The organism is Streptomyces showdoensis (genome assembly GCF_039535475.1).
GTDB classification, from domain to species: Bacteria; Actinomycetota; Actinomycetes; order Streptomycetales; family Streptomycetaceae; genus Streptomyces; species Streptomyces showdoensis.
In genome coordinates this window covers 1-56,112 of sequence record NZ_BAAAXG010000007.1, presented here as the reverse complement: position 1 = coordinate 56,112, position 56,112 = coordinate 1, and the positions used below count along the sequence as shown (strand labels likewise).

General features: G+C 75.3%; 50 protein-coding genes and 2 pseudogenes (1 of these 52 only partly in view). 14 read left to right on the top strand and 38 right to left on the bottom strand.

Annotated elements, in window-relative coordinates:
• From ABD981_RS04440 to ABD981_RS04410, 7 genes are all read left to right on the top strand, one after another.
• Positions 1-1,529: the 3' portion of an ABC transporter substrate-binding protein gene (locus tag ABD981_RS04440; RefSeq protein ID WP_046910290.1), read on the top strand. Its footprint begins 82 nt before the window's first position; only the last 1,529 of its 1,611 coding nucleotides appear in the window; its start codon lies beyond the left edge, outside the window; its stop codon occupies positions 1,527-1,529.
• Positions 1,526-2,518 (top strand): ABC transporter permease, encoded by a 993-nt coding sequence (locus ABD981_RS04435; protein WP_046910270.1) that lies wholly within the window; start codon positions 1,526-1,528, stop codon positions 2,516-2,518. Before ABD981_RS04440 ends, ABD981_RS04435 begins: the two co-directional genes overlap by 4 nt.
• The gene (locus ABD981_RS04430) at positions 2,511-3,413 is read left to right on the top strand and encodes an ABC transporter permease (protein ID WP_123954917.1); all 903 of its coding nucleotides are present in this window, start codon (positions 2,511-2,513) and stop codon (positions 3,411-3,413) included. The genes ABD981_RS04435 and ABD981_RS04430 overlap by 8 nt, the downstream gene beginning before the upstream one ends.
• A gap of 137 nt (positions 3,414-3,550) precedes the next feature.
• On the top strand, positions 3,551-4,450 hold the full coding sequence (locus ABD981_RS04425) for an ABC transporter ATP-binding protein (RefSeq protein WP_046910292.1): 900 nt from the start codon (positions 3,551-3,553) through the stop codon (positions 4,448-4,450).
• Positions 4,443-5,150 carry an ABC transporter ATP-binding protein gene (locus ABD981_RS04420; RefSeq protein ID WP_046910271.1) on the top strand — a complete coding sequence of 236 codons (708 nt, stop codon included), beginning with the start codon at positions 4,443-4,445 and terminating at the stop codon, positions 5,148-5,150. The genes ABD981_RS04425 and ABD981_RS04420 overlap by 8 nt, the downstream gene beginning before the upstream one ends.
• Positions 5,151-5,262: 112 nt before the next feature.
• Complete coding sequence (locus ABD981_RS04415; protein WP_046910272.1) at positions 5,263-5,457, top strand: hypothetical protein; 195 nt, start codon at positions 5,263-5,265, stop codon at positions 5,455-5,457.
• Positions 5,458-5,589: 132 nt separating this feature from the next.
• On the top strand, positions 5,590-7,182 hold the full coding sequence (locus ABD981_RS04410) for a hypothetical protein (RefSeq protein WP_046910273.1): 1,593 nt from the start codon (positions 5,590-5,592) through the stop codon (positions 7,180-7,182).
• Between the two features lie 75 nt (positions 7,183-7,257).
• On the opposite strand, the gene ABD981_RS04405 is transcribed toward ABD981_RS04410, so the two are convergent.
• The 6 genes and pseudogenes from ABD981_RS04405 to ABD981_RS04380 all read right to left on the bottom strand — a co-directional run bounded on the left by ABD981_RS04405 (position 7,258) and on the right by ABD981_RS04380 (position 13,380).
• Positions 7,258-8,055: a VOC family protein gene (locus ABD981_RS04405; RefSeq protein ID WP_345527981.1), complete on the bottom strand. Its 798-nt coding sequence runs from the start codon at positions 8,053-8,055 to the stop codon at positions 7,258-7,260.
• A gap of 110 nt (positions 8,056-8,165) precedes the next feature.
• Entirely contained in the window at positions 8,166-9,020 is an 855-nt protein-coding gene (locus tag ABD981_RS04400) for a DUF6585 family protein (protein WP_345527979.1), read from the bottom strand.
• 31 nt (positions 9,021-9,051) lie between these two features.
• The gene (locus ABD981_RS04395; protein WP_046912428.1) at positions 9,052-9,546 is read right to left on the bottom strand and encodes a nucleotide triphosphate diphosphatase NUDT15; all 495 of its coding nucleotides are present in this window, start codon (positions 9,544-9,546) and stop codon (positions 9,052-9,054) included.
• A gap of 65 nt (positions 9,547-9,611) precedes the next feature.
• Positions 9,612-10,782: pseudogene (locus tag ABD981_RS04390) on the bottom strand (YncE family protein).
• A gap of 91 nt (positions 10,783-10,873) precedes the next feature.
• Positions 10,874-12,262: an MBL fold metallo-hydrolase gene (locus ABD981_RS04385; protein WP_046912429.1), complete on the bottom strand. Its 1,389-nt coding sequence runs from the start codon at positions 12,260-12,262 to the stop codon at positions 10,874-10,876.
• A 14-nt stretch (positions 12,263-12,276) separates the two neighbouring features.
• A complete protein-coding gene (locus ABD981_RS04380; protein ID WP_046912430.1) occupies positions 12,277-13,380 on the bottom strand; it encodes a sulfite oxidase in 1,104 nt (367 codons plus the stop codon).
• Positions 13,381-13,476: 96 nt separating this feature from the next.
• On the opposite strand from ABD981_RS04380, the gene ABD981_RS04375 reads away from it, so the two are divergent.
• Positions 13,477-14,061, top strand: coding sequence for a type 2Aa cytolytic delta-endotoxin (locus tag ABD981_RS04375; RefSeq protein WP_046912431.1), 585 nt, complete (start codon positions 13,477-13,479; stop codon positions 14,059-14,061).
• Positions 14,062-14,167: 106 nt separating this feature from the next.
• Entirely contained in the window at positions 14,168-15,334 is a 1,167-nt protein-coding gene (locus ABD981_RS04370) for an alpha-hydroxy-acid oxidizing protein (RefSeq protein WP_046912432.1), read from the top strand.
• 152 nt (positions 15,335-15,486) lie between these two features.
• Here the strand turns inward: ABD981_RS04370 and ABD981_RS04365 are convergent, their stop codons facing one another.
• The 3 genes from ABD981_RS04365 to ABD981_RS04355 all read right to left on the bottom strand — a co-directional run bounded on the left by ABD981_RS04365 (position 15,487) and on the right by ABD981_RS04355 (position 18,874).
• The gene (locus tag ABD981_RS04365; RefSeq protein ID WP_046912433.1) at positions 15,487-15,897 is read right to left on the bottom strand and encodes a GlcG/HbpS family heme-binding protein; all 411 of its coding nucleotides are present in this window, start codon (positions 15,895-15,897) and stop codon (positions 15,487-15,489) included.
• Between the two features lie 96 nt (positions 15,898-15,993).
• Entirely contained in the window at positions 15,994-17,193 is a 1,200-nt protein-coding gene (locus ABD981_RS04360) for an MFS transporter (RefSeq protein WP_046912492.1), read from the bottom strand.
• Between the two features lie 199 nt (positions 17,194-17,392).
• The gene (locus ABD981_RS04355; protein ID WP_046912491.1) at positions 17,393-18,874 is read right to left on the bottom strand and encodes an alpha/beta hydrolase; all 1,482 of its coding nucleotides are present in this window, start codon (positions 18,872-18,874) and stop codon (positions 17,393-17,395) included.
• 133 nt (positions 18,875-19,007) lie between these two features.
• On the opposite strand from ABD981_RS04355, the gene ABD981_RS04350 reads away from it, so the two are divergent.
• Positions 19,008-19,982, top strand: coding sequence for a helix-turn-helix domain-containing protein (locus ABD981_RS04350; RefSeq protein ID WP_046912490.1), 975 nt, complete (start codon positions 19,008-19,010; stop codon positions 19,980-19,982).
• Here the strand turns inward: ABD981_RS04350 and ABD981_RS04345 are convergent.
• The 8 genes from ABD981_RS04345 to ABD981_RS04310 all read right to left on the bottom strand — a co-directional run bounded on the left by ABD981_RS04345 (position 19,934) and on the right by ABD981_RS04310 (position 27,729).
• Positions 19,934-21,295 (bottom strand): NADase-type glycan-binding domain-containing protein, encoded by a 1,362-nt coding sequence (locus ABD981_RS04345; RefSeq protein ID WP_345527970.1) that lies wholly within the window; start codon positions 21,293-21,295, stop codon positions 19,934-19,936. The genes ABD981_RS04350 and ABD981_RS04345 overlap by 49 nt on opposite strands.
• The gene (locus ABD981_RS04340) at positions 21,292-21,891 is read right to left on the bottom strand and encodes a phage tail protein (RefSeq protein ID WP_240495502.1); all 600 of its coding nucleotides are present in this window, start codon (positions 21,889-21,891) and stop codon (positions 21,292-21,294) included. The genes ABD981_RS04345 and ABD981_RS04340 overlap by 4 nt, the downstream gene beginning before the upstream one ends.
• Complete coding sequence (locus tag ABD981_RS04335; protein ID WP_046912440.1) at positions 21,888-23,918, bottom strand: putative baseplate assembly protein; 2,031 nt, start codon at positions 23,916-23,918, stop codon at positions 21,888-21,890. The genes ABD981_RS04340 and ABD981_RS04335 overlap by 4 nt, the downstream gene beginning before the upstream one ends.
• Positions 23,919-23,925: 7 nt before the next feature.
• The gene (locus tag ABD981_RS04330; RefSeq protein ID WP_046912441.1) at positions 23,926-24,324 is read right to left on the bottom strand and encodes a GPW/gp25 family protein; all 399 of its coding nucleotides are present in this window, start codon (positions 24,322-24,324) and stop codon (positions 23,926-23,928) included.
• A 46-nt stretch (positions 24,325-24,370) separates the two neighbouring features.
• On the bottom strand, positions 24,371-26,212 hold the full coding sequence (locus ABD981_RS04325) for a VgrG-related protein (protein ID WP_046912442.1): 1,842 nt from the start codon (positions 26,210-26,212) through the stop codon (positions 24,371-24,373).
• On the bottom strand, positions 26,209-27,006 hold the full coding sequence (locus ABD981_RS04320) for a CIS tube protein (RefSeq protein WP_046912443.1): 798 nt from the start codon (positions 27,004-27,006) through the stop codon (positions 26,209-26,211). Before ABD981_RS04320 ends, ABD981_RS04325 begins: the two co-directional genes overlap by 4 nt.
• Position 27,007: 1 nt before the next feature.
• Complete coding sequence (locus ABD981_RS04315; RefSeq protein WP_046912444.1) at positions 27,008-27,445, bottom strand: phage tail protein; 438 nt, start codon at positions 27,443-27,445, stop codon at positions 27,008-27,010.
• Positions 27,446-27,510: 65 nt separating this feature from the next.
• A complete protein-coding gene (locus tag ABD981_RS04310) occupies positions 27,511-27,729 on the bottom strand; it encodes a hypothetical protein (RefSeq protein WP_131723957.1) in 219 nt (72 codons plus the stop codon).
• Between the two features lie 950 nt (positions 27,730-28,679).
• Between ABD981_RS04310 and ABD981_RS04305 the strand changes: the two genes are divergently transcribed.
• Positions 28,680-28,901 carry a hypothetical protein gene (locus ABD981_RS04305; protein ID WP_046912539.1) on the top strand — a complete coding sequence of 74 codons (222 nt, stop codon included), beginning with the start codon at positions 28,680-28,682 and terminating at the stop codon, positions 28,899-28,901.
• A gap of 78 nt (positions 28,902-28,979) precedes the next feature.
• The gene (locus ABD981_RS04300) at positions 28,980-29,354 is read left to right on the top strand and encodes a hypothetical protein (protein WP_345527963.1); all 375 of its coding nucleotides are present in this window, start codon (positions 28,980-28,982) and stop codon (positions 29,352-29,354) included.
• Positions 29,355-30,751: 1,397 nt separating this feature from the next.
• On the opposite strand, the gene ABD981_RS04295 is transcribed toward ABD981_RS04300, so the two are convergent.
• The 4 genes and pseudogenes from ABD981_RS04295 to ABD981_RS04280 form a co-directional block, all read right to left on the bottom strand.
• Entirely contained in the window at positions 30,752-30,907 is a 156-nt protein-coding gene (locus tag ABD981_RS04295; protein WP_165591041.1) for a DUF6760 family protein, read from the bottom strand.
• A complete protein-coding gene (locus ABD981_RS04290; protein ID WP_046912464.1) occupies positions 30,904-31,377 on the bottom strand; it encodes a hypothetical protein in 474 nt (157 codons plus the stop codon). The genes ABD981_RS04295 and ABD981_RS04290 overlap by 4 nt, the downstream gene beginning before the upstream one ends.
• A pseudogene (locus ABD981_RS04285) lies at positions 31,377-31,756 on the bottom strand (phage tail protein). Before ABD981_RS04285 ends, ABD981_RS04290 begins: the two are co-directional and overlap by 1 nt.
• Before the next feature lie 134 nt (positions 31,757-31,890).
• The gene (locus ABD981_RS04280; RefSeq protein WP_046912466.1) at positions 31,891-33,474 is read right to left on the bottom strand and encodes a phage tail sheath family protein; all 1,584 of its coding nucleotides are present in this window, start codon (positions 33,472-33,474) and stop codon (positions 31,891-31,893) included.
• 233 nt (positions 33,475-33,707) lie between these two features.
• On the opposite strand from ABD981_RS04280, the gene ABD981_RS04275 reads away from it, so the two are divergent.
• Positions 33,708-35,312, top strand: a complete 1,605-nt coding sequence (locus tag ABD981_RS04275; RefSeq protein ID WP_345527959.1) for a COG1470 family protein — start codon at positions 33,708-33,710, stop codon at positions 35,310-35,312.
• 65 nt (positions 35,313-35,377) lie between these two features.
• Here the strand turns inward: ABD981_RS04275 and ABD981_RS04270 are convergent, their stop codons facing one another.
• The 6 genes from ABD981_RS04270 to ABD981_RS04245 all read right to left on the bottom strand — a co-directional run bounded on the left by ABD981_RS04270 (position 35,378) and on the right by ABD981_RS04245 (position 43,757).
• Positions 35,378-37,411 (bottom strand): ATP-binding protein, encoded by a 2,034-nt coding sequence (locus tag ABD981_RS04270; RefSeq protein ID WP_046912454.1) that lies wholly within the window; start codon positions 37,409-37,411, stop codon positions 35,378-35,380.
• Entirely contained in the window at positions 37,408-38,028 is a 621-nt protein-coding gene (locus ABD981_RS04265; RefSeq protein WP_046912455.1) for a Pvc16 family protein, read from the bottom strand. Before ABD981_RS04265 ends, ABD981_RS04270 begins: the two co-directional genes overlap by 4 nt.
• Complete coding sequence (locus ABD981_RS04260; protein ID WP_046912456.1) at positions 38,028-38,684, bottom strand: helix-turn-helix transcriptional regulator; 657 nt, start codon at positions 38,682-38,684, stop codon at positions 38,028-38,030. The genes ABD981_RS04265 and ABD981_RS04260 overlap by 1 nt, the downstream gene beginning before the upstream one ends.
• Before the next feature lie 124 nt (positions 38,685-38,808).
• The gene (locus tag ABD981_RS04255; RefSeq protein WP_345527955.1) at positions 38,809-41,568 is read right to left on the bottom strand and encodes an AfsR/SARP family transcriptional regulator; all 2,760 of its coding nucleotides are present in this window, start codon (positions 41,566-41,568) and stop codon (positions 38,809-38,811) included.
• Between the two features lie 196 nt (positions 41,569-41,764).
• Positions 41,765-42,550, bottom strand: a complete 786-nt coding sequence (locus ABD981_RS04250) for an NPP1 family protein (protein WP_240495492.1) — start codon at positions 42,548-42,550, stop codon at positions 41,765-41,767.
• Between the two features lie 421 nt (positions 42,551-42,971).
• Positions 42,972-43,757: an alpha/beta fold hydrolase gene (locus ABD981_RS04245; protein WP_046912232.1), complete on the bottom strand. Its 786-nt coding sequence runs from the start codon at positions 43,755-43,757 to the stop codon at positions 42,972-42,974.
• 275 nt (positions 43,758-44,032) lie between these two features.
• Here ABD981_RS04245 and ABD981_RS04240 point away from each other — a divergent pair, with 275 nt between their 5' ends.
• A complete protein-coding gene (locus ABD981_RS04240; protein ID WP_046912233.1) occupies positions 44,033-44,689 on the top strand; it encodes a hypothetical protein in 657 nt (218 codons plus the stop codon).
• A 133-nt stretch (positions 44,690-44,822) separates the two neighbouring features.
• On the opposite strand, the gene ABD981_RS04235 is transcribed toward ABD981_RS04240, so the two are convergent.
• The 11 genes from ABD981_RS04235 to ABD981_RS04185 form a co-directional block, all read right to left on the bottom strand.
• Positions 44,823-45,836: a methyltransferase gene (locus tag ABD981_RS04235; RefSeq protein WP_046912234.1), complete on the bottom strand. Its 1,014-nt coding sequence runs from the start codon at positions 45,834-45,836 to the stop codon at positions 44,823-44,825.
• On the bottom strand, positions 45,833-46,291 hold the full coding sequence (locus tag ABD981_RS04230) for a PhzA/PhzB family protein (RefSeq protein WP_046912235.1): 459 nt from the start codon (positions 46,289-46,291) through the stop codon (positions 45,833-45,835). The genes ABD981_RS04235 and ABD981_RS04230 overlap by 4 nt, the downstream gene beginning before the upstream one ends.
• Before the next feature lie 49 nt (positions 46,292-46,340).
• Positions 46,341-47,093 carry a phenazine biosynthesis FMN-dependent oxidase PhzG gene (phzG, locus tag ABD981_RS04225; protein WP_123955238.1) on the bottom strand — a complete coding sequence of 251 codons (753 nt, stop codon included), beginning with the start codon at positions 47,091-47,093 and terminating at the stop codon, positions 46,341-46,343.
• Entirely contained in the window at positions 47,086-47,922 is an 837-nt protein-coding gene (locus tag ABD981_RS04220) for a PhzF family phenazine biosynthesis protein (RefSeq protein ID WP_046912236.1), read from the bottom strand. Before ABD981_RS04220 ends, phzG begins: the two co-directional genes overlap by 8 nt.
• Before the next feature lie 16 nt (positions 47,923-47,938).
• Entirely contained in the window at positions 47,939-49,906 is a 1,968-nt protein-coding gene (locus ABD981_RS04215; protein ID WP_046912237.1) for an anthranilate synthase family protein, read from the bottom strand.
• Entirely contained in the window at positions 49,903-50,526 is a 624-nt protein-coding gene (locus ABD981_RS04210) for an isochorismatase family protein (RefSeq protein WP_046912238.1), read from the bottom strand. Before ABD981_RS04210 ends, ABD981_RS04215 begins: the two co-directional genes overlap by 4 nt.
• Positions 50,523-51,719 (bottom strand): 3-deoxy-7-phosphoheptulonate synthase, encoded by a 1,197-nt coding sequence (locus ABD981_RS04205; RefSeq protein ID WP_123955240.1) that lies wholly within the window; start codon positions 51,717-51,719, stop codon positions 50,523-50,525. Before ABD981_RS04205 ends, ABD981_RS04210 begins: the two co-directional genes overlap by 4 nt.
• A complete protein-coding gene (locus tag ABD981_RS04200) occupies positions 51,716-52,204 on the bottom strand; it encodes a PhzA/PhzB family protein (protein WP_046912239.1) in 489 nt (162 codons plus the stop codon). The genes ABD981_RS04205 and ABD981_RS04200 overlap by 4 nt, the downstream gene beginning before the upstream one ends.
• A gap of 272 nt (positions 52,205-52,476) precedes the next feature.
• Positions 52,477-53,190 (bottom strand): response regulator, encoded by a 714-nt coding sequence (locus ABD981_RS04195; RefSeq protein ID WP_046912240.1) that lies wholly within the window; start codon positions 53,188-53,190, stop codon positions 52,477-52,479.
• A gap of 1,104 nt (positions 53,191-54,294) precedes the next feature.
• Entirely contained in the window at positions 54,295-55,035 is a 741-nt protein-coding gene (locus ABD981_RS38750; RefSeq protein WP_425586395.1) for a 3'-5' exonuclease family protein, read from the bottom strand.
• 259 nt (positions 55,036-55,294) lie between these two features.
• The coding region (locus ABD981_RS04185) for a DNA primase family protein (RefSeq protein ID WP_345527944.1) at positions 55,295-56,112 on the bottom strand (818 nt) is incomplete at its 5' end.

The window sequence follows — 56,112 nt, the reverse complement described above, 5'->3', positions numbered from 1 at the left end:
CCGGCGGCGCCGCGGGCTCCGGCGCCGGCGGCAAGGACGCGGCGGTCGTCGGCATCGCCTACGAACCCGAGTCCCTCAGCCCCCTGCTCGGCTACGGCAAGGACGGCAACTCCAAGATCTTCGACGGGCTGCTCGCCCTCGACGCCGACATGAAGCTGCGGCCCGCCCTGGCCACCGCGCTCCCGCGGATCAGCGCCGACGGCCTCACGTACACGTACCGGCTCCGCAAGGGCGTGACGTTCAGCGACGGACAGCCCTTCACCGCGAAGGACGTCGTCTTCACCTACCGCACGGTGCTCGATCCGAAGACCAACAACGCCTCCCGCACCGAGCTCGACGCGCTCAAGGACGTCCGGGCCGTCGGTGAGGACAGCGTCGTCTTCACCCTCAAGTACCCCTACGCGCCCTTCGCCCAGCGCACCGTCCTCGCCATCGCCCCCGAGCACGTCGCAGGCCGCCAGGACGTCAACACCGGCTCCTTCACCACCCGCCCGATCGGCACCGGCCCGTACCTCCTCACCGGCTGGTCCAAGGGCGAGAAGCTCACCTTCAAGGCCAACCCCTCCTACTGGGGCGGCGAGCCCGCGGTGAAGAAGTTCACCATGGCGGTCATCAAGGACGACGACGTCCGCGCCACCCGGCTGCGCGCCGGCGACCTCGACGGCGCCATCCTGCCGCCCGCCCTCGCCGCCGGATTCAAGCAGGACAAGGCCAAGAAGACCTACGCGGCCGCCACCTACGACTACCGCACGGTCACCCTGCCCACCCACCACGCGGTCACCGGCGACACCGCCGTCCGCCGCGCCCTCGACGTCGCCGTCGACCGCCAGGCCATGGTGGACAAGATCCTCGAAGGCGCCGGAAAGCCCGCCTACGGGCCCGTCCCCACCGACAGCCCCTGGTTCGCCCGGGGCACCGAGCGCCGCCACGACCTCGCCGCCGCCGGGAAGATCCTCGACGCGGCCGGCTGGAAGCCCGGCCCCGACGGCGTCCGGGTCAGGAACGGCGTCCGCGCCTCCTTCCCGCTCTGGTACCTCTCCGGCGACAAGCTCCGCCAGGACCACGCCCTCGCCTACGCCTCCGACGCCAAGAAGGCCGGCATCGAGATCAAGGCCCAGGCCGGCACCTGGGAGGTCATCGAGCCCCGGATGAAGACCGACGCCGTCCTGGCCGGCGGCGGCTCGCCCGGCGACCCCGACTTCGACCAGTACCTGCTGCTCACCTCCTCCCTCGGCGGCGACGGCTTCAACAACATGGCCTGGTACGACAACAAGGCCGTCGACAAGGCCCTGGAGGACGGCCGCCGCACGAACGACCCGGCGAAGCGCCGCGCCGCGTACGACACCGTCCAGCGCGAACTGGTCCGGAACCCCGGTTACACCTTCCTCACCCACATCGACCACCTCTACGTCGTGAACGACCGCTGGGACACCGCCGCCGGCGGCCTGACCACCCAGGTCGAGCCGCACGACCACGGCCTGGCCTCCGGCCCCTGGTGGAACGTCGAGGGCTGGAAGCCGAAGCCGTGAGCCGCCGCCTCCCCTGGGGGGCCATGGCCCGGATGACGGGACGGCGCGCCCTGGCCGCCGTCCCGGTCCTGCTCGGCGTCACCCTCGCGGTCTTCGCCGTCGCCGAGGCCTCCCCCTTCGACCCCGTCAAGGCCTACGCCGGCACCGCCGGACTCACCGCCTCCCAGGAGAACCTGGACCAGCTGCGCGCCAACCTCGGCGTCGACCGGCCCCTGCTCACCCGCTGGTGGGACTGGCTCGGCGGCGCCGTCACCGGCGACCTCGGCGAGTCCGGCACCATGCGCCAGCCCGTCGCCGACGTCATCGCCGAACGCCTCGGCTGGTCCGTGCTGCTCGCCGCCACCGCCTTCCTCGTCGCCGTCACCCTCGGCACCGCCCTCGGCGTCCTCGCCGGCCGCCGCCGGGGCGGCCTGCTCGACCGGGCCGTGAGCTCCGCCGCGTACACCCTGGAAGCCGCCCCGGCCTTCTGGCTCGGCCTGCTCGCCATCTGGTTCTTCGCCCTCCGGCTCGGCGCGCTGCCCGCCGGCGGACTCACCGACACCGGAAGCGACACCGTCACCGCCGGCCAGGTCGCCACCCACCTGGTGCTGCCCGCCCTCGTCCTCGGCGTCTCCCAACTGCCCTGGTTCTTCCTGTACGTACGCCAGGGCGTCGGCGACGCGCTGGAGGAGGACCCGGTGCGCGGCGCCCGCGCCCGCGGCCTCTCCGAGCGGACCGTCCTCACCGGCCACGCCCTGCGCTCGGGCATGCTGCCCATGCTCACCCTGATCGGCTCCCGGGTCCCCGAACTGATCACCGGCGCCCTCCTGGTGGAGACCGTCTTCAGCTGGCCCGGCATCGCCGCCGCCACCGTGCAGGCCGCCGTCTCCGTCGACTTCCCGCTGCTCGCCGCGCTCACCGTGCTGGCCACCGCCGCCGTGCTGCTCGGCAACCTCCTCTCCGACCTGCTCTACGGACTGGCCGACCCCCGGGTGGGATTCGATGGCTGACACCACGCTCAGGAAACCCGAGAGCCGGGGCACCCCCCGGGCGCGGACGCGCGGGGGAGCCCCCGCCGACCGCACCCGGCGGGCCCGGCTGTGGAGCTCCGCGCTCGTCACCGGCGCCGTCGTCCTCGCCGTCCTGCTCGTGCCGCCCCTCGTCCGGCTCGACGAACAGGCCGTCGACCTCGGGAGCAAGCTGCTGCCGCCGTCCTGGGAGCACCCGTTCGGCACCGACGACCTCGGCCGGGACCTGCTCCTGCGCTGCGTCTACGGGCTGCGCGTCTCGCTCCTCGTCGGCCTGGTCGCCGCGCTGGTCGCCACCGTCATCGGGACGGCGGTCGGCGCCGTCGCGGGCGCGCTGGGCGGCCGGTTCGACCGCTTCGTGATGCGGATCGTCGACGCCTTCTCCTCCGTGCCCCACCTGCTGCTGGGGATCTTCATCGTGGCCATGTTCCGGCCCGGGGTCTGGCCGGTGATCGTGTCCGTGGCGCTCACCCACTGGCTCTCCACCGCCCGGATCGTCCGCTCCGAGGTGCTCTCGCTGCGCGGGCGGCCCTTCGTGGACGCCGCGGTCTCCGGCGGCGCCTCCCGCCGGCGGGTCGTCGTGCGGCACCTGCTGCCCGCCGTCCTGCCGCAGGCCGGCCTCGCCGCCGTCCTCATGGTGCCGCACGCCATGTGGCACGAGTCGGCGCTCTCCTTCCTCGGCCTCGGCCTGCCCAGCCACCAGGCCAGCCTCGGCGGCCTCGTCCAGACCGCGCGCTCCTCGCTGCTGGCCGGGGCCTGGTGGCCGACCCTCTTCCCCGGCCTCCTGCTCATCGTGCCGACCCTCGCCATCGCCGGACTCGCCGGGATCTGGCGCGACCGGCTCAACCCGCGCCGCCGATCGGAGCTGACACTGTGACCGGGGACGCCGTGACCGGACGGGCCGCACCGGCCGGGGGCGTGAACCCGCAACTCGCGCGGGCCCTCGCCGCCGTCACCGCCGAGCGGGCCGAGGACGCCGTGCTGAGCGTCCGGGGCCTGACCGTCCGCTTCCGCATGCGCGGCGGCCGGAGCGTCGCCGCCGTCACCGACGCCGACTTCGACCTGGCGGCGGGGGAGTGCCTGGCCCTCGTCGGCGAGAGCGGCTGCGGCAAGTCCGTCCTCGCCTCCGCCCTGCTGGGCCTCCTCCCCGGCAACGCCGAGACCGAGGGCAGCGCCCTCCTCGACGGCACCGACCTGCTCGCCGCCGGCGAACGCACCCTCGCCCGCACGGTACGCGGCCGGCGCGTCGGCCTCGTCCCGCAGAGCCCCGCCGCCCACCTCACCCCGGTGCGCACCGTACGGGCCCATCTCACCGAGACCGTCCGGGCCCTCACCGCCACCCCGCGGGGCGGCCGGCGCGCCGCGGCCGAGGCCGCCGCCGAACGGGCCGCGTTCCCCGCCGGACACCTCGACCGCTACCCGCACGAGCTCTCCGGCGGCCTCGCCCAGCGCGCGGCCACCGCCCTCGCCCTCATCGGCGACGCGCCCCTGCTGCTCGCCGACGAACCCACCACCGGACTCGACCGGGAACTCGTCGACCGCACCGCCGACGAGCTGCGCCGCCACGCCGACGCGGGCAAGGCCCTGCTGCTCATCACCCACGACCTGGCGGCGGCCGAGCGGGTCGCCGACCGGGTCGCCGTCATGTACGCCGGGCGGATCGTCGAGATCACCCCCGCCGCCCGCTTCTTCGGCGGCCCCGGCCCCCGGCACCCCTACGCCCGGGGACTGCTCGACGCCCTCCCGGAGCGGGCGTTCACCCCGGTCCCCGGGCTGCCGCCGGAACTGTCGGACCTGCCGGAGGGCTGCGCCTTCGCCCCGCGCTGCGCCCGCGCCACCGAGGCCTGCGCGGTCCGGCCGGACCTCGTCGCCTCCACCGCCTGCCACCACCCGTGGGGAGCCCGGGATGCTTGAACTCCACGACGTCACCGCCGGATACGAGCGCCGCGCGCCGGTCTTCCGGCACGCCTCGCTGACCGTCGCCCCCGGCGAGGCGGTCGGGCTGCTCGGCCCCAGCGGCTGCGGCAAGTCCACCCTGGCCCGGGTCGCCGCCCTGCTGCACCGCCCCGACGAGGGCCGGGTCCGCGTCGACGGCACCGAGGTACGGGCCTGGCGTCACCGCGCCCCGCGCGCGCTGCGCACCTCGATCGGGGTGGTCTTCCAGCAGCCCCGGCTCGCCGCCGACCCGCGGCTGCGGCTCGCCGACCTGATCGCCGAGCCGCTGCGCGCCACCGGCCGGCGCTCCCTCGTCCCCGAACGCCTCGCCGCCCTCGCCCCCGTCGTCGGGCTCACCGGCGACCTGCTGGGCCGCCGTCCGCACGAGGTCAGCGACGGGCAGCTGCAGCGCGCCTGCCTGGCCCGCGCCCTGGTGCTGCGGCCCCGCTGGCTGGTCTGCGACGAGATGACCGCGATGCTCGACGCCTCGACGACCGCGGCCCTGGTCGGCGCGGTGGAGGCCTACCGGGCGGAGACCGGCGCGGGGCTGCTCGCCGTCGGCCACGACCGGGTGCTCCTGGAGCGCTGGTGCGACCGCACGGTGGAGTGGCCCGACTGCCTGGGGGGCGGAACCCCGGAGCCGGGGAACGGTCCGGTGCCGCGGTGGGGAACGGTCTGATCCGGAACGTCACCCGGATGGGCGCGCCGCCATACCGCCGTCCGGATCGTCCGGTCCGCCACACTGTCCGCCGAACGCCGCAATTCCGGTGCGGCGCGAGGAGGTTTGCGCGATGGCCGTTTCCGTTTCCGTACTGCTGCTGCTGCTGATCCTGGCCGTGATCTTCCTGCGCACGGGAGGTCTGAAGTTCTCCCACGCGCTGGTCTGCGCGCTGCTCGGCTTCTTCCTGGCGAGCACGAGCATGGCGCCCAGCATCCAGAACGGGGTCGCCGCCACCGCCGACGTGGTCTCCAGCCTGCGGCCCTGACCGGCGCCCGGCGGAACGTTTCATGATCGTGAAGTGCGCGTGAAACGGCCCGCTTTTCCATGTACATCTCAAGCACTCGGGCCTAGCGTCACCGCGGCGCGACCTTCGTACGCACGCACCCGAGGAGCCGCATTGACCACCCGACCCCCCGGTCGGCGAGCCCGCGCACTCGCGCTGATCGCCGCCGTGAGCGCGACCGCGCTCGCCCTCGCCACACCCGTCGCCCTCGCCGACGAGATACCGCTCGCCCCCGGGCACCGGCTCGTCGCCTCCTACGAGGGGGCGCCCGCCACCGCCCGGCCGGTCCCCGCCGAGGCGCCGCCCCAGCACCCGTACCTCGCCCCCAACGGCCGCAGCGGCATGCACGCCGACGCGGCCGGCAGCGGCACCCACCCCTTCCCCGGGCCGCTCGGCCGCGACCCCAAGGTCGCCAGCGAGAAGATCGCCGCCCTGGGCGGCGAGTGCGCCACCGTCACGTTCGACGCCGGCGGCCGGCTCGTCACCGTCTGCGGCACCTTCAACGGCTTCCTGCTCAAACTGCTCGACCCGCGCACCCTCGACACCCTCGCCGAGTACCAGCTGCCGCAGCGCTCCTCCACCGTCGAGGCCATCACCCGCCTCGACTTCGAGAAGATCTTCAAGGACACCTCCGGCGGCGCCTACTTCTACCTCGACGACCGCGACCGGGTCGTCCTGGCCGACTCGCGGCAGCACGTCCTGCGCCTCGCGCACCGTCAGAAGGGCGACGGGGCATGGGAGTTCGTCGTCGAGGACGACTGGGACCTGACCCCGCTCGTCCCGCACGACTGCGTCAGCTGGACCAACCTCTTCCCCAGCGGCGTCTGCGACCCCGTCACCTCCGTGATGCCCGACTGGGACGGGCGCATCTGGTGGGTGACCCGGCTCGGCCGGGTCGGCACCGTCGACCCCGCCACCGGCGCCCTGCGCGCGATCCGGCTCGACGGCGAGGAGATCCAGAACTCCTTCTCCGTCGCCGAGGACGGCGTCTCCATCGTCACCGACCACGCGCTCTACAGCTTCCGCGCCGACGCCGACGGCACCCCGCGCGTCCAGTGGCGCCAGACCTACGACCGGGGCACCGGCACCAAGCCCGGCTCCGTGAACCAGGGCTCGGGCACCACCCCCGACCTCTTCGGCCAGAACGGCGCGCGGTACGTCGCCATCACCGACAACGCCGACGACCGGATGAACGTCCTGGTCTACCGGCGCGGCACCGACGTGGCCGAGGCCGACCGCCTCGTCTGCAAGGTCCCGGTCTTCGGCTCCGGCGCCTCCACCACCGACAACTCGCTCATCAGCTGGGGCAACAGCCTCGTCGTCGAGAACAACTACGGCTACGAGAACCCCACCACGCTGACCTTCGGCCGCAGCGTCGTCGGCGGCGCCACCCGCGTCGACGTCCGCGCCGACGGCAGCGGCTGCGACACCGTGTGGGAGAGCGACGTCCGCTCGCCCTCCACCGTGCCCAAGCTCTCCACCGCCAACGGCCTGCTCTACTTCTACGAGAAGCGGCCCAACCCGCTCGGCATCGACGCCTGGTACCTGACGGCCGTCGACTTCCGCACCGGCAAGCGCTCCTGGTCCCGGCTGACCGGCACCGGCCCCGCCTACGACAACAACTGGGCGCCGATCACCCTCGGTCCCGACGGCACCGCGTACGTGGGCGTCTTCAACGGCATCGTCGCCGTCCGCGACGGCGCCTGACCGCCCTCCGGGCGGAAGCACGCGTGCCCGGGACCCCCCGACGGGGTCCCGGGCACCAGCGTCCCGTGGGGGGGCTCACTCCATCTCGGGCATCTCGCCGACCGTCGTCCTCGCGTCGATCACCGCGAACGCCGCGCCCTGCGGGTCCACGATCGCCGCGAACCGCCCGAAGGGGCTGTCCATCGGCCCGAACACCTTCCGGCCGCCGGCCCGCTCGGCGTACTCGACGGCCTTGTCGCAGTTGTCGACGGCGAAGTAGACCTGGATGTACGCGGGGATCTCGGCCGGGAAGTCCTCCGCGGTCATCGCCATCCGGCCCAGGACGGGATCGGCACCGAGGTCGAAGACCCGGTAGTCCATGTGCTCGTCCTTGATCTTCTTCGAGCTGTAGTCGAAGACCGCGGTGAAGAAGTCGTCGGCCTTGGCCGGCTCGCGGGTGAAGACCTCCGCCCACGCGTAGCTGCCGGACTCGCCCTCCACCTCGAAGCCCTCGTGCGCGCCCGCCTGCCAGACGCCGAACACCACGCCCGTCGGGTCCTGCGCCAGACACATCGAACCGAAGTCGCCCACCCTCATCGGCTCCATCAGCAGCGTGCCGCCCGCGGCCTTGATCTTCTCCGCGGTGATCTCGACGTCGGGCGAGGCGAAGTACAGACACCAGGCCGACTGCTGCTCACCGTCCTGCCCGGGCATCGGCGGGACGACCGCCGCGACCGCCTTGCCGTCCTTGTAGGCCTGGGTGTAGTTCCCGTACTCCGAGGCGGACTCGCCGAAGGTCCAGCCGAGCACGTCGCCGTAGAACGACTTCGCCCCCTCGATGTCCGTGAACATCGCGTCGGTCCAGACCGGCGTGCCTTCCGTGCGTGAGGCCATGACGGGACTCTCTTCCGATCGATGACGTGTCTACGGCCACGCTAACCACCTCCGCCGCGCCCCGCATGGTGACGCACGGTGAGTGATGCGCCTCCCTTCGCGGAGAGCGGTCACCTACGGTGTTCGCGGGCGGTCGGCGCCAGCTCCTTGACCAGGGCCCAGAAGACCGGGAAGTCGGGGATCTCCCGCGACTCCCGCGCCCACCGGCCGCCCCCGGCGGTCCGCACCACGACCAGCCCGTCCCCGCGCAGCTCGCAGCGCCGCACCCGCTCCCACGGCGACGTCCCCGACGGCAGCGTGATGCCCCGCCCGTCCAGCGCCACCTCCCCGAAGGCCACGCTCCCGCCCTCCTCCAGCGCCGACACCGCCGTCGGCAGGGCCCGGCGCACCGTCTCGTCCAGGACGATCTGGGCCAGCTCGCGGATCTGCGAGTCGGTGGGCTTCGGCACCGTCTCCTCGTTGATGAAGCCGTCCACGGTCACCGCCCGCCGTCCGCCGGTCGACAGCCGGTACGCGTAGCGCGTCCCCGCGTACCCCCCGTGGACGTACGTACGGGTGACGTCCTGGTGCATCGCCGTCACCGCGCCCCAGGGCACCGCCCGCGCGCCCCCGTCGGTGCCCGGACAGAGCAGCCCCCGCTCGTACAGGTACACGTACTCGTCCGGTCGCAGCGAGGCGCTGGGCACCTTGCCGTAGCGCCACACCAGCCGCCCGAGCAGGCCGAACGGCGGCACCAGCAGCAGGATCCCGGCCCAGGTGCCGACCAGCCGGGTGGCCAGCACCGGGAGCCAGAGGGCCGCCACCCCGAGCAGCAGCAGCGCCGAGGGCGGCACGCCCCGGCGCCGCTCGCCCTCGGTGTGGTGCGCACGGAAGCCCCGCAGATACACCCCGAGCCCGGCCTCGCGCGCGGTCCGCGTGGCCTCCTCGCCCGGCGGTGGCACCGTCACCCGGTCGCCCGTCCCCACGGAGCACCCCCCTCCCCCTCACCGAATGATGTCAGGGGCGTCCCGGAGGTGCCAGACGCTCGACGGCGTAGCGGTGGAACGGGCCGTCCGGAATGGGGAGTTCGGGGCGCCACAGCTTCAGCACCTGGGCCGAGGGGAGGAACAGGGCCGCGGGCAGCCGGTCGAGCGCGGTCCACTCCCAGCGCTCGATCTTGTCGGGTTCGGCGACGGCCGGGCTGCCGCTGTGGGCGCGGACCACCGTCGCGGCGGTCATCCGGGTCAGCGCCGCCGAGGTCTGGGTGTCCAGGACGAGCCCGATGACCCGGGCGTCGGCCTCGACGGCCACGAGCGTGGTCTCCTCGGCCAGTTCGCGCACCGCCGCCCGCTCGATCGACTCGCCCGGGTCGACCTTGCCGCCGGGGAGCTCCCAGACGCCGGAGCGGTGCAGGCCGAGCAGCACCCGCCCGGCGGCGTCGGTGACGACCACCCCCGCGCCGAGGGAGGCCTGCGCGGGCGGCGGCTGGGTGTTGCGGTGGGCGGCGGTCATGGACGCTCCTCGGGCCGGGACTCGTTGCGCCTGCCAGCCAACACCATGGCGCCGACAGCCGGTGCTCAGAGCACCGCGATCCCCAGGGGGCGCGCGCCGGCCGCCAGCCGGCGGGTCGAGCCGTCGGCGAGGTCGACGACCGTCAGGCCGTCCCAGAAGCCGTCCCGGGTGAAGCCGCCCGTGACGTAGGCGGTACGGCCGTCCGCCGAGACGGCGACGTCCTCGTGCGGGCCGTCCAGCGGGACGACGCGCTCGCGGCCGTCCGGCGCGCGGACGGTCAGGGACGGGCCCCGGTCGGCGGACGGGTCGATGGGACCGGTGCCGACCACGAGGAGGGTGCCGTCGGGGGTGACCGCGACGCCGTGCTGATGCGTGTCCGCCGTCATCGGCTCGACCGTGGAGCGACCGGTCCGCGGGTCCAGGACGACGAGCCGCTCGCCCTCGAAGGGCAGCAGCAGCCGCCCGTCCGAGGGACGCACGGCCGCGTAGTGCGGCTTCAGCCAGGAGCCGAGCCCGCCCTCCGTCCCGTACGGGGCCACCTCGATCCGGCGCGCGCAGGGTGTCGGCGCGGACCGCGGTCACGTCGAAGGAGTCGTGGTCCGTGGCGTAGACCTCCGAGCCGTCGCGCGCCACGTCCACGTCGAAGGGGCGCCGCCCGACCGGCACGGCGTCCGTGACCTCCAGGGCTGCCGTGTCGATCACCTCCAGGGTGCCGTTCCCGCCGGGCACGTTGACGCCCACGTACGCCCGGCGTCCGTCGGGCGACAGCGCGATCCCCATGCCGCCGCCCCGGTACTCGCCGGTGGTGACGGGACCGGTCGCCGTCCGGTACGGGACGAGGGCGAGGCGGGTCCGGGCGGCCGTGTCCACGACGGCCACGCCCTCGGCGGTCGCGACCCAGGCCCGGCCGTCGGCGCCGACCGCGAGCCCGTACGGCGCGGTGCCCACCCGCACGGAGGCCACCGGGCCGCGCGCCGGGTCGACGAAGGTGACCGTGTCCGCGCCGAAGTCGGCGACGAGCAGCGTGCCGGCCGGGGCGGGCGCCCCCGGGGACGCGGCCGACGGGGAGGGGGCCGACGGGGAGGGGACGGAAGGGGAGGGGGCGGAAGGGGAGGCGGCACCGGGGGACGGCGACGCCGTGGCGGGCCCGGCGGCGGCCCGCTCGCCGCCCTGGGCGCAGCCCGCCAGCAGGGCGACGGCGGCGGCCAGCCCGGCGAGGGCGCGGTGACGGTTCATCGGCGGGACTCCTGGGGCGAGACGGGGCGGGGCCGGCGGGGCGGAGGGGCAGCCCGTGTCCCATGCTCCGGCCACCCCGGGGCCCCTCGGGTCAGCCGATCGGCTGACCCGGGGGTCGCCGGGACGGCCGAAGGTCCCGCACCCCGCCGCTGGTCACCGCTCGCACCGCCAGGCCCGCCCGGTCCAGCAGGCTCGCCGCGATCGTGGCCAGCCGGCCGCTGCCGCACACCGTCCAGATCTCCCGGTCGCGCGGCAACTCCGCGACCCGGCGGGGGAGTTCGGGCAGCGGGACGTGGAGCGTGCCCGGGATCCCGCCCTCGGGGCGCTCCGGCCGCACGTCCAGCACCCGCACCCCGCCGAGCCGTGCGGCCAGCTCGGACGCGTCCGCCGTGGGGAAGGAGCGCACCGCCCGGCCCGCGGCCCGCCACGCGTCGACGCCGCCCGCGAGGACGCCGGCCACGTTCTCGTACCCGATCCGCAGCAGCTGGACCACGGCCTCCTCGGCCGCCGCGCCCCCGGCGGAGGGGCCCGGCAGGACCAGTACCAGCCGCGTCCCGAACGGTACGACCTCGGCGACCAGGCGCGCGAAGCGCTCGTCCAGCTCCTCGCAGAGCGCACCCGGCAGGTGTCCCGCCGCGAAGGCCAGGCGGTCGCGGGCGTCGAGGACCTGCGCGCCCTCCCCGGTCAGCCCGGCGACCATCGCCGGGGAGAGCGGGCGGGGCACCGGCGGCCCGCCGAGGACGGCGGGCCCGGAGCGGTTGATCGGCGCCATGTGCCGGTAGTACGCGGGGTACGGCGGCAGGCCCGTGGCCCGCTCGGCGAGGTACCGCTCCTCGTCGGGCGGCCCGAGCGCCGGGTTGCCCCGCCGCTCCGCCCCCACCGTCGTCGTACGGTCCGGGCCGCCCGGCACGGGCCCCGCGGCGCAGGAGCTGCCCGCGCCGTGGGTCGGCAGCACCCGGGTCGCGTCCGGCAGCAGCGCGAGCCGCCGCAGCGAGCGGAACTGGGCGCGGGCCAGCTCCTCGGTGCGGCCCGCGCCCGACAGGTCGGTGCGGCCGGCGCCGCCGACGAGCAGGCTGCCCCCGGTGAACACGGCGGCCGGCGGTGCCCCCGGCTCGTCCAGGACCAGGTACGCGGTGTGCTCGGCCGTGTGCCCGGGGGTCTCCATCGCCCGCACGGTGACGTCGCCGACCGTGAGCTCGTCGTCCTCGGCGAGCGGGAGGTGGTCGAAGGCGTACGGGGCGCGGGCCGGGCCGGCCACGGTGGCGCCGGTCGCCGCGCGCACCTCCAGGGCGCCGGAGACGTAGTCGTTGTGGACATGGGTCTCCAGGACGTAGCGGATGCGCACCCCCCGCTCGGCGCAGGACTCCGTCAGCGCCCAGCTGTCGCGCTGCGGGTCCACCAGGGCGGCCTCGTCGCCGCTGACCAGGAGGTAGCTGCTGTCGCCGAGCGACGCCGTGGTCAGGACCTCGATCTCGTGCACGGTGCCCGCCGCCCTCAGACCACGACGACGTCGACCGAGGCCACCGGATTGCAGCCGTAGCCGCGGGCGTTCCACTCCGCCCGCTCCGGCTGGACGGCGCCGGCCGCGTCGGTGGCCCGCGCGAACACCCGGTAGCGTCCGGGGGAGTCCGGCGTCCACCGGCAGGACCAGCCGGTCCAGGCGTACGGGCCCGAGGGCTCGGCGAGCCCCGCGTCCCGCCATCGCCCCGAAGGTCCCTCCGGATCGTCGGGGGCGTCTTCGTGCACGGTCCGCACCTCGACCCGCCGCACCGGCACCCCGTCGCCCGACCAGGCCCGGCCGCGCACCACCGTCTCCCGGCCCCGCCGCAGGTCCTCGTCCGGTTCGGGCGCCGTGATCAGGGACTTGACCCGCAGCCCGGCCACCGGCCCGCGGCCGGTGCCGTCCGCGTCGACGTACACGTACTCCTCGGTCTGGAACACCCCGGTGAAGGGTTCGGTGACCGCCCGCGCCCCGACCAGCCACTTGACGTCCGCCACCGCGTACCGCCCGGGGACCACCAGCCGGACCGGCGCGCCGTGTTCGGGGGTGAGCGGCGCGCCGTCCATGCGGGTGGCGAGCAGGGTGTCCGGATGCAGGGCGACGGGGAGCGGCAGGCTGCGGGCGAAGGGCGTGCGGCGGCCGTGGACGGGGCCGGAGTCGGCCCCGGTGAAGACGAACTCGACGACCGCCGGGTCGACCCCGGCCCGCTCGGCGAGCAGCCGGAACGGCACACCCGCGAACCGCGCGCAGCCGACCGCCCTTTGCCCCCAGGGCAGTCCGGGCGGCCGGGGCGTCATCAGGCCGCGGCCGTTGCCCGCGCACTCCAGGACCATGTCCAGCTCCGTGTGCGGCAGGGCGAGCAGCTCCGGGTACCCGAGCGCGAACGGGCCGCGCACCGCGCCGTCGATCCGCAGCCGCCACGCGGCGGGCGCCGTGCGCGGCACGCCGAAGTGGCCGCGCACGAAGAGGGCCTCGGCGGGGGTGACCGCTTCGGTCAGGGCCGCCGACGGCGTCTGGGCGTTGTACGGGGCGGTGGTCACCGTCTCCGGTGCCCAGGCGGTGGCACCCGGCCCGCGCGGGATCACGGAGGCGCACATGGTCCTTCCAGGCTACGCCCGGACCCTCCTGGGCCACCCGCCGTGCGCTGGGTCATACTGACCCTCCTCGATCAACAGATTGTTTAAGGAGGACTCTTGGCCGCCAGCTTCAAGACGGTCATCGAGGTGGGCCCCGCCCACCTCGCCCAGGCGCAGGCCCTCGGCCACGCCTTCCAGGAGGCCATCGCCCCCGCCACCGTCAACTACGACTTCGACCACATCCGCGCCGCCGCCGAGGCGATCCCCGACAGCGGCATCGTGCGGATGGTCCGCGGCTGGGGGCTCCAGGAACACGCCCCCGTCCTCGTCATGGTGCTCTCCCTCAAGGAGGCGGTCCGCCAGGCCCTGCCGCCCGAGTCGGCGCAGGCGTCCTTCTGGGGCACCGTCGAGCGCGAACTCGTCGAGGCCTTCACGGGCCTCGCCGCCCAGGAGGGCCTGCCGGGACTCTCGTACTACGAGGAGGGCGCCGACCGCACCCGCTACTACCGGGACCTGTTCTTCGCCCTCCAGGACGAGGAGACGGGCGGTCACATGTACGCCATCGCGTTCTGCATCGACGTCACCATCGGCCTCGACAAGGCGGCCGTCGGCGCCCTGGAGATGACCGACGCCGTCCCGTTCGCGATCCGCCTGAACGCGATCGTCCTGCGCCAGGAGCTCGCGCAGGCCCTCGCCGCCTGACCTCCCGCGCCACGTCACGGCCCGCCGTCCCGGGCCATGGCCCTCCGCGGGTACCGGGCGGTAGTTTCGCCGCACAGCGGAGACCGGCGGAAGGACGAGACGCGCGATGACCCAGCGGTTCGGCGACTACCAGAACGAGATCTACCTGGCCGGGCTCTTCGGCACCCTGCCCGCGTTCCCGATGACCTTCGCCGGGCTGGAGGAGCGGGCGCGGGCCGCGCTGCCGCCGTCGGTGTGGTCGTACGTGGCCGGGGGTGCGGGTGACGAGCACACGCAGCGGGCGAACACGGAGGCCTTCCGCAGGTGGGGGCTGGTGCCCCGGATGATGGTCGGCGCCGCGCAGCGCGACCTGTCGGTCGACCTGTTCGGGACGACGCTGCCCTCCCCGCTGTTCATGGCGCCGGTCGGTGTGATCGGTCTGTGCACGCAGGACGGGCACGGCGATCTGGCGACCGCCCGGGCCGCCGCCCGGACGGGGGTCCCGATGATCGCCTCCACGCTGAGCGTGGATCCGCTGGAGGACGTCGCCGCCGGACTCGGCGACACCCCGGGCTTCTTCCAGCTCTACACCCCCACCGACCGGGCCCTGGCGGAGAGCCTGGTGCACCGGGCCGAGGCGGCCGGCTTCCGGGGCATCGTGATCACCCTCGACACCTGGCTCACCGGCTGGCGCCCCCGCGACCTCGCCACCGGCAACTTCCCCCAGCTGCGCGGCCACGCCCTCGCCAACTACACCTCCGACCCCGTCTTCCGCGCCCGCCTCGCCAAGTCCCCGGAGGAGGATCCGCAGGCCGCCGTCCTGGAATGGACCGGCATCTTCGGCAACCCCCTGACCTGGGACGACCTTCCCTGGCTGCGCTCGCTGACCGACCTGCCGATCGTCCTCAAGGGCCTGTGCCACCCCGAGGACGTGCGCCGCGCGCGGGACGGCGGCGTGGACGGCGTCTACTGCTCCAACCACGGCGGCCGGCAGGCCGACGGCGGACTGCCCGCCCTCGACGCCCTCCCGGACGTGGTCGCCGCCGCCGACGGCCTGCCCGTCCTGTTCGACTCCGGCATCCGCACCGGCGCCGACGTGATCAAGGCCCTCGCCCTCGGAGCCACCGCCGTCGGCATCGGCCGCCCCTACGCCTACGGCGCCGCCCTCGGCGGCACCGACGGCATCGTCCACGTCCTGCGCTCCCTGCTCGCCGAAACCGACCTGATCATGGCCGTCGACGGCTACCCCACCCTCACCGACCTGCGCACCGACGGCGCACTGCGACGGGTGTGACGGACGGGGGGCGGCTCCGGGGGCGGGAAGGGGCCCGGAGCGCCCCCGTGGTCTTCGTCGACCGACCTTCGGGGCCCTTCGGGACACGGAAACGGCCCGCCCCTCCGCCTGATGCGGAGGGGCGGGCCGTACGGCCCGGGGTCCGGGACCGGTCAGCCGAGTCCGTCCGTCGCGGCGAGGGCCGCGACCGCGAAGGAGTGGTCCTGCTCGGGGGCCCCGCCGCCGATGCCGAGGGCCCCGACGAGCCGTCCCTCGCGGTGCACGGGCACGCCGCCGGCGATGAAGAGCAGCGGCCGGTCGAGCGCGGTGGGCAGCGAGTGGAACGGCCCGTCGGGCTTGACGAGGTCGACCAGGTCGGCGGTGGGCGCGTTCAGCTGGAGCGCGGTGTACGCCTTGCGGGTGCTGGTCTCGCCGGAGATCAGCACGGCGCGGTCGTCACGGCGGAAGGCGAGCAGGTGGCCGCCGGCGTCGAGGACGGTGACGCTGACCGTGACCCCGGCGGTGTCGGCGGCCCGGCGGGCGGCGGTGATCAGGGTCTCGGCGTCGTGGAGGGTGAGGCTCATGGTGGGGCTTTCCTTGCGGTGGATAGGGGGGATAGGGGGGATAGGGGGGATAGGGGGGAGAGGGGGGAGAGGGGGACAGGGGATGAGGGCGGGGGATCAGTGGTGTACGGCGACGCGGGCGGCGGTCTCGGTACCCGCGGGCGCCGCCGCCGGGGCGCGGCGCTCCAGCGCGGCGGACCAGAAGGCGAGGCCGAGGGCGGCCGCGGCGAGGGCGGCGCCGACCCAGTTCGGTGAGGTGTAGCCGAAGCCGCGGGCGATCACGATGCCGCCGAGCCAGGCGGCGAGCGCGTTGCCCAGGTTGAAGGCGCCGATGTTGACGGCGGAGGCCAGGGTCGGGGCGCCGTGGGCCTGGTCGAGGACGCGCTTCTGCAGCGGCGGCACGGTGGCGAAGCCGAGGGCTCCGATCAGGGTGATCGCGACGGCGGCGAGGATCTTGTCGCCGGCGATCAGGGTGAAGAGGGCGAGGACGGTCGCGAGCCCGCCCAGGGTGACGTACAGCAGGGGCATCAGGGCGCGGTCGGCGTACCGGCCGCCGATCAGGTTGCCGGCGAACATGCCGACGCCGAAGAGGACGAGCAGCCAGGTGATCGCGCCCTCGGAGTAGCCGGCGACCTCGGTCATCATCGGGGCGATGTAGGTGATCGCGGCGAAGACGCCGCCGAAGCCGAGCACGGTCATCGCCATGGCGAGCAGCACCTGCGGGTTGCGGAAGGCGGTGAGCTCCCGGCGCAGGTGGGCGCCCTCGGGGCGGGGCATGGCGGGCACGAGCCGGGCGATGCCGAGCAGTCCTACCACGCCGAGGGCGGCGACGATCGCGAAGGTGACGCGCCAGCCGGCGGCCTGCCCGATGAAGGTGCCGAGCGGTACGCCGACGATGTTGGCGACGGTCAGGCCGGTGAACATGGTGGCGATGGCGCCGGCCTTCTTGTCCGGGGCGACCAGCCCGGCCGCGACGACGGAGCCGATCCCGAAGAACGAGCCGTGCGCCAGTGAGGCGATGACCCGGCCGGTCAGCATGAGCCCGAAGCTCGGGGCGAGCGCGGAGACCAGGTTGCCGACCACGAAGAGCCCCATCAGCACCATGAGCATCCGCTTGCGGCTCACCTTGTTGCCCAGGACGGTCAGCACCGGCGCGCCGATGACCACGCCGAGCGCGTAACCGGTGACCAGCAGGCCGGCGGTGGGGATGGAGACACCGAAATCGCCGGCGACCTGGGGCAGCACGCCCATGATCACGAACTCGGTGGTGCCGATCCCGAAGGCCCCGATGGCCAGGGCGAGGAGTGCGAGCGGCATGGCTCAACCCTTCCGTACGTGCTTGAGTGAGCTGTTTACGTGCCTCCACAATAATTGCAGACGCGCTATATGTGCAAACGCGCATTGCATGCTTCGATCAGGAACGGGGTCCGCTCACCGACCGGCGCACCTGAACCCCCGCCCCGCCCCCGCACCGCCCCCGCCCCGCCCCGGACCGGCCGGCCGGCTCGCCGCCGGTTCAGTCCGCCGTCGGCAGCAGCCGCCCGAGCACCGCACGCGTCGCGCGGGCCACGGCCGCGCGGGTCTCCTCCGTGTGGTCCAGGGTCTCGAAGCCGTGGCGGGCGAGCGGCACCTCGACGAGGTCGAGCTCGGCGCCCGCCTCCCCGGCGGCGACCAGGAACTCCTCCACCGCCGTCGCGAACACCTCGTGCTCCAGGCCCGCCCGGGAGAGCACGATCGGCGGGCTCGCCGCCGCCACCGCCCCGACCGGCCGGAACCGCGGGTGCACCGCACGCCACGTCGACGGCGGCGCGAGGACCGGGTAGCTCAGGGCCACGGCCCGGAGCCAGGGCGGCGGCGCCGCGAGCCAGTCCGCCGAGAGGAGGCCGCCGGCCGACAGGAACCACAGGGCGATCCGGTCCCCGTCCACGCGCGGGTCGGCACGGACCAGATCGACCGCCTCGGCGAGGTCCTCCGCCGCGCGCGGGTAGTCCGCCAGGTCGTGGAGGCGATGGTCCAGGGTCGCCCCGACCGCGCCCAGGCCCGCCACGTACCGGGCGTAGCCGAGCAGGGTCGGCGAGTCCCTCGGCGTGGGCCGCCGGTCGGGCGGGACCGGCCCGCCGTGCACGAACAGCACCGCCGGGCGCGGGCCCTCGGCCTCCGGCAGGTGCAGGTCGACCCGGCCCCTGCGGTCCCGCGGCCGCTCCGGGACGTCCAGGAGGAAGGCGCCCGCGTGCGCGGGCCAGGCCTCGTGCTCCGGCGCCTCCACCCGGTGCCCCTCGTCCGCGGCCGCCCGCAGCAGCGCCTCGGCGAGGTCGCCGGGGGCCGAGAGCATCGGCCAGTGCCCGGTGGCCAGTTCGAGGAAGCCCACCCTCGGATCGGCCAGCACCCGGAACGCCGGCGGCCCCGAGGCCACCAGCATCTCGACCATCGCGATCCCGGAGCCGTTCGCCGTGCACAGCACCCCGGTCGTCGGCCGGTCGAAGGGAGCGCCGGCCAGCCGCAGCGGCTGGGTCAGCGTCCGCTCCGGCTGCGGCACGGCGAGCCGGTCCAGCCGGTCCAGGGCCTCCGCCGGAATCCCGTCCAGGCTGCCCCACCGCGCCCACCCCTCGCCCGACGGCGGCGCCACGAACCCGTCCCGCGCCACGGTCCCCTCGGGCGCGAGGGCGAGCGCCGCGTCCCCGTCCCCCGGCATCCCGGAGTCCAGGTACACCACCCGCGCCACCCGCCCCGGCCGCCGGTCGGCGGCGCCGAGCACCGGATGGATGCCGTAGTCGTGCCCGACGAGCACCACCTCGGCCGCGCCACAGGCGTCGACCGCCCGCACCACGTCCGCGACATGCGTCTCCAGGTCCGTCTCCGGCCCCCCGGCGGGGCCGTCCCCCATCCCCGTCAAGGACAGCGGAAGGGCCTCGGCCCCCGCCGCCCGCAGCCGCCCGGCGACCTCCCGCCACACCCAGCCCCCGGTGAAGGGGCCCGACACCAACACGAAAGCGGTCATCGTCTCGTCTCCTCGCGTTCCCGCCCGACTCCCGGCGGACGCGGGAACGGTAGGAACTCCCCCCGGGGGAGGTTCAAGCGGGACGGGGGGCGGAGGCTAGCCTGGGGGTCCGCGACGACGGGGGGTTCGTGTCGTGTCCGCAGAGGAGCTGTGGAGCATCGGGGAGCTCGCCGAGCGCGCGGGCGTCACCGTCAAGACCGTCCGCTTCTACTCCGACCGCGGACTGGTCCCGGAGGCCGGCCGCAGCGGCGGCGGCCACCGGCGGTACGGGCCCGAGGCCCTGGACCGGATCCGGCTGATCCGCGCCCTGCGCACCCTCGACCTGCCCGTCCCGGACGTCGGCCGGGTGCTCGACCGCGACGACGCCCTGGAGGACGTCGTCGCGGGACGCCTGCGGGAGGTCGGCGGCCGGCTCGCCGCCCTGCGCTGGCAGGAGGCCTCGCTGCGGCTCCTCCGGGACTGCACCGCCGAGGAGCGGGCGGAACGGCTGCGGCTGCTCGGGGCCGTGCCCGTACCGCCCGACACCACGGCCCTGGCCCGCTTCTGGCGCCGCACGCTGCCCGTGCGGATGCCGTCCCGGCTCGCCGCCGCGATCGTCGGCGTCGCCGTCCCCGACCCTCCCGGGGACCCGACGCCCGCCCAGGTGCTCGCCTTCGCCCGCCTGCACGAACTCGTCGCCCGGGCGCCCGCGCCCGTCGTCCACCTGGCCGGCCTCGACCACCGGCCCGCCGTGCTCTACGAGGGCCTGGGCGAGGCCTACGCCCTCGCGGCGACCCAGGTGCGGGCGGGCCGGCCGCCCGCCGCGGGCGAGGCGCTCGACTGCTTCGTCGCCGCCTACGCCGCCGCGCTCGGCGTACGGGACACCCGCGGCTTCCGGAGCCGCCTCGCCGGACTCATGATCCGCGGCGCCGACCCGCTGATCGCCCGTTATTGGGAACTCGCGGCCGAGGCCGCCGCGCCGGCCTCGGGCCCCGCCGAGCCGACGGCGGGCGCGACCCACCACTGGCTCTGCGTGGCCCTGAAGACCGGTCCCGGAACGCGGCCGTTCACGGCCGGACCTCAGGAGAAGGAACGGCCGAAGAACTCCAGCTCCGCGACCGCCACCTGACGGCTCGGGTCCGCCCGCCACGCCGTGCGCACCACGAGCCGCACCGACACGGCGTCCCGCACCCGCAGCTCGATCTTCTGGGTGCCGCCGTCGTTGATCCGGTGCTGCGAGACGTGCGTCTCGCCCCCCGAGTCCGTGACCACCAGGTCGAAGGTGCGCGGGGTCGCCTGGCCGTCGGCCCGGGTGGTGTTCTTCCCGCTGCCGGGGGTGATCAGCACCGCCAGCAGGTCGGTCGGCTCGCCGAACAGCGCCTCCAGGTACTGGCCGGCCGAGTCGCCCGCGTATCCCGTGCCCCACCAGGTGTTGGAGTAGCCGTCGCCCGCCATCGAGGCGCCCTGCTTCGGCGCCGCGTGCGAGGCGCGCCAGGCGGCCGGGTGGACGGGGGCCCGGTCGGCGAAGTGGTCCTGCACCGCACGGGCGGCGGGCGGCCCGCCGATGATCCCGCCGACGAGCAGGGCGACCACGGCGGCCGTCGCCAGGGCCCGCACGATCCAGCGCGAACGGTCCCGGGCGAGCCGCGGACGCTGCCCGGCGTACGGGCCTTCGGCCTCGGTCGCCGGCCGGGCGACCAGGGGCGTCGCGCAGAACCGGCAGAAGTGCCGGCCGGGGGAGTTGGCGGTCCCGCAGGCCCCGCACGGCGCACCGCCCTGCGCGACCACGGGCGCCTCGGCGGCCCGCACCGTGGGGCGCGGCGCGTCCGGCCGCCCCGGCAGCACGGCGGCCGGGGCGGAGGGGCCGCTCTCCGGTACGGGGACGAGGAGGGCGCGCACGACGGTGTCGGAGGGGCCGGGGGCGGGAGCGGGGGTCGGCGTGACCGGGGCCGGGGTGGGGCCGGTCGCCGCCTGGCTCGCGACCGCCTCGGGCGCCGCCGACGCCTCGGGCGTGTCGTCGGAGGCGGTCGCGGGGCCCGCCGGGGCCGGGGTCCGTGCGGACGGGGACGCGGCCGCCGGGGCACCGGCGGCCGGAGCCGCCCCTGCCCCGGCCTCGGTGTCCCCGCCGTCCGCGGCGTCCACGGAGACCACGGTGTTCGCTTCGTCCCTGGCGTCCCTGGCGTCTTCGGCGTCCCGCACCGCGGGCAGCGGTGCCGTGGCGGCCTCGGAGGCCGTCGCGCCCGTGGCCGTGGCCGTGCCCGCACCGCCACGGCCCGGCTCCCCGGCCGGGGCCGCCGGTTCGCCGGAACCCGTCGTCGCCGGACGCGCCGAGGGCGTGTCCCAGCGCAGGAACGCGCCACACGCGTCGCAGAAGGACTGGTCCGCCGCCCGGACCGGACGGGCGCAGTCCGGGCAGGGGCGGGTGTTGCCGGTGTCGCTCATGGGGTGGAGGCTCCTTCAGGGGCGGAAGCGGTGGTCACCGTGGTGGTGAACGGAAGATGGGCCGGACGGGCGGCCGCCACGACCGCGCGCAGCCGGTACGGGTCCACGGCGGCCGGGTCGGCGACCCGGAGGATGACGTGCAGCCCGGCCACGGACGCGCCGGGGAACGGGCCGAGCGGGCGCGCCGACCAGTGCGCCCCGCCGCTCTCGACGACCTCCGGAGCGGTGCCGAAGGCGAGCCGGACCGCCGCCACGAGGCCGCGTCGGGTGCCGCGCACCCGGTGCAGCGCGACGGCCGCGGCGACCGCGCGCCGACGGGTCTCCAGCGGTTCGGAGCCGTCGAGTTCGGCGCCGACCCAGGTCGCCAGGTAGTCGACGAAGTCGGCCGGGGCGAGCGCGGGCGAGAAGTACGCCTCCAGCGAGTCCAGCACGTTGAAGAGGGGCGCGAGGACCACGTCGAGGCCGGACACGAACCGGCGCCCGAAGTCGTCCTCCGCGTACACCGCGGGCAGCGCCTCGCCCAGCGGATACGGAGTCGCCAGGCCCGGCACCGTCCCCCGCGCGGAGCCCGTCACGCCGTACCGCGGGCCGTTCACCGCGCCTCGATCACGCGGACGTGGTGGTCGAACGGGAACAGCAGCGCGGACGGGCCCAGTTCGATCCGGTCCGTCGCCTCGCCCCTGCGCCCGGTCAGCGGGTCGGCCGGGTGGAGCAGCACCTCGTCGACGAGCTCCACGCCCGGCACCCGCTGGAGCGCCGCGAAGATCTCCCCGGCCCGCAGCGGGCGCCCGAACGGCCAGCCCTCGCCGTGCACGCCGCCGGTCAGCGGATCGAGGTACGCGTAGAGCGCGTCCAGCGCGTCGGACCGCACCTTCTCGGTCTTGACGGCCCGGAAGGCGTGCAGCGTGGCGACCACCGTCGCCCCCTGGTAGAACGGCGGGCCGACCGCGAGCCGGGTGCCCAGCGGGCGCCGCTCGTCCAGGAAGTCCGTCACCCGGCCCAGCAACTCCTCCCCGGGCACGAGCTGTTCGAAGCGCAGCCGGCCGCCCCGGTCCGGCACCGCCTGCGGCACCACGAGCACCCGCACCGCGTTGTCCCCGGCCTCCGCCGCGTCCGCCGCCAGACAGGCGATCCGCGCGGCCTCGGGCGCGGCCCGGCGGGCCAGCTCCTCGTAGTCGCGGGCGGTGACCGCCCGCTCCTGGGCGCGCAGCGCGATCGGCGCGCGCAGCCTGGCCTCCTCGACGGTCTCGCCGTCCACCCCGCCGCGCGCCGCCTCACGGTTCTCGACCCGGGCGATGTACGGGATGGAGCTGCGCAGGACGCTGATCGCGGAGCGCGCGACGTTGCCGGCCCGGCCGCCCCCGGTGCCGTACCGGGCCACGTGGATCGCCGCGCCCTTCGACGGGACGGCCCCGAACTGGCGCAGCGTGCCGTCCGGTTGCCGCACGCTCGGGCCGAAGGCGATCTCTCCGGTCGTCGCATCGAGGGTGAAGTGCCGGTCGCGGGGGCGGGAGGACGCGAAGTCGGGGACGAGCGTCCACTCGCGCCAGCCCGTCTCCGCGTCGCCGTCCACGGCGGGGGCGCCCCCCGGGGCCTCGCCGTCCTGCCGCCCGGCGCCGGGACCGTCCGTGTGCTCGGCGATCCGGAGCACCATCGGCGGCCGGTTCACGACCGGCGCGTGGCTGAGCCGGAACCGCTGCCCCGGCACGCCCTCCGACGCGCCCAGCGATTCGTCCCGCACGGTCTCCGCGTGCGCCGCACGCACCGTACCGCCGATGGTGAAGGCGCTCGCCGCGCGGACCGTCGGCGACTCGCTGTACGCGGGCTGGCCCTCGGCCGCCGGCACGATCCGGCAGCGCACCCAACCCGCCTCGTGCCGGCCCAGCCGGGAGACCGCGTGCCCGGCGGGGACGTGCAGCACCACCTCGCCGGGCCGGTTGAGGCCGCCCGTGGTGTCCTCGTCGACCTCGCAGCCGACCCAGCCGTCCGTCGCCGTCCACGCCTCCCACACCAGCGGCGGCATCCGCGGGTCCACGCCCACGCCGTCCACCCGGCTGTCCAGGCCGAGCACCAGGACGCAGCCGGGGACCGCCGCCGACAGGCCGAAGAGCAGCAGGTCGCCGACGGCCGGCAGCGGGGAGAACGCGGGCACGTCGGAGCCGCCGAGCACGTCCTGGGTCCGGTCCTCCGGCGTGGCGTCGGCCGGCTGCCGCAGGAAACGGGCCAGCTCGCAGGGGACCACCGTCAGATCGTCGGTGGTGGCGAAGACGACCGCCTCCTCCGTCTCCGTACGCCCGGTCGAGACCTCGGTGCCGGCCGGCAGCAGCACCGGCTCGGCCTGCGGCGCCGACAGCCGGAACGTGACGTCGGCGTGGGCCGCGGCCGGCGGGAAGAGGGTGATGCCGAGGAGGTCGAGGAAGGCCAGGTGGTTCTTCTCCGGGACCCGGTTGAGGCGGTAGACCAGCTGGTCGGCCATGTGCGCGACGGCCTCGACGAGCGTGACGCCCGGGTCCGAGACGTTGTGGTCCGTCCATTCGGGGCACGCCTGCTGGATGTAGCGCTTGGCGTCGTCGACGAACTGCTGGAAGCGGCGGTCGTCGAGATGGGGTGCGGGCAGGGCCATGGCTCTTTCAGTCCTCGGAGGGGATCACGTAGAAGGGGAAGACGAGGTTGCGCGGGTTGTTGGTGCCCCGCACCCGGTAGCGGACGTCGATGTGCAGCGTGGCCGGATCCCCCGGGGCCGGGGTCACCGTGACCTCCTCCACCTGGATGCGCGGCTCCCAGCGCTCCAGCGAGGTGAGCACCTCGTACCGGATCCGCCCCGTCGTCGCGTCGTTCACCGGGGCGAAGACCAACTCGTGCACCGCGCAGCCGAATTCGGGCCGCATCGGCCGCTCGCCCGGCGCGGTCGCGAGCACCAGCCGCATCGACTCCTCGATCTCCCGGTCGCGCCGCACGAGCGCGATCGACCCGCTCGGGCCGGTGCGCAGGGGGAAGGCCCACCCGGCGCCGACGAAATGCTCACTCATGGAACGGTCCTCTCTCCGGACGCGCCGGATCTCTGCGGGGCGGGCATCAGAACGGCAGGTTCGCGACGACCGGGTTGGGCATCGGCACGGTCGCGGTGATCAGGGAGGGCGAGTTGATCACCGCCTGCGTCAGCGCCGACACCTTGAACTTCGGACCCGCCTTGATGTCGACCCCGAGGGTCGCGCTGATGTCGACCCCGAGCCCCGCCTTGAGGCTGATCCGCCCCGCCGCGGACAGCGTGAGATCGGCCCCCGAATCCACCGTCACCCCCCGGGCGCCGCTGATCGTCACCGTGCCGTCGCTGTCGACGGTGAGCGTCGTCCGGGCCTCGTCGAGTTCGATGCTCAACTTGCCCTGCGCGGTGCGCAGCCGGATGCCGTGCGAGGCGCGGGTCCGGCTGCCGCCCTCCTCCCTCAGCTCCACCGTGTGCCCGGTGCGGGAGGTGAGGGCACGCCACTGGACCTTGCCGCTGGTCGGGTCGACCGGCGGCACCCGATCGGTCGCGGGGGTGTGCTTGTCGACGCCGTTGTACAGCCCGGCCAGCACGTACGGGTGCTCCAGCGAGCCCCGGTCGAAGGCGCACAGCACCTCGTCGTCGACCTCCGGCAGCATCAGCCCGCCGCCGCCGCGCCCGCCCAGCTGGGCGACCCGGCACCAGTCGCTCTCGTACGTCTCCGACAGCCACGGGAAGCGCAGCCGGACCCGGCCCAGCGACAGCGGGTCCTTGGTGTTGGTGACCAGCGCGACCGCCACGCCGGGCATCGCCGGCGCCGCCTCGCCGCCGCTCGCGGCCGTCCCGTACAGCGAACGGAACTGGCGCCCCGACACGGTCAGCCAGGACGTGAACTGCCGCCCCGAGGCGAAGACGTGCCGCACCCCGGTCGCCGTGTAGCGCCCCTCGAACGGGAACCCGGCGCCCCTCACCGCCACCGGCTGCCCCGGCTTCAGCTCCGGGTTCCCGGTCACGGCCACCTCCACCTCCGCGAAGGAGCCGGTGACGTCGTCGGCGAGCGCCCGCGCCGCCTGCCGCACCTCGGACTGCGTGGTGAACGGGCGGTCCGCCAGCGTGAGTTCGGCCGTCCCGAAGGGCGCGGCGAGCTGCGCCGGAGTGATGTCCGAGACGATCTCCGTGCTGGCCAGCGCGGGCGTCGGCGAGGACAGCGCCTGCCGGGTCCGCGGGTCCCAGCCCCGCACGTCGACCCGGCCCACCTGACCCGCGGCCGTCACCGACACCCGGCTGTGCAGCGTGTTGTGCCCGAAGTCCAGGACGTACGGGCTCTGCGCGGCCGGCGTCGTGTCGGCGGGCGCGGACGAGGCCGGCGGGAGGGCGGCGAAGGTGAGCCGGCCCGCCTGGTCGACCGACAGGCGCACGTCGTTCGCCTGGGCGAGCCGGGACAGGAAGTCCCAGTCCGTGATGTTCGGCTGGGTCGCCAGTTCGTAGACCGTCGGCGTCGCGTCGACCCGCCCGAGCGGCACCCGGTTCAGCGCCGCCACCTTCCGCACGATGTCCGAGGCCGTCATGTTCGGATAGCCCTCGACCCGGCGGTTGCGCAGCAGCCGGTGCCCCGGGTCGTACCCGCGCACGATCAGGTACCGCCCGAGCGTCGGCGCGGCGTCCGTCTCCAGCGCCGTGACCTCGCCCGTCAGCATGGGCGCGCCGAGCCGCCCGTCGGTGAACGGGGACAGCACCGCCAGCGCCCCCACCTTCAGGAAGGGGAACTTCTCCGTCAGCGTGCCGTCCTTGTCGCTGAAGGTCAGCTGGAAGGCGGACGGCACGTTGACGCTCGCGTCCACCCAGCCCTCCGTGAGCCGGACCGCGAGCGCGTCGGGGAGGGTCACCCCGTCCAGCTGCACGTGCAGGACGGTGGTGAAGGTCTTCTCGCTCATGCTGCGCCCCCGGTCGGCGATGACTGCGCTGGGAAGGTCGGTACGACAGGCCGGACGGGGGGACGGACCGCCGCCGGGATCTCGGTGGCGGACGGCAGCAGCAGCTCCGTGCCGGGGCTCAGCCGCATCGGGTCGTCGATGCCGTTCGCCTCGGCGATCACCCGCCACCGGGTCGCGTCGCCGTACTCCCGCCACGCCAGGGAGGCGAGCGAGTCCCCGGCGACGGTGCGGTGCACCCGGCGCGCGGAGAGCGCGCCCGACGTCGGGTTCTGCTTCTTCGTCTCCGAGGCCACCTCGGTCAGGGACAGCGCACAGGTGGCGCGGATCGGCACCCCGCTCGGACTGAACAGGGTGTACGTCGCCGACACGTTCGTCACGTACGCGACGAACTGCACCGTCGAGAACGACCCCCACGAGAAGCGCACCCACGGCGGGCTCGGCGCCTTGGAGTCGACGCTCTGCGCCGTCACCTCGCAGCACGACAGCAGCAGCTCCACCTGGTTCTGCACCGCCGTCGAACTCGGCGTCCCCGAGGCGTCCAGGAACACCTCCAGCTCCAGCGAGGCTGGCCGGCTGCCCGTGAACTTCGGCGGCGCGCCCCGGGTGTAGGCGACCGCCGGCTCGGTGTGCCAGTCCGCCGACCGGCTCAGCCGCAGCTGGTCCGGGTTGAACTGGAACCGCACCTCGCCGATGGCGCCGCCCATCGAGCCGCCCAGGTCCGTCGGCGGCTGATGGATCGACAACGAGGCCCGCGACAGACCGCGCGCCGCCTTCCCGCCCGAGGGCGCGGCCATCTCAGGCCCCTCCCGCGTCGGTGAAGCCGTGGTGCGCGATCTCCAGGGTCTCCGTCGCCACGGACGGGTTGCCCGGATCGAGGCTCGGCCCGGTCCACCGGACCGGCAGCACCTCCACCAGACCCCACTGCGCCACCACCGACTTGTCGGCGCGCAGCGCGGCGATCTGCGCCGTCGGGCGGGTGATGCCCGTGGCCAGCGACGAGATCCACGCGGCGACCCGGGCGGTGTCCGGGGTCAGCGGACGGGTGAGCCGGATGGTGGAGAACGTGACGCGGGTGGGCAGCTGCCAGACGAAGCCGTTGTTCCCGCCTTCGTGGCGCTGCTCCACCTCGACCTCGGAGGCGAGACCGTCACAGCCGTTGAACAGACCGAGGTCCTGACCGTCGATCGTGAGTCTGAAGAAGATGGTGGAGGCGGGATCCAGGGGCTGGGGCATGGGAGTTCTCTCGGACTCGGTGGGGAGGGTGGAGGGTGGTCGAAGGGGCCGTGGGCGGCGCGGTCTCAGCGCCCGTGGTCACGCAGGCGGCCGACGCGCTCCCGGTCGGCCCGCAACTCGGCGCGCAGCAGCCGCGAGAGCGGCGTGACCAGCCGGCGGGCCAACTCGTCGAGCTGCGCGGGCGACGCGGCGCCCTGCTCCGCCACCGGAGCCGGCCCCTGCGGGCGGGCGGCCGCCTCGGCGGAGCGCTGCACGGTACGGGGCGGGAGGGCGGTGGGCGTCACGGGCGCGGGTGCGGGCGCTGGGGCCTGCGGCGGCGCCGCCGCAGGCGCGAGGGCCCTCGCCACCACCGGCCGGCTCGCCACGGGCGCCGCCGGGGCGACGGCCGGGGCCGGCTGGGCGGCGACCGGAGTCCGTACCGGCTGCGCGGGGCGGGGCGGGGTCAGGGGTACGACGGGGGTCGCGGCGAGCCGCTGGACGGCGGGGGCGCCGGGCCCGCCGGGGCCACCATGGGCGGCGGGGGCGATGGGGCTGACCGGAGTGACGGGCGCGACGGGTGCTACGGGTGACCCGGCCGTGGCGGCAGGAGCGGCGGCGGCCGGTGCGGCGGCCTGCGGGGGCGCGGTGCGGGGAGCGAGGGGCCGCGCCGTGGCCAGGGGCAGGGGCGCGGGCCCCGTCGTCCGGGCGCGGGGGAGGGCGATGCGCTGGACGGGGGGCGGTGGGGCGAGGCGCTGGTGCGGGCGTCGGGGCCGGGGCGGGCACGGGGGTGCGCCGAACCGTGGCAGCCGGGGCGGGCTCGGCCTGGAGCTCCGGCTGGGGAGCGGGCTGGGGCGCCGGCCGGGGCGCGGACGCCTGGGGCTCGGTGTTCGGTGCGGGTGTGGGGCCCGGTGCGGGTGCCTGCGCGGGTGCCGGTGCGACGGGCGGCTTCGGTGCCGGGGCCGTGGCGGGTGCCGCCTGCGCCGGAGTGATCGGCGGACCGATCGGCGACCGGCGGGGCCGCGGCTCGGCCGGAGTCGCGGGCACGTGCGACTCGGCGCGCTGGACCGGCGCCCCGAGTCCCTTGCGGACAGGGGCGGTCGGCGCCGCCGTACTCCAGTCGGCGCCCGGCGCGCGGCGGGAGCGGCGTACCGGGGGACCGGGCCGGGCCGCGGCGTCGGCGTCGGCGGCGGGGGTCCCGGGCCCGTCGAGGGGTGACGGACCCGGGACGTCGAGGGGCGGTGCGGGGACCGCCGCGGTGGGGACGGCCGGCGCGGCGGGAGGCGTCGCCTCGACCGGAGCGGCCGCCTTCCGCTGGACCGGCGCCGACGGCGCCGTCCGCTCCTGCGGGGCGGGCATGCCGACGGGCGACAGCCGGCGGCGCGGTGCCGCGTCGGCCGTGGCGCGGGCGGACGTGAGGAGCGCGTCGCGTACGGGCCGGACGACGGCCGGGGCGGGGCGCACCGGAGTCGCCCGCTGAACGGGGGACGCGCTGTCGAGGGCACCGTCTCCAGCGGGCCGGACCGGGTGCACCGGCTCGGCCCGCTGGACGGCAGGAGTGCTCGGGGCCGGGGAGGGACCCACCGCCGAAGCACCCCTGGTCTCGGCCGCGGGCGTCGCCGGACGCACGGGCGCGGCCGCCGCGGGGGAGGTCGCCGCCGCGTCGCCGGTCGTGCGCGCGGGCGTGCGCGCCGTCCCGGTGGCCGGGGCGGCGGGCGTCGTGGTCGGGGTCGTCTGCGCGGTCGCGCGCTGGACGGCCGGGGCGGCGGGTGCGCTGCTGGCGGCCGCGCGCCGGACGGGAACGGCACCCGCGTCGGCGCCGGTGGCTCGCGCGGGGGTCCGCGCCGTCCCCGTGGCCGGGGCGGCGCTGGTGCTGCCCGCCGCCGTGGCCGCCCGCCGGACGGGCGGGGTCGCGGGAACGGCGGTTGCCTGAGCGGTCGTTGCGCGTGCGGGAGTGTGGTTCGTCCCGGTGGTCGGAGCGACGGGCGGCGCGGGCGTGTCCCCTTCCCCGACCGCGCGCTGGACCGCGGGAGCGGTGCCTGCCTGCGGGGCGACCGCTCGTGCGGGAGCGGGCGTCGTCCCGGTGGCCGGGACGGTGGCCGGGGTGGTCGGGGCCGTCTGCGCGGTCGCGCGCTGGACGGACGGGGTGGCGGGAGCGTCCCCGGCCTGGGGGCCCGTTGCCCGTGCGGGAGCGCGGGTCGCCCCGGTGGCCGGGACGGTGGGCGGCTTGGCCGCGCGCTGGACGGGCGGAGCGGCGGGCGTGGCGGTTGCCCGAGGGTCCGCCGTGCGTGCCGGGGTGTGGGTCGTCCCGGTGGTCGGGGCGACGGGTGGCGCGGCCGGGGTCGCTTCTCCGACCGCGCGCTGGACGGGCGGAGTCGCGGGTGCCGTGCTTGCCTGACGGCCGGCCGTCCTCGTGGCCGGGGTCGCTTCCCCGACCGCGCGCTGGATGGGCGGAGTCGTGGGTGCAGCCGTTGCCTGACGGCCGGCGGTCCCCGTGGCCGGGGTCGCTTCCCCGACCGCGCGCTGGACCGGCGCAGTCGCGGGAGCAGTGGTTGCCTGACGGCCGGCGGTCCCCGTGGCCGGGGTCGCTTCTCCGACCGCGCGCTGGACCGGCGCAGTCGCGGGAGCAGCCGTTGCCTGACCGCCCGTCGCTCCCGCGGGGGAGCGCTTCGATCCGGCGGCCCGGGCCACCGGCCCCGCGGCCGACTCGTCGGACGGGCCGACGAGGGGCGCCACGGTCGGCGCGCTCCCGGGCCCGTTCACCGGCTCGCCGCCTCGCGCGCGGGCGCGTTCCCGGCCCGCCGTCCGTCCGGCCGGCGTCCCGACGGCGGGTGCGGAAGCGGCCGTCGGGACGGTCGTCGTCGCAGCCCGCTGAAGGGGGGCCGAAGAGCCCGGCGCGAGCCCGCCCGCGTCACCGGGCCGCGGCACGGCGGCACCCTCCGAGGCTGCGGTCACCGGCAGCCGTACGGCCGGGAGGTCCGCCCCGGCGGGCCGGTCCGGGATCACCCGGACCGCGTCGAGGAGCAGGCCGCCCGGCGCGGACGCGGTCCGGCCGTGGCCCAGCTCGCGCTGGAAGGAGGGGTCCGAGTGGGTCGCGAGGGAGGTGGAGAACGACGGGTCGGCGACCCGCCGCGGCGCGGCGAGGACGCGCTGGACCGGCGGCAGCGCCGCCCACGCGTCGCCCGGCCCGGTCAGCGCCGCCGAGGGCACCGAGGGCGCCGTCGGCGCCGACGCGTCGCCCGCCGCGGCGCGCCGCGACCTCCACCTGCCGAACATTCCCATCCCCTCCCGCTCCCCTCTCCTCAACAGCTCCCCGACCGCGCCCGGCCCCTACGCCTGCGCCGACCGCTCCACCAGTGCCGCCGCCCGCCCGACGTACCGCCTCCGGTCCCCGTGTTCGAGGTCCAGGACGTCGTCGAGGGACCAGTGGAAGTGGTAGGCGAGGTACGCGGCCTCCTCCTCGATCCGGTCGGCCGCGTACGTCACGATTCCCCCAGGCGGCTCCCGGCCAGCTCGACCTCGAAGGACTCCGAGCAGTGCGGGCAGGCCACCGCGGCCCGGGTGTGGCCCTCCGCGTTGATCTGCCGGTAGAAGTCCTGCAGGAACGCCAGGTCGGAGGCGAACATGTTCTCCACCGTCCCGTCGTGCACCGACGGCAGCGTGCCGAGCCGGGTGACCACCCGGCCCAGCAGCACGACCGACAGGTAGGCGGGGTTCTCCCGCACCCGGACGTCCCGCAGCGGGACGAGCTCGTCCCGGGCCGTCGCCAGCCGCATCGCACCGCGCCGGTGGACGGTGCCGGACTCGTCGACGTACCCGCGCGGCAGCTCGAACTCGAACTCCGTGCGCAGCGGTTCGCGCCGCTCCTCGCCGAAGCCGGGACCGAGGACGGAACCGGGACCGGAACCCGCTGCGGGAGGGGACGCCACCGCGCCCCCGGGGCCTTCGCGTCGCATTACTCGATGACCAGCTCTTCGAAGACGATGGTCACGGTCTCGGTGAGCGCGGCGGCGTCGCCCGCCTTGACCCCGCTCGTGTCGACCTTGCTGCACCAGGCGTTGCGCAGGTTGTACCGCTTCACCGGGTTGTTCTGGTAGTCCATCATCATGATCGTGGCGTTCTTGCGCGCCGAGCCCATGTCACCCGCGATGGACTGGTTGATCCACTCGTTGAAGGTGGCGCTCTGCGTCATGCGCGGACGACCGTGCACTGGCCGGCCTTCTTCACGCCCGGCATCTTCTTGACGACGGGCTTGCCGTCCGCCGAGACCTGCTGGTACTCGATGACGTCCTGCTCCATCGACAGGCCGCTGACCTCCTGGAGGTACTCGACCATGACGCCGTCGATCTGGAGGCCGAAATTATGGGTGGTGAGGGCGTCACCGGGCTGCAGGGACATGAGGGGTCACTCCTTGGTTCTGGTTCGTTGCTTCAGGGACGCGGGACGCGGGGCGCGGAGGAGGGCGGGGCCTACTCCTCCAGCTCGCCCCCGCCGCCCTGGAACTGCGCGAGGCGGAAGACCACGAACTCCGCGGGCTTCACCGGCGCGATGCCGATCTCGCAGACCACGCGGCCGAGGTCCACGGACTCCGGGGGGTTGGTCTCCTCGTCGCACTTCACGTAGAACGCGTCCTCGGGCCGCTGCCCGAAGAGCGCCCCGGAGCGCCACTCGTTGACCAGGAACGCCGAGATGTTGCGGCGGATCCGCGCCCACAGGGCCTGGTCGTTCGGCTCGAAGACGACCCACTGGGTGCCGATCAGGATCGACTCTTCGAGGTAGTTGAAGTAGCGGCGCACGTTGAGGTAGCGCCACGCCGGGTCGGAGGCCAGGGTGCGGGCGCCCCACACGCGGATGCCGCGGCCGGGGAAGGCCCGGATGCAGTTGACGCCGACGGGGTTGAGCAGGTCCTGCTCGCCGCGGGTGATCTGGAGCTCCAGGTCGACCGCGCCGCGCACGATCTCGTTGGCCGGGGCCTTGTGCACACCGCGCTCGGAGTCGTTGCGGGCCCAGACGCCGGCCAGGTGGCCCGACGGCGGGACGGTGCGGGTCTGGCCGGTGGCCGGGTCGAAGGCCTTGATCCACGGGTAGTAGAGGGCCGCGTAGCGCGAGTCGTAACCGGCCGTCTCCTGGCGCCACTTGCGGATGTCGCGGGCGTTCAGGCCGGGCGGCGGGTCGAGCAGGGCCATCCGGTCGCCCATCAGCTCGCAGTGGGCGATGAGGCCGAGCTGGACGGCCTTGACCTGCTCCAGGTCGACCAGGCCCCGCTGGTAGGCGGCCATCAGGTCGGGCACGGCGACCATGGTGATCTCGTCGAACGCCTCCAGACCGCCGAAGCCGGTGCGGTCCGCCGAGTCGCCGATGAACTGGCCCGACTCCAGGACGGTCTCCTGGCCGCTGCGGGCCGCGGGGACGGCCACCGCGGCCGGGGCGGGCGGGGTGAGGGTCACGGACTGCGCGTCGGGGCGGGCGAGCGCGGCGCCGGCCTCCTCGACCACGATCGTCTTGGAGCGCTGGCGGACCTGCGTGACGACGAAGTTGCGGGCGCTCTTCTTGGCGCTGACGTCGAAGCTCTCGACCGCCTTCTCGCCGTCCTTCACGACCAGCTTGAAGCGCTCGTCGTCGCCCTCGGCCTCCTGCACCTCGACGGTGAGCGTGCCGTCCGGGCCGGACCCGGCGGCGATCGCGGCGACCCGGAAGGCGCCGAGCGCGACGGCGGTGCCGGGCAGCAGCTCCTTCGGGGCGGCGTCCGTACCGCCCGCGCCCGTGGTCACGCCCGACGCGCCGGCGTCGCCGCCGCCGACCCGGACGATGTACGCGGCGGTGCCGCCGTTGTTGAAGAAGCCGTAGACGGAGTGCGCCAGGTAGTACCCGTCCGTGAAGTCCCCGAAGGAGGCCACGTACTGGGACCAGTTGGTCACCAGCGTCGGCTCGTGCAGCGGTCCGGTCGGCGCCAGGCCGACGAACGCGGCCACGGAGGTGCCGACCCCCTCGATGGGGCGGGAGCCGCTGGCGACTTCCTCGACGTAGACACCGGGGGAGAGGTAGGTGGGCATGGGTACGAGCGCTCCTCGGAGGGTACGGAGGACGGGAAAGGGGCGGTGACGCTTCCGACTCTCTCCCGCCCCCGTGCCCCGGCGCGTGGACGAACGGGCGGCGCCGAGGGCAGCGATCGCTGCCTCAGCGGACACCCGGAAGGGCAGGCCGTACGGAAGGGCAGCCCGGCCTGCCCCCGCACCGGGACCTTCGGACACGCCCGGGCCGCCCGCCCGCACGTAGCCTGCCGCCCATGACCATCTGGACCTCTCTGGACCCGGCCGCCGTGGCCGTCGAGCCCGGTTCCCGGGCCACCGCCCGGCTGCGGGTGCGGAACACCGGCGACACCGTCGAGGAGTACCGGCTTTCCCTCGTCGGCAGGCCCGCGGGCTGGGGCCGCGTCGAACCCGATGTGCTGCGCCTCTACCCGGGCGCGGAGGGGACCGCGGAGATCTCGTTCGCGCCGCCGCGCACCCCGGACGCCGAGGCCGGCCCCGCCGCCTACGGCGTGCGGGTCGAGCCGCGGGAGAACGCCGCCGTACGCGACGTCGTCGAGGGGCAGCTCACCATCGCCCCCTTCACCGAGGTGCGGGCCGAGCTCCTGCCGCCCGCGCTGCGGGGCCGCTTCCGGGGCCGGGCCCGGGCCGCCGTCGACAACCTCGGCAACACGCCCGTCACCGCCTCCCTGGTGGCCCGCGACGAGACCGACGCCCTCGAGTTCGACCTGGCGCCGAACGCCGTGCGCATCGACCCGGGCCGGGCCGCCTTCGCCGAACTGACCCTGCGCCCGCGGGACATCCGGTGGACCGGCGGCGAGCAGACCCACCGCTTCACGCTCGCGCTGCGCAGGTCGGGTGACGACACCGGCCAGGACCTGGAGGGCAGTTTCGTCCAGCGCCCGGTCATCGGGGCCTGGCTGATGTCGGTCGGCGGACTGCTCACCGCGGCGGTCATCGCCTTCGCGGTGCTGTGGTTCGGCTTCTCGCCGAAGATCGGCAGCTCCGCCAAGGAACTGCTGGCCGCCGGCGCCCCCGACCCGGTCCAGCAGGGCGACGGGAAGAACCTGCCGACCGCGCCGCCCCCGCCCCCCGGCTCCGGGGACGACGCGGGCACCGGCCCCGGCGGTGCGTCCCCGCCGCCCCTCGACGGCGGCGACCCCGACACCGGCGGTGCCCCGCCGCCGCCCGGCGACGGCGGCGGCTCGGGCGGCGGCGGTGGCGGGAGCACCGGTGGCGGTGGCGACCAGGGCGGCGGCTCCGCGCAGCGGCCCAACGTGCCGCCGCCGGCCGCGAAGACCGGCCCGCCCTGGGGCCCCGGCTACCAGAAGGACGTCGTGGTGGAGTTCGCCCAGGAACGCCTGGTCGCGCTCAAGAACGGCTGCAGCCCCCGCGGCGGCTTCACCCGGGGCGTGATCGACGCGACGACCCGGGCCTCGCTCGTCTGCTACCAGCACGCCGTCGACAACAGCGGCAAGAACCCCACCAGGATCCTCGACACGGAGAAGGAGGGGATGCTGGGCCCGGCCACCCTCACCTCGCTGTGGATGCAGGGGGTCACGCCCGACATGGTCAAGAAGGGCGGCAGCAGCTGGGAGACCACCCGCCTCATGGCCGCCTTCTACTGGGCCATGAACGGGACCTTCGACGCCCATGACATGGACGTCGCCCGGACCAACGCCGGCCTCGGCATCACGTACTTCCGCGACAACTCCGTCCCGGGCCCGGCCAGCCGGTACAGCGACAACGTGGCCGCGCACATCCGCGACTACCAGGCCGCGATGGGGCTCCAGGTGACCGGCACCGCCGACTGGAACACCATCCGCACCATGCTCGGCGGCGGCGTCGTCTGGCGCGGCTGACCGACCGAGGAGGCCCGCCCGTCCCCCGCCGGCGGGCCTCTTCTCCCCCTTCCGAAAGGCAGGGCCTACGGGGCCCAGGGCACCCCGGCGTCCGGCAGCAGCCGGCCCGCCTTCTGGTACTCGCGCCGGGCCCCCGCCCGTACGTCCTCCCCGGTCACCGGCCCGCCACGGCCCGCCGCCAGATATCCGGCGGTCACCGCGGCCGACCTGATCGCACCGCCGGCCAGCTCGAAGTCCTTCGCGCAGCCGGTGACGGCCTCCGGCAGGTCGTCCGCCTGCGGCGCGCCCGCCAGGCACGCCCGCCACAGGGAGAGGCGCTGCTCCGGGTCCGGGAACGGGAAGTCCACGACCAGGTCGAGCCGGCGGGTGAACGCCTCGTCGATGTTGGCCCGCAGATTGGTGGTCAGGACGGCGATCCCGTCGAAGGCCTCCAGCCGCTGGAGCAGATAGGCGCTCTCCAGGTTCGCGTACCGGTCGTGCGAGCTGCGCACCTCGGAGCGCTTGCCGAAGACCGCGTCCGCCTCGTCGAAGAGCAGCACGCAGTCGGTGCGGTCGACCTCCGCGAAGATCCGCTCCAGGTTCTTCTCGGTCTCGCCCACGTACTTGTCGACGACCGAGGACAGGTCCACCACGTAGAGGTCCAGGCCGAGTTCGCCCGCGACGACCTCCGCGCCCAGCGTCTTGCCGGTGCCGGACTCCCCGGCGAACAGGGCCACGACGCCCCGGCCGCGGCCGCCGCCCGTGCGCAGCCGCCAGTCGCCGAGCACCCGGTCCCGGTGCCGGGCCCGGCCGGTCAGCTCGTGCAGCAGCCGCAGCGGCTCCTCGGGCAGCACGAGATCGGCGAAGCCGACCGCCGGCCGGACCCGTCGGGCGTGGCTGTCGAGCAGCGGCGCCGACATCAGCCGCGCCCCGCGCTGCACGTGCGCGGCCGTCAGCTCCGTCCCCTCGAACGCGGCGAGGGCCAGGGCCGAACGGGCCGCCCGGCGGATCCGGCCGCCGCCGAGCCGGTACGGGGCGACCGCCTCGGACAGGTCGAAGCCGGGCTCCCCGGGGCCGAGCGCCCGGCGCCACAGCTCGGCGGAGCCCGCCGAGTCCCCGGGCGCCTCCAGGGCGATCAGCTCCACCGGCGGGGCCCAGCGCGGATCGGGGGCGTCCGTGCCCGCGAGGACGACGGTCACGTCCGGCGCCGCCAGGGCGCGCACCAGCGGACCGGCCTCCCGAGGCAGCGGCTCGACCACGACCGCCGCGCCCCGCAGCCGGGCCTCCCGCAGCAGGGCGGACGCCACCCCGGCGCCGGCCTCACCGGTTCCGGCGCGCATCCGCAGCACCGGCCGCCCGGCGGCGCACAGGGCCTCCGCTACCGCGTCGGCGGCGGTCCCGGGGGTCCGCTCGCGCAGGTGGACGGTGACGGGAGCGGCGGCCCGGATCCGCTCGGCGAGCTCCGCCAGGGCCTCGGACGCCACGGCCGGCTCGTCCGGTGAGGGCGGCAGCAGCTCCACCCCGGCACCCGGCAGCCCCGCGTCCAGCCGCCCGTCGTCGCCGAGCAGGTGCGCCACCACCCGCTCCGGCACCCGCAGCGCGCGGCCGGGCAGCGGACGGTCCTCGTCCTCGACGACCAGCAGGCCGCCGGAGCACAGCGGGGCGGAGGGATGGAAGCGGTCGCGGGCGGCGGCCTCGTGGGGTCCCGTGCCCGCGAGCCCGAGGGCGAGCCCCACCGTGGCCCGCCGCCGGCCGACGTCGTCGTTGAGGTAGCCGAAGAGCGGCTCGAACGCCCGGTCCACGTCGGGTGCGAGGGCGGTGAGCAGGATGTGCGCGTCCAGCGGGCCGAGCCCGAAGGCCCGCGCGAGCCTCCCGAGCCGGTCGGACCCCGCGGGGTCCGGCCCACCCCCGGCGTCCCCCGGGCCGGCCGGGTCCGGGGCCCACTCCGCGCCGTACTCGGCCAGGGGCCGCGCCGCCGACCGGAGGGCGGTCTCCGGCGTCACGTACATCCCGCGCAGCGGATCGCCGGCCGTCGGGTCCTCGGCGGCGCGGCTCTCCACCACGCCCACCACCCGGTCCCGCAGGGCCGCCAGTCGCGCCGTCAGGTCGGAACCGCTCACGGCAGGTACTCCGTCCGCCGGATCACCCGGGGCGCGGAGTCCGACGGCACCCCGTCGGTCCCGCGCGTGGTGATCTGCACCTCGGTGACCGGCGGCGCCACGTCGTACACCGGGACGACCGGGAACGGAGTGGTGATCACCACGTCGAGCGAGGGCTTGAGCTCCCCGCCGAGCGCCGACCAGATGTCCGCGAGGGAGCGGGACTCGGCGGGCGGCACGGCCACGGTCAGCGGCAGCGCCGGGGTGCCGGCCGCTCCGCGCAGCACCTCCGGCACCGCGTCCTCCGGCAGCGCCTCGTGCGGCAGCAGCAGCGCCAGGGCACTCGACAGCAGCCGGTGCTCGTCCTCCGGCCGGGAGGTCCACGCGGTCACCAGGTAGGACAGGCGGAACCAGCGGCGCGGCTGACGGCGGCGCACCACGGCCCCGCGGGCGTCGCGCTCCGCGTACGCGCCGCGTTCGCGGCGGGCCACGTCCTCCCGTATGTCGAACAGGTACGCGTTGAGGGTCGGCGCGGTCCGCCGGGCCGCCCAGTCGCGGGTGGGCGGGTCGAAGGAGACGTCCCCGGACACGGCGGGGGCCAGGAGACGGCTCAGCGCCTCGTCGATCTCGTGGATCATCAGATGTAGCCCTCGCGGAGTGCGTACGCCACGGCATGAGCCCGGTTGGCGAGATGGAGACGCGTCATCAGCGCGTGCAGGATGTTCTTGACGGTCCGCTCGGAGTAGGCGAGCTTCTCGCTGATCTGCCGGGTGTCGAGGCCCTCGGCGAGCAGCCGCAGGACGTCCACCTCGCGCGGCGCCATCCCGAACAGCGGCGCCGTTCCCGTGGACGCGGTGCTCGTCGCCCGCTGGAGCCGTCCCACCTGGTTGAGCAGGCGGCTGATCAGGTCCGGGGGCAGTTCGCCGTCGCCGCGCGCCGCGCTGTGCACGGCGTTGACGAGCCGCTGCTCGGTGGCCTGGTGGCGCCACAGGATCGCGCGCACGCCGTACTCGACGACCGTGAGCAGGTCCGGCTCGCGCAGTTCACCGGCGACGAGCACGACCCGCTGGTCCCCGCCGCGCAGGACGCGCCGCAGCTCGGTCGTGGCCGGTTCGTCGATCCGGTCCGCGAGCATCACGGCGACGGAGGGCGTGCCGCAGGGCGGGTCCGCCTCGTCGGCGGTCCGCTCGGGCACCACCTCGATCGTCGGCTGATGCTGAAAATGGCTGATGAGACCGGCCCGGCTGAGCGGATCGGAAGCGTGGACGGTCACTGCCACGCGCTTGGTGAGCATGCCCGAATGCCTGCCCTTCCCCCAAGAATGTGCTGGTAGACGGCCGGTTGCCCGGCCGTTTCATTGGTCTCCACCACATTCACGGGGGCCACTGCCGTCCCGTTGCCGCCCGGCTAACGCCCGGCTAACGCTCGGTCGCCGCCGCGGCGATCCCGTCGAGCCGCCGCAGTTGGGCCTCCACCCGCTGCACGCTCTCCTTGTGGCCGTGCGCGAGGCCCAGTTCCCGGGCGCGTACGAGCAGCGTACCGGCCTCCTCGGTCCGGCCCAGGTCGAGCAGGGCCGCGCCCGCCGTGGCGGTCAGCATGCTGTGCCGGATGCCCACCAGGCCGTTGACCGTGTCGCCGTCCAGGGCGAGCCCCTCCCGGGCGCAGGCGAGGGCGCCGGCCGGGTCGCCCACGGAGAGCAGCTGGCGGCCCCGGTGCTCCAGGGCCAGCAGCTCGGTCATGACGTCCCCGCTGCCCCGGACGAGGGCGGCCGCCCGCGCGGTGTGGGCGAGGGACTCGTCGCTCACGCCGAAGCGGTCGAGGGCGACGGCCAGGTTGACCAGGGCGGTGGCCTCGCTGGAGGGCTCGCCCGCGCGGGCGGCCAGCGAGGGCGCGAGGCGCAGGTGCACCAGGGCCTCGGAGAGACGATTCTCCTGGGTGAGGATCCAGCCGAGGAGGGCGCGCACCCGGGACTCGGCGTCGGGGTCCTTCTCCCGGGCGGCGGAGTCGGCGGCCGCCTCCAGGAGCGGCACCCAGCCGTCGTGGCTGTGCCAGAGGATGTACGGCCACTGGAGGACGGCGAGCCGCCAGGCCCGGTCGTGGTGCCCGGCCGCGCGGGCGGCCGCGACGGCCGCAGCGAGGTTGTCGCGCTCGGCCGCGTACCAGAGCAGGGCCGCGTCCCGCCCCGCGAACTGCACCGCGGTCCTGGGCAGTCGGGCGTTGGACGGCACCGCGCAGCAGGGCTGGTCGTCCGGCTCGGCGGCGCGGGCGGCGGCCATGGCGGTGAGCGTGTAGTGGTCGAGCAGCCGCAGCAGGGCGTCCCCGTCGGCGTCGAGGCCGCGGGCGTAGAGCCGCACCAGGTCGTGCAGGGTGTGCCGGCCGGGCGCGTACTCGGTGAGCAGGTGGGCGTCGCAGAGGCGGTCCAGGGCCTCCGCGGCGACCGGGGGCGTCCGGTCGAGCAGCGCCGCCGCCGCGTGCCGGTCCAGGTCCGTGCCGGGCACCACGCCCAGCTGCCGGAACAGCCGCGCGGCCTCCTCGGGCAGGCCCTGCACGGTGAGGCGGAGCGCGGCGGCCACGCCCTGCCCGTCGCAGCCCTCGGAGTGGTCCACCGAGAGCAGGGACAAGCGGCGCTGCTCGTCGGCCAGTTCGGCGGCCAGGTCGGCCAGCCGCCAGTGCGGGCGGGCGGCGAGCTGCGCGGCGGTGACCCGCAGCGCGAGCGGCAGCCCGTCGCAGAGCGCGGCGAGCCGGCGGGCGGCCGCGGGCTCGGCGTCCACCCGGTCCCCGCCGACCGCGGCGGCGAGCAGCGCCGCCGCGTCGTCGAGCCCGAGGACGCCGAGCGGCACCGGGCGGGCGAGCTCGCTCACGACCAGGCCCCCCAGCCGGAGCCGGGAGGTGACCACGGTCGCGCTCCGCGCACCGGCGGGCAGCAGCGGGCGGGCCCGGTCGGCGCTGCGCACGTTGTCCAGGACGACGAGCAGCGCCCGGTCCTCGGTGAGGGACCGGTACAGCGCGGCGGCGGCCGTCGGCGACTCCGGCACCTGGCGCGGCGGCACGCCGAGGGCGGGCAGGAACTCCCGCAGCACGTCGGCGCTGTCGACCCCGTCGTCCGGGCTGAAGCCCCGCAGGTCGGCGTAGAGCACCCCGTCCGGGTAGTGGGCGGACCGGCGGTGCGCCCAGTTCAGGGCGAGCGCGGTCTTGCCGACCCCGGCGGGGCCGGTGACCAGCGCGACCCGGGCCCGCTCGACGGCGGTGTCGAGGGCGGCCAGCTCCCGGGCGCGGCCCAGGAAGCCGCGCGGGGCGCGGGGCAGCAGGTCGGGCGCGGGCAGCGCAGGGGCGGGGGCCGGGGCCTCGGCCTCGGCGGCGGAGCCGCCCGCGGGCTCGGGCCACTCGGGGGGCCCGCCCGCCACGGGGGCCTCGCCCGCGGTGTGCGGCGCGGCCGGCGGGGTCCCGCGCAGCACGGCCTCGTACGCGGCCCGCAGCGCGGGGCCGGGGTCCACGCCCAGTTCGTCGGCGAGCTGGGTCCGGGTGCGGTGGTAGCAGTCGAGGGCGTCCGACTGGTGCCCGGCCCGGTACAGCGACAGCATCAGGGCGGCCGCGAGGGACTCGCGCAGCGGGTTGGCCACCGCCTCGGCGCGCAGCAGCGCCGCCGCCTTCACGTGCTCGCCGAGCCGCCCGTACGCCGCCGCCAGCTGCTCGACGGTGACCAGCCGGGTCTCCTCCAGCGCCCGCGCGGCGACCAGCAGCGGTTCGCTCGCCACCACCCCGGTGAGCGCGGGCCCCCTCCACAGGGCGAGCGCCTCGCGCAGCATCAGGACGGCGTCCCCGGGGTGCTTCTGGTGCCCGGCGAGCTGGACCAGCTCCTCGAAGCGGTGCGCGTCCAGGAGGTGGTCGGGCATCCGCAGCTCGTAGGCCTGGCCGTGGGTGGCCAGCTCGACCCCGTACTCGCCGGCACCGCCCTGCTCGAACAGGGCCCGCAGCCGCGAGACGTGTCCCTGGACGACGGTGCGGGCCCGGGCGGGCGGCACCTCGTCCCAGACGGCGTCGATCAGCCGGTCCACCGGGACGACGGCGTTCGCGCGCAGCAGGAGGGCCGCGAGGACGCTGCGCCGCTTGGCGGGGCCGAGGGGCAGTTCACCCGCCTCGGCCTCGATGGACACCGTTCCGAGCAGGCGGAACTCCACCCGGCCCTCCTTTTCGCTGATCCCGTGGGCCCTCCAGTATCACCGCCCGCCCCTCGCAGGCCTTTGTCGGGATCCTCCAGTTGTCCGGAACCGGACAGGCCTCACGTAGTTCGGCTTGATCACACGGCGCCCGGCACGGCTCCCGTCACGGTGTCCGCGCCGGGCCGTCCCGGTGTCCGGACGGCCCGGCCGGGGCTCAGGCGTTCGGGTCGAAGGGGATGCCCGAGGGCTTGGCGCGGCCGAGCGCGTACGCGAAGTCGACGTCCCGGATCTTGAGGGTGGCGGAGCCGAAGTCGGCGCCCGTCAGCCGGTCGCGCAGGCCGGCCGGATAGCCGTTCCAGCCCACCAGACGCGGGTAGAACCAGCCGCCGGTGGCGTTCTCGACGCGCTCGTCGTCCGGATTGGCGAAGCGGAAGCAGTGGGTCGAGGCGCCGTCCTTGTGGTAGACGACCTTGGGGTGGGTGCCGTCGAAGCGCACCGCCGAGCGGGCCGCCACCTGGTAGCCGCTGTGCTGGGAGACCGACACGTACTGGACCTGGTCGCCGCTGATCCACACGACCACGTGCTCCCAGTCGTGGGTGTGGCCGATGGCCAGCGGGCCCCAGGTCGCCTGGTCCTTCTCGAAGTAGCTCGCGTACATCACGGCGCACCAGCCGTTGTTGCACTTGCTCCGCGAGTAGCTGTTCGCGGCGGCGAGCTGGGCCGGGTCGTGGCACTTGCCGTTCACCGTGCCGCCCAGCTTCAGGCCGGGGTTGAGCGTGCCGTCCAGGCCGATGGCGGCGGTGGCGTAGCAGCCGTCGGTGTCGTAGTCGTACGCGGGGGAGAAGGTCTGGTCGAGTCCGTCGGCGTTCTGCGGCAGCTGCGGCAGGACGGCGGCGTGGGCGGTCGCGGGGACGCCGAGGACGAGGGCGAGGGCGCACAGCAGGGCGGCGAGGACGGAGCGCCGCCGGCCGGGCCGGGGCGCGGATGGGGTGTTTATCAGGTGCACGACAACTCCTTGGCCGGTGTGGGGGAGGCAGACCCTCGCAGCCGGCCCCGTGGGCCGTCAACCACCCTGCGGGGAACGGGGGGTTACGGGAGGGGCGTGCGAGGGGCGCGCGGCGCGTCAAGCCGGACGGGCGCGTTCGCCGGATCGTGTGGGAGGCGCCGGGTGACCGCGGAACCCGGGCCGGGGCGAGGCAGGATCGGAGGGCCGGGGTCGTCCCGAACGAGAGCCGTGGGGGCTCTCGGACCCCGTGCCCCGCAGAGCGGCGTGCGCCGACACCGTCGCTCTCGGCCGCCCCCGGACCCCGGCTTCGCTCCGGGGGCGGCTCCGGGGGCGCGCGGCTCATCCGCCGCGGGGGCCCGCGTCCGCCCGGCCTCCTCGTCCGCCCGGCCGCGGGTGCGTCGCGGCCTCCGGGGGCTCAGACCGCCTTGGCGTACAGCTCCTCGATCAGCCGCGTGACGGTCTCCGGCTCCCGCAGGGTCGGGTAGTGGTCGGTGGCGGCCAGCCGTTCGAGGCGGCAGCGGGGGATCCGTGCCGCCATCTCCTCGTTGCAGCGCACCACCACCGGCCGGTCCAGCTCGCCCAGGGCCAGCACCGTGGGCACGGAGATCTCGCCGAGCCGGTCGAAGGCCGGGGCTCCGGTCCGCTGGTGGCCGACGTTGGCGAACCAGGCGGGCAGCACCGCCCGGAAGTGGGCGGCGACCACCGGGTCGGACTCGGGGGTGCCGCCGCCGGCCGCGCCCCACAGGCCCATGCCGAGCCGCACGACGCCCTCCAGGTCGCCGGCCTTCGCCAGCCGCTCGACGTCCTGGTAGAACTCCTCGTCCTCCAGCGGCGCGTAGCCGGTGACCCCGGGGACGAGCAGCGCGAGGCCCGCCACCCGTTCGGGCTGGTCCAGGGTGAAGCCGATCGAGGCGGCCCCGCCCATGCTGGAGCCGACCAGCACCGCCTGCCCGAGGCCGAAGTGGTCGAGCACCGCGGCGAGGTCCGCCTCGGGCAGGTACGGCACGACGGGCGCGGGCGAACGCCCGTAGCCGCGGGCGTCGTAGCGGATGACCCGGTGCCGGGCGGCGAGCGCCGGCAGGACCGGGTCCCAGATCGTGGAGTCGCCGACGCCCGGGTGCACCAGGACCAGCGGCAGTCCGTTCCCGCCCGTGTCGTCCGCCCAGAGCTCGCCGCCGTCCGCCTTCACCATGGTTTCCATGGGTCCAGTCTGGGCGGAGCGTCCCGGGGTGCACCAGCCCGCCTCCGGTCGAGTCGGTGTCAAGTACCCCGTCGGGTCAACGTTCCTGACGCCGTGTCAGTAGTGGCGGAAATCTTGCCTGGACACCCCTACCGGCCGGTTCTACTCTCAAGTCACTTTGCGCGTTCCCCCCAGGCACCACGCGACCCGGCACACGCGAACGCACCCTGGCACACGTACCACGCGACGACCCGCACCTCCTCGCACCCCACCGTCGAACACCGAGGAGATCCCCCATGTCCAAGCTGCTCGTCTCCGTGACCGGCCTCGCCGCCGCCACCGCTCTCGCCTTCGGATCCACCGGCACCCAGGCCGCCCCGACCACCCTGCTCCCGGCCGGCCACTCCTTCTCCGCCAAGCTCACCGGCAAGGCCACCTTCGTCGCCGGGTCGACCACCATGACCTGCACGGTCTCCGCCTCCGTACCGACGAGCGGGGCGAACAACACCGTCCCCGCCGCCCCCGGCAACCACAACGCCGCGGGCCCCGTCTCCGTCCCCGTCAACCCGCCCACCTTCGGCGGCTGCACCACCAGCATCTTCGGCGTGAACGTCACCATCACGAGCAACGCCACCAACGGCCCCTGGACGCTCTCCGTCCAGAACGGGACCCCCGTCACCGGCGGCTTCACCATCCCCAAGGGCGGTGTCGTGTTGAAGACCAGCGGCCTCGCCAGCTGCACCATCACCGCCTCGCCGAGCGGCCCGACCGCCGTCAACGGCACCTGGACCAACGGCGCCCCCTCCAGCCTGGCCATCGCCAACGCGCCCGTCCCCGCCACCGCGACCGGCGGCTTCCTCTGCCCGACCGGCAACCAGTCGGCGACCTTCAGCGCCACCTACCAGCTCACGGACACCACCGACCCGGCCCAGCAGATCACCGTGACCGGCTGACCGGCTGACCGGCTGACCGGCTGACCGGCTGACCGGCTGACCGGCCGACCGGCCGACCGGCTCCCCGGATCCGTCCGGGGAGCCCGACCGGTCCCGCTCCCCGGACGGATCCGGGTGACCGGGGGCCCGGGCCTCACCCCGACGCGACGCCCACCAGCAGTCCCTTCGTCTCCAGCGGCAGCTCCACCACCCGTTCGAGGGCCAGCCCCGAACGGCCCAGCAGGCCGCGGTAGTCGTCCAGGGTGCGCTGCCGGCCCCCGTTGACCACCAGCAGGTGCAGGTCCCACAGCGCGGCCAGCGCGCCCGAGCCGTCGTCCGTGGTGACCCGCTCCAGGACGAACAGCCGCGCCCCGGGCGCGAGGGCGGCCCGCACCCGGCGCAGCAGCCGCACGCAGCGCTCGTCGTCCCAGTCGCCGAGCACCCGGGACAGCAGGTAGACGTCCCCGCCGGCCGGCAGCGGGGCGTCGAAGACGTCCTGGGCCAGCAGCTCGACCCGGTCCAGGCCGACGCCGGCGGCCAGGTGGGCGCGGGCCAGCGGCAGCACGTGCGGCAGGTCGACGAGCACCCCCCGGGCGGCCGGGGCGGCCGCGAGGACGGTGGCGAGGAGCCGCCCGCTGCCGCCGCCGACGTCCACCACCCGCCGCGGCCCCGTGAGGCCGAGGACGGCCGGAACCGCGTCGAAGACGGCGTGCCCGGCCTGCATCACCCGCTGGAACCGGGCCGCCGCCTCCGGGTCCGCGGCCAGATGGGGGATCAGCGGCTCGCCGTAGGCCAGTTCGAAGCCGGGGGTCCCGGTGGTCAGCGCCTCCTCGGCGTGCCCCCAGGCGCGGTAGAACTCCTCCCCGTACAGCAGGCACATGTCGCGCAGCGAGCCGGGCCGGTCGCGGAGCAGCTCGCCGACGGGCGTCGTGCGGTAGCCGCCGTCGGCGTCCGTCGCGAACACCCCGAGCAGGACCAGGAGACGCAGCAGCCGGTGCGCGACGTCCGGGTCGAGGCCGGTGGCGGCGGCGAGCGCGGCGCCGTCGCGGTGGCCCCCGGCCACCAGGTCGGGCAGCCGCAGCCGGGCGGCGACGTGGACGGCCTGGGTGCGCCAGGCCCCGGTGACGAGCTCGACCGTGGCGCGCACGGCCCGCGGGTCGGTGGTCATGACGGTATCCAGCCCCTCTCGATGCGGGGTGTGCCGATGCCCAGGGAGCGCATGTGCTCGATGGGGTTGGTGTACTCGCGGCTGGCCGCGATGAGGCCGTCCGCCAACTCGAAACGGTGGACGAAGCGGTTGCGGTAGCGGCCGGCCGGATAGCCGGGGAAGCGGATGGTGCCCTCGCCGCCGCACTCGACCCAGATCAGGCCGGCGTGCTGCGTCTCGTACACCTCGACGTCGGTCCAGACCCAGTCGGGCAGCACCTGGAGCGACAGTTCGCCGTGCCGCCGCAGGTGCTCGCGGCCGTGGACGACGATCGGCCGGCCGACGTCGGTGAAGAACAGGGCGGCCGTGCCGTCCTCGGTGTAGAGGGTGTGGCGCCGCAGTCTGCTCTCGCGGTCGGTGCGGAGGAAGGCGTCGACGGTCGCGCGGTTGCGGTCGCGGAGCGTGGACTCGCACATCACGGGTTCCTTTCGGAGCGGAAGGATCGAAGGAGGGGCGTCGTGGGACTCAGGGCTGGAGGCGCCAGGACCGCCAGTCGCCCCCGGGGCCGCGCTCGTAACGCAGCCGCTCGTGCAGCCGGCCGGTGCCGTCGGCCCAGAACTCCAGCTGATCGGGTACGAGTTCGAGGGCGATGTACGCGGCGGGGCGCGGCTGCGGCCCGGCCTCGGCCAGCCGCGCGGCGCGGGCGCGCAGCGCGGCCACCTCGGCGGGGCCGGCCAGCGGGGCGCTCTGCCGGGACGCCACGGTCATCGCGTGGGTGAACACCGGGCGGGCCGCCCACAGGGCGTCGGCGGTGGCGTCGGGGAGCCGCCGGACCCGGCCGCCCGCGCTGACCTGCCGGCTCGTCTCGCGCCAGTAGAGCAGCCCCGACGCCCAGGGGTTGGCGCGCAGTTCGCGCTCCTTGCGGCTGCCGCGGTGGGTGGCGAAGAGCAGCCCGGTGGCGGTGATCCGGCTCACGGCGACGATCCGGGTGGACGGGCGTCCGCCCCGGTCGGCGGTGGCCAGCGCCAGTGCCCGGGGCTCGCGGACGCCGAGCGCCTCCGCGCCCTCCAGCCAGCGGCGCAGCAGCCCCAGCGGATCGGCGGGCGGCTCCTCGTACTCGGGGAAGGGCAGCGCGACCGTCCCGGTCAGGGTCTCCGACCGGCCCGGCCCCGGTGAGGCGGGGGGCGGGCCGCAGCGGTTGCGTTCGGTGCGCTCGGCCTGTGCGGCGTGTGCGGCGGTGCGTGCGGACCGGTCGGTGTGCGCGGTGTGCTCAGACATGGATCCTCCCGTGGGCCACGGTGACGGCCTCGCCGCCGACCTCGACGGACTCGACCCGGTCCCCGGACCCCTCGGCCCGGGCCAGCATCAGGGAGTGGCGGCCCAGTTCGACCCCCTGCCGGATCTCGATGCGGCGCCCGTACGGCACCCGCCCGTGCCGGGCCAGGTGGACGGCGAGCGGACCGGCCGCCGAGCCCGTCGCCGCGTCTTCGACCACGCCGTACGCGGGCGAGAACATCCGGCTGCGCCAGCGCGTCCCGGCCCCGGCGAAGCAGTTCGCGGCCAGGTCCTCGAAGGCGGCGAGGGCCCGGTGGTCGGGGGCCAGGGCGGACAGCGCGGCGACCGACCCCAGACCGACGAAGACGTGCCGGGGGCCGTTGCGGTAGACCTCCACGGGCAGCGTGGACGCGCCCACGCCCAGCGCCGCGAGCAGTTCGGCCGCCCGCTCGAAGGGCTCCCAGGTGGGCAGCGGCTGCCGCATCGTGGCCGCCGCCACCCGGCCCGCCCGCCGGTCGAGCCGGCAGGGCACCATCCCCATCGCGGTCTCCAGGAGCAGCCGGTCGCCGCGCACGTACGGACCGAGCGCGACCGCGGTGCCGAGCAACGGGTGCCCGGCGAAGGGCAGTTCGTTCACCGGGGTGAAGATGCGCACCCGGGCGTCGCCGCCGCGGCGCGGCGGCAGCACGAAGGTCACCTCCGACAGGTTCATCTCGCGGGCGATGCGCTGCATCCGGGCGGCCGGCAGACCGGCGCAGTCGAAGAACACGGCCACCGGGTTGCCCCGCAGGGGCTCGCCGGCGAAGGCGTCCACGACGACGTACGGGCGCATGACGTCCCCTCCTTCCTCACCGGGCCGACGGCCGGGGTCCGGGCGTCCGCAGCGCCCGGCGGGCGGCGCGGGCGAAGATGCCCGGGCCGTCGCGGGTGAGCACGGACTCGGGGTGGAACTGCAGGGTGGTGAAGTGCGGGCCGCGCAGCGCGTGCACCTCGCCGGTCTCGGGGTCGCGGCTCAGCTCCACCGCGCCGACCCCGTCGACGACGGTCCGGTCGGCCTCGCCGCGCGCGGCGAAGGTGTTGTAGAAGCCGACCCGTTCGCGCCGGCCGAACAGGTCGATCTCCTTCTGCACGCCCTGGTGGGGCACGTCCCGGCGGACCAGCGGCAGGCCGAGCTCCAGGCTGACCACCTGATGGCTCAGGCAGACGGCGAGGAACGGGCGCCCGCGCGCCAGCAGACCGCGGGCCGCCGCCCGCAGGGCGTCGATGCGGGGGTGGCCGGCCTCGGCCGGGTCGCCCGGGCCGGGCCCCAGGACCACCAGGTCGAACGCGTCGGGCGCGTACTCCTCGTCGTGGCGGCGGACCGTCACCACGAGCCCGAGGGAGCGCAGCTGGTGGGCGATCATCGCGGTGAAGGTGTCCTCGGCGTCGACGACGAGCACCGTTCGCCCGGCGAGCCCGGCGAGCCCGGCGAGCCCGGCGAGTCCGGCGAGTCCGGGGCCCCCGGCGCCGGCGGCTCCGCCGCCGTCCCCGGTCTCCTCCCGCCCGCCGGCCGCTCCGAGCCAGAAGCCGGAGAGGTCCGCGTTCCGCCGCTCCAGCGCGGCCCGCACCTCCGGGTGGCCGCCGAACGGGCCGGGGCCGTCGCCTTCGAGGGCGGCGAGCAGCCCGGCCGCCTTGGCCCGGGTCTCGGCCGCCTCGGCGTCCGGGTCGGAGTGCCGCACCACCGTGGCCCCGACGCCGATGCCGACCCGGCCGGCCGCGTCGATGTCGGCGGTGCGGATCAGGATCGCGGAGTCCAGCTCCCGGCCGCCGGCCGCGTCCCGGCCGATCAGCGCCACCACCCCGCTGTAGTAGCCGCGGCCCCGCCCCTCGTGACGGGCGATCACCCGGCAGGCGCTCTCCAGCGGGGAGCCGGTGACGGTCGGCGCGAACAGCGTCTCGCGCAGCACCTCGCGCACCTCGCGGTCGGTGCGGCCCTCGATGAGGTACTCGGTGTGGGCGAGCCGCGCCATCTCCTTGAGGTAGGGACCGACGACCCGGCCGCCGCCCTCGCAGATCCGCGCCATCATCTTCAGCTCCTCGTCCACCACCATCGACAGCTCGTCGCGTTCCTTCCGGTCGGAGAGGAACTCCATGACCCCGGGCAGGCTGGGGCCCTCGGGCGGATGCCGGTACGTGCCGCTGATCGGGTTCATCACCGCCGTACCGCCCCGCAGGCTGACGTGCCGCTCGGGCGAGGCCCCGACGAAGGTGCGGGCCCCGGTGTGCACGAGGAAGGTCCAGTACGCGCCGGACTCCTGCTCCAGCAGGCGCCGGAAGAAGGCGAGCGCGCTGTCCGGGCCGTACCCGTCGAGCTCCGCGAGGAAGGTGCGCCGCAGGACGAAGTTGGCGCCCGCGCCCTCGCCGATCGCCTCCCGCACGACCCGGCCGACGCTCCGCGCGTACGCCTCGTCGTCGAGGTCGAAGCGGCCACCGGTGAGCGCCGTCGCCTCCCGCGGCAGCCGGGCGAGCGCCTCGCCCAGCGGGACGGTGTCCTGGCCGGTCACGGTCAGGGCGATCAGCGGCGCCCCGTCGTCGGCACAGGCGAAGCCGCGCTCGGTGATCTGCCGGTACGGGACCACGACCAGCGACTCGTGGCACGCGCCCCGCCCCGGCTCCGGCCGCTCGGGCAGCGGGATCCCGGCGAGGGCGGCGGGCAGCGACACCCGGCCGGTCAGGACGTCGAGGACGTCCGGGGCGCCGGCGCCCGGGCGGTGCAGCAGCGCGTACGCGGCGGGCCGGGGCCCGGGGCCCAGGAGTGCGTCCAGGGCGTCGGTCATGACAGGACCTCCTCGGTGGTGACGACCACGGCGCAGCGCTCGGCGGCGTACCGCAGGGCGGCGTCGTGGTGCTCCCGGGAGAAGTCGGCGACGGCGTCGGCGACCAGGAACACCCGGATGTCGTGGCTGAAGGCCTCGACCGCCGTCGCGAGGACGCCCACGTGGGCGTAGACCCCGCACAGGACGAGCTGGTCGCGGCCGGCCTCCCGCAGCCGGGCGAGCAGCCCGGAGCGGAAGAAGGCGCTGTAGCGGCGCTTGACGAGGAGCCAGTCGCCGGCGGCCGGCGCGAGCGCCGCCACCACCTCCCGGTCCTCGGGGGCGGCCCGCATCCCGGGCCCCCAGAAGTCCCCCAGCAGACCCCGCTCCCGGCGGGTCATCGAACCGGGCTGGGCCGTGTACGCGACGGGCATCCCGCGCGCCGCGCACCACGTGCGCAGCAGCGCGGCCCGGTCGACCAGCGCCCGGCGCGGGTCGGCCGGGAAGGGGGCGAGGAAATAGCGCTGCATGTCGTGGACGAGCAGCACCGCGCGGCTCGGATCGAGCCGCCACCGGGCGGTGTTGGCGGGCAGCTCGTCCGCCGACGGCAGCCGGTAGGGGGCGATCTCCGGGATGCCGGTCACGGTTCTCCCCTCCAGACGGAGACGACGCCGAGGGCCTGCGAGGGATTGAGCCGCGGGTCGCAGAAGGTCGTGTAGTGCTCGGAGACCCGGTCCAGGCCGTGGTGGTCCGAGGCGCACTCGGTGACCTCGTCCGGAGTGGTCTCCAGGTGCAGCCCCGCGGCCACGCCCCCGGCGGACTCGACGGCCCGCTGGAACAGCGCGACCTCACGGCGCACGGTCGGCACGACCCGGGTCTTGGTCCCGTCCCCGGCCTGCACGGTGTTGCCGTGCATCGGGTCGCAGAGCCAGCTCACCGGATGTCCCGCCGCCCGCACGGCCGCCACCAGCGGCGGCAGCCGGTCGGCCACCAGCCCCGCGCCCATCCGGGCGATCAGGGTCAGCCGCCCGGGCACCCGCCCCGGGTCGAGCCGCTCGCACAGGGCGAGCAGTTCGGCCGGGGCGAGCTCGGCGTCGACCTTGCAGGCCACCGGGTTGCCCACCCGGGCGAGCAGGGCGACGTGGGCGCCGTCGACGTGCCGGGTCCGCTTGCCGATCCACGGCCAGTGCGTGGAGCCGAGGTAGAGCCGGCCCTCGTCGTCGCGGCGCAGCAGCGGCACCTCGTAGTCGAGCAGCAGGGCCTCGTGGCTCGTCCAGACCGGCGGTTCGGGGCCGCGCGCCGCGTGCGGCCCGCGCCAGCCCAGGTGCTCCATGACGTCCCCGGCCGCCAGGTAGCCGAGCAGCAGGCGCAGCGGGTCCGGCCGCCGGCTCTCCTCGTCGGGTTCGGGCCCGTTGACCAGGTGCCCCCGGTACGAGGGGAGCTCCCGGTCGCCGATCCGCTCGACGGGGCTGGAGCGCGGCTTGGCGTACTGGCCGGCGATCCGGCCCACCCGCACCACCGGCTTGCGGGTGGTGGTGCGCAGCGCCCCGGCCAGCAGGTCGAGCACGGCGACCCGGCGGCCCACGTGGCCCGCGGTCCGCTCCTCGGGGTCCTCGGCGCAGTCGCCGGACTGCACGACCAGCGCCCGGCCCTCGGCGACCCGGGACAGCAGCACGCCGAGCGCCCGCAGGTCCTCGGGCCGGACCAGGGCCGGCCGGCCCGCCAGGGCCGCCCGCACCCGCCGGGTCTGCGCCGGGTCGGGCCAGTCGGGCTGCTGTTCGGCGCCCCGGCCGCGTATCTCGTGGAGCAGCTCCTCCACGGCGTGCACCGGGCTCATGTCGGTATCCCCTCTCGGCGGACCGTGGGCACCGGGATGCCCAGGGCGCGCAGTTGGGCGAACGGGTTCATGAATTCGCGGTTCCGGACGATCCGGCCGTCGGCCAGCTCGAAGGAGTGCAGGAAGTGGTTCTCGTAGAACCCCTCCGGATAGCCGGGGAAGCGGATCCGGCCGTGGCCGTCGCACTCCACCCAGAAGTGGTTCGGGTCCTGCGTCTCGAAGACGCGGACGCCGTACCACTCCCAGTCGGGGAAGCAGCGCAGCGACCAGACCGCGTGCTCGGCGAGCCGGTCCCGGCCCCGGATGGCGATCGGGGCGCCGGTGTCGGTGGTCCACAGGCCGCCGGTGCCGTCCTCCGTGAACAGCTCGTGCCTGCGGAGCCGGTCCTCGCCCCGGGTGGTCATGTACGTCTCGACGGTCTGCCGGTTGCGCCGGCGCAGTGCGCTCGCCTCGGCGGAGCCGGGCCGCGGTGCGGTGCGGGACATGTCGGGTCCTCTGGTGGTCCGTGGATGCGGTGTCGGTGCCGCCGGAGGGTCCGGCGATCGCGATGCGTCCACGCTCCGCCGCCCGGGAACCCGGGCGCCCGGGTCGGGGGACCGGCCGCTCCCTCAACCGCGACCGGGTCGCGGAACCCGGTCCGGACCGGGACACGACGGGGCCGCCCGCCTCATGCGCCCGGTACGCCGGGACGGGGAGGGTGGTGCGGGTGAGGACGCCCGGGCGGGGGTCCGAGGCGTATCAGGAGGGCGTCATGGGATCAGTCGTGGCGCTGCGGCGGAGCCCCGTCGGTGCCGAGCCCGGCGTTGCGGGCCCGGACGATCGCCTGGGCCCGGTCGTTGACCCGCAGCTTGCTGAAGATGTTCGTGACGTGGTTGCGGACCGTCTTGTCCGAGATGGTCAGCCGGCGCGCGATCTGGCGGTAGTCGAGTCCGCTCGCGAGCAGGTCGAGCACCTCCAGCTCGCGCGGGGTCAGATCGGGGAAGACCTCCCGTCCCGGCGCGGCCGCGAGCGCCCCGAAGAACGACTGGAGCCGCTCGGCGATCCGCGGCCCGAACACCGCGCCGCCGCCCGCGACCGTACGGATCGCCCCGATGATCTCCTCGCGTCCGGCGCCCTTCACCAGGTAGCCGCTGGCTCCGGCCCGTACCGCCGCGAGGAGGTTGTCGTCGTCCTCGGACATGCTGAGGACCAGCACCCGGGTCTCCGGCCGGTCGCCGAGCAGCTGCCGGGTCACCTCGATGCCCGAGGCGTCCGGCAGCCCGAGATCGAGCACCACCACCTGCGGCCCGGTCCGCGCGCAGAGCGCCACGGCGTCCGCCGCGGAGGAGGCCTCGCCCACCACCCGGAACCCGTCCTCCGGAAGCAGCGCCCCGCGCAGCCCGTCCAGGAACATCGGGTGGTCGTCCACCAGCACCACCGTGACCGCGGACGTCTCGGAGCCCTGAGAGCCCTGGGGGCCTTCTGCCGTCATGCCGATTACTATAGGTATGCATATGAACGCATGGAGTGAGAACGCGCCGTGGGGTTCCCACCGGGCGGACGGCGAGCGCCGGCTGGCCGCAGCCGCGCTGTGCGCGGCGGTCGCCGTCGCCCTCAGCGGGCTGTGGATCTGCTACCTCCTGGTCAATCTGGGGAACCCCGGGGTCTCCGAGAGCGCCCAGAGCCTCCGCGTCCTGGTGTACGGGCTGCCCGCCGTCGCCGCCGGCGTCCTCGTCCACGCCCACTGGCCGGGCCGCCCGGTCGGCTGGGTGTTCATCGCGTACGGGATGACGGTGATCCTGCCCGCCGCCTTCGCCGCGCCCCTGTGGCTGGGACACGGCGGCGACCCGCTGCGCGCCGCCGTCCTGGTCTTCGAGGCGCTCGCCAACTGGCTCAAGGTCACCCTCTGGTACTCGCTGCCGCTGTGGTTCCCCGACGGACGGCTGGCCCGCCGCTGGTGGTGGTACGTGGCGGCCGTCGCCGCCTGGGTGGCGCCGCAGGCCTTCTCCTACGCGGCGATGCCCGAGCGGTACGGCGTGCCCAACCCCCTGGCCGGCGGCTGGTGGGGGAACGTCTCGGCCCTCATCGACAGCGACCTCGGCGTCGCCCAGAACGTCACCCACTTCGTGTTCATCGCCCTCGGCGGCACCGTCATGTTCCGCAGGGTCCGGCACATCGGCTCCGCCCGCACCCGCGCGGCGCTCCTGGCGCTGCTCGCCTCGTACGTCGTGTGGGGCGTGGCGCAGAGCATCACGTACAACTTCGGCGACTCGCTGCGCTGGCCGATGTACTGGGTGATGATGGCGGCCTCCGTCGCCATGTCGGCCTCCGTCGGCTACGTCGTCGTCCGCACCGGCTCCTGGCGCCTCGGTCGCCCGGAGCGGCGCATCCTCGCCGGGCTGCTCGTGGTCGCGCTGCTCACCACCGCCGACGTGGCCGTCGTGGCCGCCCTCGTCAGCGGGATGACCCCCAGCCGGTACGCCGACGCCCTGGCCCTGGTCGCCGTCGCGTTCCTCATGGGCGCGGGCCTGCGCCGCACCGTCGCCTGGGCGGTCGGGGTGGTCGACCGGCTCTACTACGGGGACCGGGCCCACCCCTACCAGGTCCTGCACACCCTCGCCGAGCGCATCAGCCACGCCGGCAGCTCCCAGGACATCCCCGCCACGCTCTGCGCCACCGTGGTCGAGACGCTCCGCCTGCCCGCGGCCTCCCTGGCCGTGCACACCCGCGCCGGGGCCCGGGTGCTCGCCCGGGTCGGCTCGCTCGGCGACCACCCGCACCACTTCGACATGCTCCACCAGGGCGCCGTCGTCGGCCGGCTCTCCGTCGGCCTGCGCGAGGGGGAGGCGGAGCTGGACCGGCAGGACGGCCTCATCCTCTCCTCCCTCGCCAGCCAGGCCGCGCCCGCCGTCGCCTCCCTGCGGCTCCAGGAGGAGCTGCGCAGCATAAGCGCGGCGAGGATGCGCGTATCCGTGGTGTGCGGCGCGAGATCTTCCAGCCGTATGCCCGCGTGCTCGTCCAGGACGAGCCAGTCAAAGGCAGCGTTGTGGATGAGTACTTCGCGGCACCGCGGGATTGCCTCCCGAGCATACTGTGCGTGGTATCCGCCCTGTTCGTACAGCAGCACCCACGCTTCGTGTGCGTCGCCGAATTGCACGGTACGGAGCCGATAGCCGGCCGAGTAGATGTTGAGTCCGGTTGTCTCGGTGTCCAGCGCGATCGGTCCCCGTTCCCGGGCCCGGTTGAGCCAATCCCAAAAGAGCTTGAGATCGGTGGTGTCCTCGGGCACGTTCACGGTGACCGACTCGCCGGCCACGGTGTGGCGGAAAGTCAGCATGGGTCCCCCTAAACGAAAAGCGGGCCGCCCACCGTGAATTGGTGGACGACCCGCGTATGTGGTGTGCGTCAGTTGGCGAAGATTCCCGGCCCCGCTGCGTCGGGGCTCGCGTCGGCCTCCCGGAGACCCACGAGAGCGATACCGCGCATGGTCTTTCGGCGGTAGATTCCGCGTTCTTCCATGGCGTCATAGAAGGCGCGTCGGGTCCACCGTTCCCTTTGCGGGTAGGTTTTCGGCTTCGCACCATTCGAGATACGCGTTAAAGGCTTCGTTGCCGTTCATCACGTGGTCGTCGTCGGCGGGCTCCAGGACACCGGGGAAGAAGCCGGCTAGCTGGTCGCTCGTCTCCCGGTACTCCTGTGAGGCACCCGTGATGACCTGCGGGTCTCGCAGCCCGCCCCCGGTACCAGTCGACGGCCCCGCGGACCGCCCAAGCGGCGATGCCCTCGGCTTCCTCCAGTAGCTTCGCGTCCAGCTCGGTATCCCGCTCGTGGGGAGCGAAGTACCGCAGGAACGGCAACAGCTTGACGCGACGCCAAAGCCCCTCGTCCTGACTCTTAAACTTCGGCTTGTGGTTGGTCGCGAGCATCAGGAGAAACGACGGCTTGAATTCGAAGAACTCCCGTCGCAGATAGCGGGCCGAGATCATGTCCTTACCGGTTACCCGCTTTAGGATCGCTTCGGACATGGGCGCCCCGCTCTCACCCTCGGACGCCATGACCAGCCGGGCACCGCGTAGTGCCGCAATGTCGTTTGGAATGCCGCCGCTGGACTTCGCTTCAAACGTCGCAAACGGCGTCGTCTTGCTGATAGCGCGGAATACGGCCGTGAGGGTGTCGACAAGCACTGACTTCCCGTTGGCTCCCTTCCCCCAAAGCACGGCGAAGCTCTGTTCCGTGACGTGTCCGGTAATGCCGTAGCCCACGAGACGCTGAATATATGCGGGCATGTCCGGCATACCGGGGAAGATCTCGGCGAGGAAGGTTTCCCACCGCGGACACACCCGCTTCCGGCCGGTAATCAAGGTCGAGCCCGTACGTGAGCATGTCGCGCATGTCGTGCAGACGGAGCCGACCC

Bases quoted from the DNA above. Each gene is read 5' to 3' on its own strand.
- ABD981_RS04430 (WP_123954917.1), top strand. From the start codon at position 2,511: ATGGCTGACACCACGCTCAGGAAACCCGAGAGCCGGGGCACCCCCCGG.
- ABD981_RS04425 (WP_046910292.1), top strand. From the start codon at position 3,551: ATGCGCGGCGGCCGGAGCGTCGCCGCCGTCACCGACGCCGACTTCGAC.
- ABD981_RS04420 (WP_046910271.1), top strand. From the start codon at position 4,443: ATGCTTGAACTCCACGACGTCACCGCCGGATACGAGCGCCGCGCGCCG.
- ABD981_RS04415 (WP_046910272.1), top strand. From the start codon at position 5,263: ATGGCCGTTTCCGTTTCCGTACTGCTGCTGCTGCTGATCCTGGCCGTG.
- ABD981_RS04405 (WP_345527981.1), bottom strand. From the start codon at position 8,055: ATGGCCTCACGCACGGAAGGCACGCCGGTCTGGACCGACGCGATGTTC.
- ABD981_RS04395 (WP_046912428.1), bottom strand. From the start codon at position 9,546: ATGACCGCCGCCCACCGCAACACCCAGCCGCCGCCCGCGCAGGCCTCC.
- ABD981_RS04380 (WP_046912430.1), bottom strand. From the start codon at position 13,380: ATGTGCGCCTCCGTGATCCCGCGCGGGCCGGGTGCCACCGCCTGGGCA.
- ABD981_RS04370 (WP_046912432.1), top strand. From the start codon at position 14,168: ATGACCCAGCGGTTCGGCGACTACCAGAACGAGATCTACCTGGCCGGG.
- ABD981_RS04365 (WP_046912433.1), bottom strand. From the start codon at position 15,897: ATGAGCCTCACCCTCCACGACGCCGAGACCCTGATCACCGCCGCCCGC.
- ABD981_RS04360 (WP_046912492.1), bottom strand. From the start codon at position 17,193: ATGCCGCTCGCACTCCTCGCCCTGGCCATCGGGGCCTTCGGGATCGGC.
- ABD981_RS04355 (WP_046912491.1), bottom strand. From the start codon at position 18,874: ATGACCGCTTTCGTGTTGGTGTCGGGCCCCTTCACCGGGGGCTGGGTG.
- ABD981_RS04345 (WP_345527970.1), bottom strand. From the start codon at position 21,295: ATGAGCGACACCGGCAACACCCGCCCCTGCCCGGACTGCGCCCGTCCG.
- ABD981_RS04335 (WP_046912440.1), bottom strand. From the start codon at position 23,918: ATGGCCCTGCCCGCACCCCATCTCGACGACCGCCGCTTCCAGCAGTTC.
- ABD981_RS04330 (WP_046912441.1), bottom strand. From the start codon at position 24,324: ATGAGTGAGCATTTCGTCGGCGCCGGGTGGGCCTTCCCCCTGCGCACC.
- ABD981_RS04325 (WP_046912442.1), bottom strand. From the start codon at position 26,212: ATGAGCGAGAAGACCTTCACCACCGTCCTGCACGTGCAGCTGGACGGG.
- ABD981_RS04320 (WP_046912443.1), bottom strand. From the start codon at position 27,006: ATGGCCGCGCCCTCGGGCGGGAAGGCGGCGCGCGGTCTGTCGCGGGCC.
- ABD981_RS04315 (WP_046912444.1), bottom strand. From the start codon at position 27,445: ATGCCCCAGCCCCTGGATCCCGCCTCCACCATCTTCTTCAGACTCACG.
- ABD981_RS04290 (WP_046912464.1), bottom strand. From the start codon at position 31,377: ATGCGACGCGAAGGCCCCGGGGGCGCGGTGGCGTCCCCTCCCGCAGCG.
- ABD981_RS04280 (WP_046912466.1), bottom strand. From the start codon at position 33,474: ATGCCCACCTACCTCTCCCCCGGTGTCTACGTCGAGGAAGTCGCCAGC.
- ABD981_RS04275 (WP_345527959.1), top strand. From the start codon at position 33,708: ATGACCATCTGGACCTCTCTGGACCCGGCCGCCGTGGCCGTCGAGCCC.
- ABD981_RS04265 (WP_046912455.1), bottom strand. From the start codon at position 38,028: ATGATCCACGAGATCGACGAGGCGCTGAGCCGTCTCCTGGCCCCCGCC.
- ABD981_RS04260 (WP_046912456.1), bottom strand. From the start codon at position 38,684: ATGCTCACCAAGCGCGTGGCAGTGACCGTCCACGCTTCCGATCCGCTC.
- ABD981_RS04245 (WP_046912232.1), bottom strand. From the start codon at position 43,757: ATGGAAACCATGGTGAAGGCGGACGGCGGCGAGCTCTGGGCGGACGAC.
- ABD981_RS04240 (WP_046912233.1), top strand. From the start codon at position 44,033: ATGTCCAAGCTGCTCGTCTCCGTGACCGGCCTCGCCGCCGCCACCGCT.
- ABD981_RS04235 (WP_046912234.1), bottom strand. From the start codon at position 45,836: ATGACCACCGACCCGCGGGCCGTGCGCGCCACGGTCGAGCTCGTCACC.
- ABD981_RS04230 (WP_046912235.1), bottom strand. From the start codon at position 46,291: ATGTGCGAGTCCACGCTCCGCGACCGCAACCGCGCGACCGTCGACGCC.
- phzG (WP_123955238.1), bottom strand. From the start codon at position 47,093: ATGTCTGAGCACACCGCGCACACCGACCGGTCCGCACGCACCGCCGCA.
- ABD981_RS04220 (WP_046912236.1), bottom strand. From the start codon at position 47,922: ATGCGCCCGTACGTCGTCGTGGACGCCTTCGCCGGCGAGCCCCTGCGG.
- ABD981_RS04215 (WP_046912237.1), bottom strand. From the start codon at position 49,906: ATGACCGACGCCCTGGACGCACTCCTGGGCCCCGGGCCCCGGCCCGCC.
- ABD981_RS04205 (WP_123955240.1), bottom strand. From the start codon at position 51,719: ATGAGCCCGGTGCACGCCGTGGAGGAGCTGCTCCACGAGATACGCGGC.
- ABD981_RS04200 (WP_046912239.1), bottom strand. From the start codon at position 52,204: ATGTCCCGCACCGCACCGCGGCCCGGCTCCGCCGAGGCGAGCGCACTG.
- ABD981_RS04195 (WP_046912240.1), bottom strand. From the start codon at position 53,190: ATGACGGCAGAAGGCCCCCAGGGCTCTCAGGGCTCCGAGACGTCCGCG.
- ABD981_RS38750 (WP_425586395.1), bottom strand. From the start codon at position 55,035: ATGCTGACTTTCCGCCACACCGTGGCCGGCGAGTCGGTCACCGTGAAC.